The 48,056-nt window shown below is 63.7% G+C and carries 42 protein-coding genes (1 of these 42 running past the window's edge); 28 read left to right on the top strand and 14 right to left on the bottom strand.

The features are described from left to right. Positions 1-1,420, bottom strand: partial view of a TonB-dependent siderophore receptor gene (locus tag CKW35_RS22135; RefSeq protein WP_256219692.1) — the 5' portion only. It extends 641 nt beyond the left edge of the window; only the first 1,420 of its 2,061 coding nucleotides appear in the window; its start codon is at positions 1,418-1,420; its stop codon lies off the left edge, out of view. A gap of 414 nt (positions 1,421-1,834) precedes the next feature. Between CKW35_RS22135 and CKW35_RS22140 the strand changes: the two genes are divergently transcribed. The 9 genes from CKW35_RS22140 (at position 1,835) to CKW35_RS22180 (ending at position 10,627) form a co-directional block, all read left to right on the top strand. Next, complete coding sequence (locus CKW35_RS22140) at positions 1,835-2,125, top strand: hypothetical protein (RefSeq protein WP_016485782.1); 291 nt, start codon at positions 1,835-1,837, stop codon at positions 2,123-2,125. An 11-nt stretch (positions 2,126-2,136) separates the two neighbouring features. After that, a complete protein-coding gene (locus CKW35_RS22145) occupies positions 2,137-2,769 on the top strand; it encodes a hypothetical protein (protein ID WP_024717325.1) in 633 nt (210 codons plus the stop codon). A gap of 423 nt (positions 2,770-3,192) precedes the next feature. Beyond that, positions 3,193-3,450: a hypothetical protein gene (locus CKW35_RS22150; RefSeq protein WP_016485784.1), complete on the top strand. Its 258-nt coding sequence runs from the start codon at positions 3,193-3,195 to the stop codon at positions 3,448-3,450. A 125-nt stretch (positions 3,451-3,575) separates the two neighbouring features. Beyond that, entirely contained in the window at positions 3,576-3,863 is a 288-nt protein-coding gene (locus tag CKW35_RS22155; protein ID WP_024717324.1) for a DUF3077 domain-containing protein, read from the top strand. 176 nt (positions 3,864-4,039) lie between these two features. Then, the gene (sfnG, locus tag CKW35_RS22160; RefSeq protein WP_016485786.1) at positions 4,040-5,134 is read left to right on the top strand and encodes a dimethylsulfone monooxygenase SfnG; all 1,095 of its coding nucleotides are present in this window, start codon (positions 4,040-4,042) and stop codon (positions 5,132-5,134) included. 378 nt (positions 5,135-5,512) lie between these two features. Next, the gene (locus CKW35_RS22165) at positions 5,513-5,995 is read left to right on the top strand and encodes a formate dehydrogenase subunit gamma (RefSeq protein ID WP_016485787.1); all 483 of its coding nucleotides are present in this window, start codon (positions 5,513-5,515) and stop codon (positions 5,993-5,995) included. Beyond that, positions 5,989-7,548 carry an NADH-quinone oxidoreductase subunit NuoF gene (locus CKW35_RS22170; RefSeq protein ID WP_016485788.1) on the top strand — a complete coding sequence of 520 codons (1,560 nt, stop codon included), beginning with the start codon at positions 5,989-5,991 and terminating at the stop codon, positions 7,546-7,548. The genes CKW35_RS22165 and CKW35_RS22170 overlap by 7 nt, the downstream gene beginning before the upstream one ends. Further along, complete coding sequence (gene fdhF / locus CKW35_RS22175; protein WP_016485789.1) at positions 7,545-10,427, top strand: formate dehydrogenase subunit alpha; 2,883 nt, start codon at positions 7,545-7,547, stop codon at positions 10,425-10,427. The genes CKW35_RS22170 and fdhF overlap by 4 nt, the downstream gene beginning before the upstream one ends. Continuing rightward, positions 10,424-10,627, top strand: coding sequence for a formate dehydrogenase subunit delta (locus CKW35_RS22180; RefSeq protein WP_016485790.1), 204 nt, complete (start codon positions 10,424-10,426; stop codon positions 10,625-10,627). The genes fdhF and CKW35_RS22180 overlap by 4 nt, the downstream gene beginning before the upstream one ends. Before the next feature lie 83 nt (positions 10,628-10,710). Here the strand turns inward: CKW35_RS22180 and CKW35_RS22185 are convergent, their stop codons facing one another. Continuing rightward, the gene (locus tag CKW35_RS22185; protein WP_016485791.1) at positions 10,711-11,574 is read right to left on the bottom strand and encodes a universal stress protein; all 864 of its coding nucleotides are present in this window, start codon (positions 11,572-11,574) and stop codon (positions 10,711-10,713) included. 157 nt (positions 11,575-11,731) lie between these two features. Between CKW35_RS22185 and CKW35_RS22190 the strand changes: the two genes are divergently transcribed. Continuing rightward, positions 11,732-12,349: a tRNA-(ms[2]io[6]A)-hydroxylase gene (locus tag CKW35_RS22190; RefSeq protein ID WP_016485792.1), complete on the top strand. Its 618-nt coding sequence runs from the start codon at positions 11,732-11,734 to the stop codon at positions 12,347-12,349. A gap of 22 nt (positions 12,350-12,371) precedes the next feature. On the opposite strand, the gene CKW35_RS22195 is transcribed toward CKW35_RS22190, so the two are convergent. Beyond that, complete coding sequence (locus CKW35_RS22195; protein WP_016485793.1) at positions 12,372-12,692, bottom strand: YqjD family protein; 321 nt, start codon at positions 12,690-12,692, stop codon at positions 12,372-12,374. 128 nt (positions 12,693-12,820) lie between these two features. On the opposite strand from CKW35_RS22195, the gene CKW35_RS22200 reads away from it, so the two are divergent. Further along, positions 12,821-13,084, top strand: a complete 264-nt coding sequence (locus CKW35_RS22200) for a hypothetical protein (protein ID WP_016485794.1) — start codon at positions 12,821-12,823, stop codon at positions 13,082-13,084. Positions 13,085-13,102: 18 nt separating this feature from the next. Here CKW35_RS22200 and CKW35_RS22205 read toward each other — a convergent pair whose 3' ends face one another. Next, on the bottom strand, positions 13,103-13,585 hold the full coding sequence (locus CKW35_RS22205) for an LEA type 2 family protein (protein ID WP_016485795.1): 483 nt from the start codon (positions 13,583-13,585) through the stop codon (positions 13,103-13,105). 135 nt (positions 13,586-13,720) lie between these two features. On the opposite strand from CKW35_RS22205, the gene CKW35_RS22210 reads away from it, so the two are divergent. Then, positions 13,721-14,845, top strand: a complete 1,125-nt coding sequence (locus CKW35_RS22210) for a sigma-70 family RNA polymerase sigma factor (RefSeq protein WP_016485796.1) — start codon at positions 13,721-13,723, stop codon at positions 14,843-14,845. 147 nt (positions 14,846-14,992) lie between these two features. Further along, positions 14,993-17,419: a TonB-dependent receptor gene (locus CKW35_RS22215; protein ID WP_016485797.1), complete on the top strand. Its 2,427-nt coding sequence runs from the start codon at positions 14,993-14,995 to the stop codon at positions 17,417-17,419. Between the two features lie 163 nt (positions 17,420-17,582). On the opposite strand, the gene CKW35_RS22220 is transcribed toward CKW35_RS22215, so the two are convergent. Then, positions 17,583-18,473 (bottom strand): LysR family transcriptional regulator, encoded by an 891-nt coding sequence (locus tag CKW35_RS22220; protein ID WP_016485798.1) that lies wholly within the window; start codon positions 18,471-18,473, stop codon positions 17,583-17,585. A 102-nt stretch (positions 18,474-18,575) separates the two neighbouring features. On the opposite strand from CKW35_RS22220, the gene CKW35_RS22225 reads away from it, so the two are divergent. From CKW35_RS22225 to zapE, 5 genes are all read left to right on the top strand, one after another. Next, positions 18,576-19,655: a polyamine ABC transporter substrate-binding protein gene (locus CKW35_RS22225; RefSeq protein WP_016485799.1), complete on the top strand. Its 1,080-nt coding sequence runs from the start codon at positions 18,576-18,578 to the stop codon at positions 19,653-19,655. A gap of 25 nt (positions 19,656-19,680) precedes the next feature. Beyond that, complete coding sequence (gene speB, locus CKW35_RS22230) at positions 19,681-20,646, top strand: agmatinase (RefSeq protein WP_016485800.1); 966 nt, start codon at positions 19,681-19,683, stop codon at positions 20,644-20,646. Between the two features lie 233 nt (positions 20,647-20,879). Continuing rightward, complete coding sequence (locus tag CKW35_RS22235; protein ID WP_023047136.1) at positions 20,880-21,197, top strand: hypothetical protein; 318 nt, start codon at positions 20,880-20,882, stop codon at positions 21,195-21,197. A gap of 22 nt (positions 21,198-21,219) precedes the next feature. Further along, complete coding sequence (locus tag CKW35_RS22240) at positions 21,220-22,365, top strand: PQQ-dependent sugar dehydrogenase (protein ID WP_095116878.1); 1,146 nt, start codon at positions 21,220-21,222, stop codon at positions 22,363-22,365. Positions 22,366-22,511: 146 nt separating this feature from the next. After that, the gene (gene zapE, locus CKW35_RS22245) at positions 22,512-23,618 is read left to right on the top strand and encodes a cell division protein ZapE (protein ID WP_016485803.1); all 1,107 of its coding nucleotides are present in this window, start codon (positions 22,512-22,514) and stop codon (positions 23,616-23,618) included. A 133-nt stretch (positions 23,619-23,751) separates the two neighbouring features. Here zapE and CKW35_RS22250 read toward each other — a convergent pair whose 3' ends face one another. The 6 genes from CKW35_RS22250 to yegQ form a co-directional block, all read right to left on the bottom strand. After that, the gene (locus CKW35_RS22250; protein WP_016485804.1) at positions 23,752-24,750 is read right to left on the bottom strand and encodes an alpha/beta fold hydrolase; all 999 of its coding nucleotides are present in this window, start codon (positions 24,748-24,750) and stop codon (positions 23,752-23,754) included. A gap of 75 nt (positions 24,751-24,825) precedes the next feature. Beyond that, a complete protein-coding gene (locus CKW35_RS22255; protein WP_016485805.1) occupies positions 24,826-25,263 on the bottom strand; it encodes a YqaA family protein in 438 nt (145 codons plus the stop codon). Beyond that, complete coding sequence (locus CKW35_RS22260; RefSeq protein WP_016485806.1) at positions 25,263-25,691, bottom strand: DUF411 domain-containing protein; 429 nt, start codon at positions 25,689-25,691, stop codon at positions 25,263-25,265. The genes CKW35_RS22255 and CKW35_RS22260 overlap by 1 nt, the downstream gene beginning before the upstream one ends. Positions 25,692-25,705: 14 nt before the next feature. After that, the gene (locus tag CKW35_RS22265) at positions 25,706-26,569 is read right to left on the bottom strand and encodes a copper resistance protein B (protein WP_016485807.1); all 864 of its coding nucleotides are present in this window, start codon (positions 26,567-26,569) and stop codon (positions 25,706-25,708) included. Then, positions 26,562-28,259, bottom strand: coding sequence for a copper resistance system multicopper oxidase (locus CKW35_RS22270; RefSeq protein ID WP_371855231.1), 1,698 nt, complete (start codon positions 28,257-28,259; stop codon positions 26,562-26,564). The genes CKW35_RS22265 and CKW35_RS22270 overlap by 8 nt, the downstream gene beginning before the upstream one ends. Before the next feature lie 81 nt (positions 28,260-28,340). Then, positions 28,341-29,675, bottom strand: coding sequence for a tRNA 5-hydroxyuridine modification protein YegQ (gene yegQ / locus CKW35_RS22275; protein WP_016485809.1), 1,335 nt, complete (start codon positions 29,673-29,675; stop codon positions 28,341-28,343). A gap of 133 nt (positions 29,676-29,808) precedes the next feature. Here yegQ and CKW35_RS22280 point away from each other — a divergent pair, with 133 nt between their 5' ends. Together CKW35_RS22280 and CKW35_RS22285 are read left to right on the top strand one after the other, a co-directional pair. Next, entirely contained in the window at positions 29,809-30,873 is a 1,065-nt protein-coding gene (locus CKW35_RS22280; RefSeq protein ID WP_016485810.1) for an AI-2E family transporter, read from the top strand. A gap of 107 nt (positions 30,874-30,980) precedes the next feature. Beyond that, entirely contained in the window at positions 30,981-32,333 is a 1,353-nt protein-coding gene (locus tag CKW35_RS22285; protein ID WP_236626553.1) for a PLP-dependent aminotransferase family protein, read from the top strand. On the opposite strand, the gene panB is transcribed toward CKW35_RS22285, so the two are convergent. From panB to CKW35_RS22300, 3 genes are all read right to left on the bottom strand, one after another. Beyond that, positions 32,321-33,136: a 3-methyl-2-oxobutanoate hydroxymethyltransferase gene (gene panB / locus CKW35_RS22290; RefSeq protein WP_016485812.1), complete on the bottom strand. Its 816-nt coding sequence runs from the start codon at positions 33,134-33,136 to the stop codon at positions 32,321-32,323. The genes CKW35_RS22285 and panB overlap by 13 nt on opposite strands. A 260-nt stretch (positions 33,137-33,396) precedes the next feature. Then, positions 33,397-34,224 carry a phosphonoacetaldehyde hydrolase gene (phnX, locus tag CKW35_RS22295; RefSeq protein ID WP_016485813.1) on the bottom strand — a complete coding sequence of 276 codons (828 nt, stop codon included), beginning with the start codon at positions 34,222-34,224 and terminating at the stop codon, positions 33,397-33,399. Between the two features lie 34 nt (positions 34,225-34,258). Beyond that, entirely contained in the window at positions 34,259-35,365 is a 1,107-nt protein-coding gene (locus tag CKW35_RS22300; RefSeq protein WP_016485814.1) for a 2-aminoethylphosphonate--pyruvate transaminase, read from the bottom strand. Between the two features lie 112 nt (positions 35,366-35,477). On the opposite strand from CKW35_RS22300, the gene CKW35_RS22305 reads away from it, so the two are divergent. From CKW35_RS22305 to CKW35_RS22340, 8 genes are all read left to right on the top strand, one after another. After that, the gene (locus CKW35_RS22305) at positions 35,478-36,341 is read left to right on the top strand and encodes a LysR substrate-binding domain-containing protein (RefSeq protein ID WP_016485815.1); all 864 of its coding nucleotides are present in this window, start codon (positions 35,478-35,480) and stop codon (positions 36,339-36,341) included. Between the two features lie 37 nt (positions 36,342-36,378). Beyond that, positions 36,379-37,434 (top strand): AraC family transcriptional regulator, encoded by a 1,056-nt coding sequence (locus CKW35_RS22310; protein WP_060519631.1) that lies wholly within the window; start codon positions 36,379-36,381, stop codon positions 37,432-37,434. 142 nt (positions 37,435-37,576) lie between these two features. Further along, a complete protein-coding gene (locus CKW35_RS22315) occupies positions 37,577-42,070 on the top strand; it encodes an NEL-type E3 ubiquitin ligase domain-containing protein (RefSeq protein WP_095116880.1) in 4,494 nt (1,497 codons plus the stop codon). 123 nt (positions 42,071-42,193) lie between these two features. Next, entirely contained in the window at positions 42,194-43,840 is a 1,647-nt protein-coding gene (locus CKW35_RS22320) for an acyl-CoA synthetase (protein ID WP_060519635.1), read from the top strand. 13 nt (positions 43,841-43,853) lie between these two features. Next, positions 43,854-44,621 (top strand): SDR family NAD(P)-dependent oxidoreductase, encoded by a 768-nt coding sequence (locus CKW35_RS22325; RefSeq protein ID WP_095116882.1) that lies wholly within the window; start codon positions 43,854-43,856, stop codon positions 44,619-44,621. Between the two features lie 11 nt (positions 44,622-44,632). Continuing rightward, positions 44,633-45,826: an acetyl-CoA C-acyltransferase gene (locus CKW35_RS22330; RefSeq protein ID WP_095116884.1), complete on the top strand. Its 1,194-nt coding sequence runs from the start codon at positions 44,633-44,635 to the stop codon at positions 45,824-45,826. An 8-nt stretch (positions 45,827-45,834) separates the two neighbouring features. Next, a complete protein-coding gene (locus tag CKW35_RS22335) occupies positions 45,835-46,962 on the top strand; it encodes an acyl-CoA dehydrogenase (protein WP_016485821.1) in 1,128 nt (375 codons plus the stop codon). Positions 46,963-46,975: 13 nt separating this feature from the next. After that, positions 46,976-47,749 (top strand): enoyl-CoA hydratase, encoded by a 774-nt coding sequence (locus CKW35_RS22340; protein WP_095116886.1) that lies wholly within the window; start codon positions 46,976-46,978, stop codon positions 47,747-47,749. Positions 47,750-48,056 lie beyond the last annotated feature (307 nt).

Genomic DNA, 48,056 nt, shown 5'->3' on the forward strand with positions numbered 1-48,056 from the left:
TGCCGTAAATGCTCCATGCCTCGTTCAGGTCGTAGACCAGGCCGGTGTAGGGCGTGACCTTGCCATGGGCGCGCGTGGAGTGTTCTGAACCGTAGCTCTCACCCTTGCCGTCGGCGCTGAGCATGCGTGCACCGGCTATCCAGTGCAGGTTATCGGCCAGGCTGAATCGCGCACCGGCGAATACGCTTTTTTGCGTGTCCTGGAAGTTCTGCGCCAGGTCGTCACTGGTGACGCCAAACGAGGGCATAGGCGTATTGCCCGCGAGGATGCCCGAGAACGAAGTGTTGAAGAAACTGCCATGCTCCAGGTCTTCATCGTACTCCTGGCCTTTTTGGTGCGTGCGCCCGTACGCGGCCCCGAAGGTCAACTGGTGCTCGCGACCGAACAGGCTGAACGGGCCTTGCACCTTGGCCTCGCCCAGCAGCTGGTGAGCCTCGCTGCGGGTGTGGTTGGCATACGCGTCGGCTACATCACCAGAGACGCCACCTACATAAAGCATGTTGGTGTTCTGCTTTTCCTGCTGCCCGGTGGCCGTGAGCGTGGCGTTCCAGTCATTGCCGAAATCATGCTTCAGCTCGACGAAGGCCCGCTGGGTGTGCAGGTTCCAGTAGGTCCACGGCTGGCCGATGCTGTTGCTGCGCCCGCTGTAGTGGATGGCATTGCCGTCATTGTCCACCAGTGGCAGGTTGCCCCAGGTGCTGCCGTTGGAGTCACTGTTGTGCTGGGAGAAGCCCACGGTCACGGTGTCGGCGTCGGACACATCGAACGCCAGCAGGCCGGCAGCAACGTTGCGCTCGTGGCTGTAGCGGTCCATCCATGAGTTGCCCTTGTCGTGGGAGTAGATGAAACGCCCGCGCACATTGCCGCTGTCGGTCAGCGGGCCGGCAACATCGACGTCGATACGGCGGCTGTCCCACGAGCCGACGCTGGTGTCGACCTGCGCCTGGAAGGTATCTGTCGGGCGTTTACGCACGAAGTTGACCGTGGCCGACGGGTTGCCGGCACCACTCATCAAGCCATTGGCGCCGTGCAACACGTCGATCTGCTCGTACTCGGCCAGGTCCTGGTCGCCTACCAGCGTGCTGCTTACGAAGGGCATGCCCATGCCGTCGTACTCGAAGGTGTCGATGTCGAAACCGCGCGAAGTGAATTCGGTACGGTCGGTTTCGGTTTGCTCGACGGTTACCGACGGTGCTGCGCGCAGTGCGTCCTTGATACCGGTGATCTTGAAATCGTCCAGCGCCTGGCGGGTGATGGTTGTCACGCCCTGCGGGGTCTGCTTGTCGGTCAGGCCCAGTTTGGTGGTGCTGGATGAGGCCCTGCCTTCGTAGCCCTGGCTCACGGCATCCATCACTTCGCTCGTGCTGTCGATCTGGGTCGCGGGCAGGGTGAGGTTGTCGGCGGCATGAACGACAGGCATGGCGCTGCATGCGCCGACCAGCAAGAGGCGGGCAGGGAGATGACGTTTCACGGGGAATTCCTGAGGCGGGGGCTGGTAAAAGGGTTACAGATTTCGTGCGAATGAGAATCTACGTCAAATGAGAAGATATATTGATAAATAATGTTTCATGCTTCTTCACCTCTCGCGAAACACGGCCTAGGTGGATGGCAGCAGCTAGCCGGTGCTCACGGAGGTTTCAAGCGGCTGCCGCGAGCAGCCTTGAAAGCGTTGGTTACATTGCCCTGCGCCGTCTTGAGGCTGGCAGGGCCATAGTTCATGCGTGTTCCGGGTCATCGCTCGAATCGGGGGGGAACCGCTGGTCGCTTTGGCTTCGCAAGCGCTAGATTTGATCCGGATTTTGTACGATGATTTTCGTAATGGCAGGGATGAGCTATGAAAACCGGTTTCAGGGAGGCCCAGCGCGCAGTAATAGCGGCGCTTGAATCAGGGGAGTACCAACACGTTTCGCGCGGGGATATCGATATAAAGAACCTGTTGGCTACAGGGGAGGTGTCAGCCCGAGAGGTTGTCGAAGTCGTGCGCTCCTGCCGGGGCATTCACCACGCAAGCAGCCCTCACCACGCTGTCGCTGCCGTAGAGGTGCATGTACTCAAACGGGATGGCTGGTACATCAAGTTCTTTTTTATCGAACCAGATACCTGGTTCATAAGCGTTCACCAGTGAGTACCCAGATCATGAAGATTCTGTTTGAAGGGGATAGCGGAAAAGCACTGTGCGAGCACTGCCAGGCAGTGGTGCCCACTCGTTATGCCCGCCGGGATGTACCGTTCAGCGATGGCAAGGGTGTGGCCAGGGACATATTGGTGGGCGTGTGTACCCGTTGCGATGGCGTGGTCGCACTTCCACCGCAATCCACACCAGCCATTCACGAGGCGCGTAAGCAGCAGCTCAAGTCGATCGAGGCGCGCTTGCCGGCCGTCTATGTGGACGTGCTGGATGCGGCCATGCATGCAGTCAGCAGCGACGCCGGGGCCCATTTACGCAAGTTGTTTCTGGCCCACTATGTTCAGCGGTTGGCGCAGGTTCAGCAGGGGGGCCGATTGCAGGCTGCGCATCTGGCGTTCATCCAGGCGCTGGATGCACAGCGGGAGCAGCGCGGGCTTGCAAGGTCCAACGCTACCCGGCGGTTGTCGATGAAGGTTAATCCGCACATGGCAGAGGACCTGCTTGCGCTGCAACAACAAACCGAGATGAACCAGACCGAGTTGCTGAAGGCCGTGATCGCCCTGATCCAGGCGGATGTGCTCGAAGAGCGGGACGAGGAAGTGATTGTGGCGCTGCAGCGGCTGGCGCGGTTGGCGGTATAGTCAGCACTGAACATTGTCGCTTGTGCGTGGGGCAACCACGCACAGGGCTCTTCGTTGGCCCGCCACATTCTTTGTCGTTCCTACACGATAGAGCCAGATTTTTCCCCTTCCATGTAGTCCGTTTCTGAATCATCCTTTTCAAGCCGTTTCACCATTGCGATGGAAACCTGATCTCCCTAGTCTCGACCTGTCGTTGCAAATTCAACGACCGGGTCTGCAAGCCTGCGAGTCAACTAGAAGAGCTCACCATCAGCTAACGGCGCTTTGCGCTCAGCTGCGTTTTATGGTGGCTGCGTACGGGTGGTCTTCGGACCAACCGGGCTTTCTAGTTGCCTCGGTCTTGCAGGCCCTTACGTAGCCGCCACCCAATCATCTGCAAGTGAGCAGGTGGCGATCTTGGTAGTGCAACTAGAGAGATTCGCCATGCTCAAAATTGTTCCCGATCCACCTTTCTCCGCTGACCCTTCGCACCACCTGGAAGACACCCTGATCCAGGCCACCGAATACGTCCTCTGCGCCTTGTCCGTAGGCCATCACGCCCTCTCCACGCTGCCCAAGTCTCCCGCCACCGTCATGACCTTGGCGGTGATGCATGAAGTGGAGGCCGTGCGCTCGTTACTGGAGTCGGCGATTGCGCAGGTGCAGTTCAAAGGCAAGCCGCAAATGCATACCTTGCATTGATGGGCTGAAATCAAGTTTTGCCAGCGGTGGATGGCACCGGCTGCGCCCGTGTTCGCGGGTGAACCCGCTCCCACAGGAGAGTGGAGGGCAGTACCACTGGCTGGCAGATTCAGAAGAGGTTCAAGATGGATAAAGAATTGGATGACGACACCGGCACCCTGGGGCTGACCGTAGGCTCGGCCACTTGCCTGGACGGTATCATCGACGGCAAGAAGCTGTTCCGTGTCGAGCCCGGCAACTGCTGTGACCATGCTGTCGAGCAGGCCTCTGTGTTGATGGACTGCTCTCGGCGGGCATCGTTTATCGGGGTAATGGACAACGAGCCGGTGCTGGTCTGGGCCTCGCACTTTCTGTGCGACATGGCCAAAGCCTTGATGGATGACGCTCACATGGGCATGCGCAAGAACCGGTGAGCCAGCAGCAAGCGGCGATGTTGCGCAGGCAACAGTGATCCGACAGCGTGTTTGACCACATGCAGTCAACATCGCCGACTAGTTCCATTAACCCGTTGAAAGTAAAGGAATCCAGCCGTTGGCACGCTTGCTGCTCCTGCCTCCTTGAACCCCAAAGATTCTCAAGGAGCTTCCCCATGAGCCACGCCCCACTCAAGTTCGCCTACTGGGTCCCCAACGTCAGCGGTGGCCTGGTGGTCAGCACCATCGAGCAGCGCACCAGCTGGGACATCGACTACAACCGCAAGCTTGCGCAAATCGCTGAAAAAGCGGGCTTCGACTACGCCCTGTCGCAAATCCGCTTCACCGCCGGCTACGGCGCCGACAACCAGCATGAGTCGGTCACCATCAGCCATGCGCTGCTGGCGGCCACGGAAAAGCTCAAGGTCATCGCCGCCATCCTGCCAGGGCCGTGGAACCCGGCGCTGGCGGCCAAGCAGTTGGCCAGTATCGACCAGTTCACCCATGGCCGCATCGCCATCAACGTGGTGTCGGGCTGGTTCAAGGGCGAGTTCCACGCCATCGGTGAGCCGTGGCTGGACCACGACGAGCGCTATCGCCGTTCCGAGGAGTTCATCCGCGCGCTCAAGGGCATCTGGACGCAGGACAACTTCACCTTCAACGGCGACTTCTATCGCTTCCGTGACTACAACCTCAAACCCAAGCCACTGCAGCAACCGCACCCCGAGATCTTCCAGGGCGGCAGTTCGCGTGCGGCGCGGGATATGGCCGCGCGGGTGTCGGACTGGTACTTCACCAACGGCAACAGCGTGGAAGGGATCAAGGCCCAGGTCGATGATATCCGCGCCAAGGCCGCAGCCAACGGCCACTCGGTCAAGGTTGGGGTGAATGCCTTCATCATTGCCCGCGACACCGAGGAACAGGCGCGTGCGGTGTTGCAGGAGATCATCGACAAGGCCAACCCCGAGGCGGTGCGGGCGTTCGGCAACGAGGTGAAGCACGCCGGGGCAGCCAGCCCGGAAGGCGAGGGCAACTGGGCCAAGTCCAGCTTCGAGGACCTGGTGCAGTACAACGATGGCTTCAAGACCAACCTGATCGGCACGCCGCAGCAAATTGCCGAGCGCATCGTTGCGCTGAAGGCAGTGGGGGTGGATTTGATCCTGTCCGGCTTTCTGCATTTTCAGGAGGAAGTGGCGTACTTTGGTGAGCACGTGTTGCCGCTGGTGCGTGAGCTGGAAGCCGGTCGCAGCGTAGACAAGGCAGTGGCCTGAGGCCTGTGCCGAATTGCCGGGGGCGCTTTGCGCGCCTTTGCGGCCGGGGGCGCCAAGGCAAGGCTGCTCGCGCCGGGCATTAGCCTGGGGTAGTCATCGACGCACCTGTACTGCTGTGAAACCCCGCATACCGTGCAGGGGCCGTAACGCTTGGCGTCGGTTTCAGGATGCGCCTGGTCGTTCGCACGCAACCCCCTGGCGCCACAAGTGCCATGCTTGCAGGATGCCTTCGGACCAGCGTGCGCAGATGCGCGGCCGTGGGCAAGGAGGCCGTCGGCGCCGCGCAACCGTGACGCGGCCGACGCGCCGCAGCAGAACACGCTGGATACCTGCCCTCACAATAATTCAGGCGGGGTCCGTGATGCCGAGGTCCGCTGTATGCCTGATGAACTGCTCCACCTGCCCGTGATCCACCGTATTCTGGCCCGTGACAAGGCAACCCCCGGTGCCCTGTTGCCGATCCTGCATGCCATCCAGCACGACATCGGTTTCATCCCCGATGCCGCTGTCCCTGAAATTGCCCATGCCCTGAACCTCAGCCTGGCCGAGGTGCGTGGAGTGATCAGCTTTTACCACGACTTCCGTACTGCGCCGCCGGCGCGCCACACCCTGCGCCTGTGCCGCGCCGAATCGTGCCAAAGCCGTGGCGCCGAGGCCCTGGCCGCGCAACTGCGTGATCAGCTGGCACTGGATGACCATGGCACCAGCGCCGACGGTACCATCAGCCTGCGCCCGGTGTACTGCCTGGGTGCCTGCGCCTGCTCGCCGGCGCTGGAGCTGGACGGCCAGGTGCATGCGCGGCTTACCCCTGAGCGCCTGCGTGCATTGGTAAACGCTTGCCGGGAGGACGCAGCATGCTGAAGCTCTACATTCCCTGCGACTCGGTGGCCCGTGCCGTGGGGGCCGACCAGGTTGCCGATGCCTTGCAGCGCGAGGCCGAGCGCCGCCAGCTGCCGCTGGACATCCAGCGCACCAGCTCACGCGGGCTGTACTGGCTGGAGCCGCTGATCGAATGCGACAGCGGGCAAGGGCGCCAGGGCTTCGGCCCGGTGACCCCACAAGACGTGCCGGCGTTGCTCGATGCCCTGGCCGGTGAGCCCGGTGGCCACTCGCTGGCGTTGGGGCTGGTCGAACAAATGCCTTTCCTGAAGACCCAGCAACGCCTGCTGTTCGCCCGCGCCGGCATCACCCGCCCATTGTCGCTGGATGACTATCGCGCCCATGGCGGTTTCGCCGGCCTTGAAGCGGCCGTGGCCCTGAACGCTGCCGAGGTGGTCGCCGCCGTGCTTGACTCCGGCTTGCGTGGCCGTGGCGGTGCGGCGTTTCCTGCTGGCATCAAGTGGCGCACCGTGCGCGACGCCGGGGCTGGGCAGAAGTACGTGGTATGCAACGCCGACGAGGGCGACTCCGGCACCTTCGCCGACCGTATGCTGATGGAAGGCGACCCTTTCCTCCTGATCGAGGGCATGATCATTGCCGGCCTGGCCGTGGGGGCCGACAAGGGCTACATCTATGTGCGCTCGGAATACCCGGATGCCATTCGCGTGCTGAACCAGGCCTTTGCCATCGCGCGTGAAGCCGGCTACCTCGGCACTGACGTTGCGGGCAGCGGCCAGGCTTTCGACCTGGAAGTGCGGGTGGGGGCCGGCGCCTATATCTGCGGCGAAGAAACCGCGCTGCTCGAGTCCATCGAAGGCAAGCGCGGCATCGTCCGTGCCAAGCCACCACTGCCTGCGCTGCAAGGCCTGTTCGGCCTGCCCACGCTGGTGCACAACGTGCTCACCCTGGCTTCAGTGCCCATCATTCTCGCCAAGGGGGCAGCGTTCTATCGCGATTTCGGCATGGGCCGCTCGCTGGGCACCATGCCGTTCCAGCTGGCCGGCAATATCCGCCAGGGCGGCCTGGTGGAGCGTGCGTTCGGCCTGACCCTGCGCGAGCTGGTGGAGGGTTACGGCGGCGGTACGGCCAGTGGCCGGCCGCTGAAGGCTGCGCAGGTGGGCGGCCCGCTTGGCGCCTGGGTACCCCCCAGCCACTTCGACACCCCGCTGGACTATGAAGCCTTCGCCGCCATGGGCGCAATGCTCGGCCACGGCGGTGTGGTGGTGGCCGACGACACCCTGAACATGGCCAGCATGGCGCGCTTCGCCCTGCAGTTCTGCGCCGAAGAATCCTGCGGCAAATGCACCCCGTGCCGCATCGGCTCCACCCGGGGCATGGAAGTGGTCGACCGGTTGATCGCATCGACTGATTTCACCGAACGCCACGACCAGGCCCTGTTGCTGCGCGATCTCTGCGACACCATGCAGTACGGCTCGCTATGCGCCATGGGCGGCATGACTGCCTACCCGGTGGCCAGTGCCCTCAAGTACTTCCCCGCTGATTTTGGGCTGACCACCACGGAGGCCGCGCAATGATCAATGTCTTCGACCCCGCGTCTGATAAAAGCAGCGACCTCGGCACCCCGGCCCGTGACAGCGACGTGCAGATCAGCCTGAGCATCGACGGGCGTGCTGTCAGCGTGCCCGCCGGCACCTCGGTGATGCGCGCCGCGGCCATGCTGGGCACCAGCATCCCCAAACTGTGTGCCACCGACAGCCTCGAAGCCTTCGGCTCATGCCGCATGTGCATGGTGGAAATCGAAGGCATGCGCGGCTACCCGGCGTCCTGTACCACGCCGGTCAGCGAAGGCATGGTGGTGCGTACCGAAACGCCACGCCTGGCCGGCCTGCGCCGCAACGTGATGGAGTTGTACATTTCCGACCACCCACTGGACTGCCTGACCTGCTCGGCCAACGGCAACTGCGAGCTGCAGACCGTGGCCGGCCAGGTGGGCCTGCGCGAGGTGCGCTACGGTTACGACGGCGCCAACCATTTGGCCGAAAAGAAGGACGTTTCCAACCCGTATTTTGACTACGAGCCCAGCAAGTGCATCGTTTGCAGCCGCTGCGTGCGCGCCTGCGAAGACATCCAGGGCACATTCGCCCTGACCATCACCGGCCGCGGTTTCGAGTCGCGGGTCGCGGCGGCGGGCGGCGACAACTTCCTTGCCTCCGAGTGCGTGTCGTGCGGCGCCTGCGTACAGGCCTGCCCGACCGCAACGCTGACAGAAAAGAGCCTGGTGCAGCTTGGCCAGCCCGAACGTTCGGTGATCACCACCTGCGCCTATTGCGGCGTCGGGTGCTCGTTCCGCGCCGAAATGAAAGGCGATCAGCTGGTGCGCATGGTCCCGGACAAGAACGGCGGGGCCAACCACGGCCACGCCTGCGTGAAGGGGCGCTTCGCCTGGGGCTACGCCACCCACCCGGACCGCATAACCAAACCGATGATCCGCAAGCGCCTGGAAGACCCGTGGCAGGAAGTGAGCTGGGACGAGGCGGTGACCTACGCTGCCAGCGAGTTCCGCCGCATCCAGCTCAAGTACGGGCGCGATTCCATCGGTGGCATTACCTCCAGCCGCTGCACCAACGAAGAAGCCTATCTGGTGCAAAAACTGGTGCGCACGGCGTTTGGCAACAACAACGTCGATACCTGCGCGCGGGTGTGCCACTCGCCCACCGGCTATGGGCTCAAGCAGACCCTGGGTGAGTCGGCCGGCACGCAAAGCTTTGATTCGGTGATGCAGGCTGACGTGGTGCTGGTGATCGGCGCCAACCCCACCGACGCCCACCCGGTGTTCGGCTCGCAGCTCAAGCGCCGCCTGCGCCAGGGCGCGCGGCTGATCGTGATCGACCCACGGCGCATCGACCTGGTCGACTCGCCGCACGCCCGCGCCGAGTTGCACCTGCAACTGCGCCCGGGCACCAACGTGGCCATGCTCAACGCCCTGGCCCACGTGATCGTCACCGAGGGCCTGCTGGCTCAGCGCTTTATCGATGCCCGCTGCGAAACCGAAGACTTTGCCCGCTGGCGCGACTTCGTCAGCCTGGCAGAAAACGCCCCTGAAGTACTCGGCCCGGTCTGTGGCGTGCCGGCCGAGCAGATCCGCGCGGCTGCGCGGCTGTATGCCACCGGTGGCAACGCGGCCATCTACTACGGCCTGGGCGTGACCGAGCACAGCCAGGGCAGCACTGCGGTGATGGGCATCGCCAACCTGGCCATGGCCACCGGCAATATCGGCCGTGAAGGGGTAGGGGTGAACCCGCTGCGTGGGCAGAACAACGTGCAGGGTTCGTGCGACATGGGCTCGTTCCCCCACGAGCTGCCTGGCTACCGGCATATCTCCAACGAGCACGTGCGCGCCGAGTTCGAACGCGCCTGGGGTGTGACCCTGCAGCCCGACCCCGGCCTGCGCATCCCCAACATGTTCGAGGCAGCGCTGGACGGCAGCTTCAAGGCCTTGTACTGCCAGGGCGAGGACATCGCCCAGAGCGACCCTAACACCCAGCATGTCACCGCGGCCTTGCTCGCCATGGAGTGCGTGGTGGTGCAGGACATCTTCCTCAACGAAACCGCCAAGTTCGCCCATGTGTTCCTGCCGGGCAGCTCGTTCCTGGAAAAGGATGGTACCTTCACCAATGCCGAGCGGCGCATTTCGCGGGTGCGCAAGGTCATGGAGCCGCTGGCCGGCAAGGCCGACTGGGAAGCGACCATCGCCTTGGCCAACGCTCTGGGCTACCCGATGAACTACCGTCACCCGTCCGAGATCATGGACGAGATCGCCCGCCTGACGCCGACCTTCCGCCGTGTCAGCTATGCCGACATCGACCGCCATGGCAGCCTGCAGTGGCCATGCAACGACACCGCGCCAGACGGCACGCCAACCATGCACATCGACCAGTTCGTGCGTGGCAAGGGCCGCTTCATGCTCACCGGTTATGTGCCTACCGACGAAAAGGTCAACAACCGCTACCCGTTGTTGCTGACTACCGGGCGCATCCTCAGCCAGTACAACGTCGGCGCGCAGACCCGGCGTACTGCCAACGTCGCCTGGCATGATGCCGACCGCCTGGAGATTCACCCCACCGATGCAGAAAGCCGCGGTATCCAGGACGGTGACTGGGTCGGCATTGGCAGCCGCGCGGGGCAGACTGTGCTGCGCGCCAAGGTCAGTGCGCGGGTAGCGCCGGGGGTGGTGTACACCACGTTCCACTTCCCCGAGTCGGGGGCCAACGTGATTACCACCGACAACTCCGACTGGGCCACCAACTGTCCCGAGTACAAGGTAACGGCAGTGGAAGTGGTGAAGGTGTTCCAGCCATCGCAGTGGCAAAAGCGCTATCAGGACTTCAGTGACAAACAGCGGCGCCTGCTGCAAGAGCGCCGCACAGCGGAGCAAGCCGAGGTGCGCCGATGAGCAGCGACAACCTGGTCAAGATGGCCAACCAGATTGCCCATTACTTCGACAGCGAACCAGACCGGGCGCTGGCGGTACAGGGGGTGCGCCAGCATATGCAAAGCTTCTGGACGCCGGCCATGCGCCGACAGCTGGCGCAATGGATCGAGGCCAATGCAGGGGAAGGGCTGGACCCGAAGGTGCTGGAGGCGATGCCGTAGCGGGCCTTCGCGGTCCCTGTAGGCGCGGCCTTTCGCGACGCAAGGCCGCTCCTACAAGGGGCGCACCCATCGTGCCAATTGCATCAGCCGCGGGCTAATTCGGCCAGGTGAGCGATGGCTTCCTCGCTCTTGAGCACCAGCACATCCCCCTCGAGCGCATCCAGTACCACCTCCGAAGTATTGCCAATCAACGCCCCGGAAATCCCCGTGCGGCACACCGTGCCAATCACCGTCACCACCGCGTTCAGCAGTTTCTCGGTGTGCGGAATCAACACATCTGCCGGCCCTTCAGCTACATGCAGGCATTCCTCGCTGATGCCGTACTCAGCCTGGAACGCCTTGCACGCATCCCGGTAGCGCTGCTCGATGGTCTCGCTCAGCTGGTAGGTCGGGTCAGAGGCCGACAGCATCGGCGACGGATGGGCACTGATGACATGCAGTTCGCCCTTGGCCAGTTTGGCAATCTCGAAGCCATGGTCGATGATGCTGGCATGCAGGCGGCGATGGTCTTCGTCCTGGTTGCCCACGTCGACCGCCGCCAGAATCTTGCCCCCGGTCCACGGCCGTTCACTCTTGACCATCAGCACGGCACATGGGCATTGGCGCAGCAGTTTCCAGTCGCTGGGGGTGAGCAGGGCCTTTCTCAGCGAACTGTCCGGGCGGTGGTCCTTGATCACCAGGTCGCAACCTTCGGCCTGCTGTACATAGATGATGGTGTCGTGCAGGTTGTCGCGCCAAGCCTCCTCATGGGTGATGTTGTCGTAGCCGTCATCATGCAACTGGCTGCTGAGCAGGCTCAGTAGCGCACTGTGATCATGCCGTTTGTCGCACATCAGCAGGTGCAGCCGAGCGCCGGTGACGCCGGCGATCAGCTTGGCCCGGGTCAGCGCCCGGCTGTGGGCGTGCTCGGGGTCGAGGACGACGAGGATGCTGCGGACGGCTTGCATGGGCGTAAGCTCCCTTCAAAGGTGGCGACCAATGCCTGACTATAGACGGCGCGCCCCCTGCTGGCGTTTGATGTACATCAACAAGCTTAGTCACTGGCGCCGCCCGCCGCCGCCGGTATAATCGCCGGCCCTGCCTGTTCTGTGTGGTTGCACGCTTATGTCCCTGATCCCCGAAATCGATGCCTTTCTTGGCTGCCCGACGCCAGACGCCTGGATCGAAGCGGCGCTCGCCGACCAGGAAACCCTGCTGATCGACCACAAGAACTGCGAATTCAAGGCCGCGAGCACGGCCTTGAGCCTGATGGCCAAGTACAACACTCACCTCGACCTGATCAACATGATGTCGCGCCTGGCACGTGAGGAACTGGTGCATCACGAACAAGTACTGCGCTTGATGAAGCGCCGTGGCGTGCCACTACGACCGGTGTCGGCGGGGCGCTATGCCTCAGGGCTGCGCCGCCTGGTGCGCGCTCACGAGCCGGTCAAGCTGGTGGACACGCTGGTGGTGGGGGCGTTCATCGAGGCGCGCAGTTGCGAGCGTTTTGCCGCGCTGGTGCCGCACCTGGACGAAGAGCTGGGCCGCTTCTACCACGGCCTGCTGAAAAGCGAAGCGCGCCACTACCAGGGTTACCTGAAACTGGCGCACAACTATGGCGATGAGGCAGACATCGCCCGCCGGGTTGAACTGGTGCGCGCTGCAGAAATGGAGCTGATCCAGTCCCCAGATGTGGAACTGCGCTTCCACAGCGGTATCCCGCAAGCGCTGGCCGCCTGATTCGCACCAGGCGGCCCAGGCGTCAGTTGCGCCGCCCCAGCAGCAGGCCCACCACCACCCCCAGGCCGGCGGAAATGGCTACGGTCTGCCAGGGATGGCCGCCGATATAGTCCTGGGTGGCGTCCACCACCGGCTGCGCCTTGTCCCGTATGTTGCCAGCGGCCTGGCGCGCCTGTTTCAGTTTGAGGCTGACCTGCGCTCGCAGGGTTTCTGCTTCTTCGCCCACCAGGGCGGCACTGTCGTTCAGCAGTTTTTCCGATTCCTCGATCAGCGACTGCAGTTCGCTGAATACCTGGTCCTTGATCTGATCGCTGTCGGGCAGCGTGGCGTTTTTACGGGCCATGAACTCGTCCTCGTTGATGGGTAGTGTGAACAATGGATGCCGCTGCGTCGGGAAAGTTGCGGTGGCTTTCCGATGTTGCGTTGCCTGGGTGTAAGATAGCGGCCATTTTCAAACCTGCAGGTACCTTCATGAGTTTCAATCTGGCCAACATGAGCTTCGAGGAACGGGCGCAGATCGAGGCAGAGAAGGCGCGGCTGTTCGAGCTGTGGCAGAGCAACCTGGGCAAGGCCAAGGGTGATGCAGCCCGGCTGATCGCCGAGAAACCGCGGCGCAAAGGTAAATGGGCCGAGTGGGTACGCACCGAACTGGAGGGCATGTCGCCGCCCGAATACGCCAGCATGGTGCGCAGCGAAGTCAACAAGTTGATGGCCGCCGCCAGCGCCAACCGCTGAACACCCGTCGACGGGCACTTACCAGTAGGCGCCTTTGGGCAGGTCCAGCTTGCCCTCGTCGGTAAAGCGCACGGTCCCCAGCAACCCGCCCGCCAGCTTGCCGCGCAGCTTGTAGGGCAAACCCTTCAGCGAATCCACCGTGCCCAGCCCATAGGCCTGGCGCAGGAAGGAAAACGCCGTGATGCTCACCGGCACCACGATCACCGCCTCGTCGTAGCGGCCAATGTGCCCTTGCTGGTCGCTGACCCCGGCGGCCAGCGGCTGGCCGTTCACTTCCAGGTTCAGGGCGATCCCGTTGTAGTCGATCGGCGACTCGTTGGGGTTTTGCACCCGCATTTTCACCGCCATGCGCAGTTCCAGTTCCTGCCCGGCCAGCGGCTCGATACCGATCACGCTGATGTTGACCGGGTCGCGTGGTTGAAACAGAGCGCAAGCGCCCAGCCCATAAACCATCAGCAGGACGAGAAACAGGCGGATACAGCGGTACGGGCGGGGAGTCATTGCGGGCGACCTTGCCAGAGTGGGCGAACCCTCAGTGTGGCAAATGCGCGTCGGCGTTGAAAGTGTCCTTGAAGATGAACGATACTGTTTCTCATTAACGCTCGATAACTTTTCCTGCTGGCTGTTACCAAACCCATGCTGATGTCACCCGTGTCGGGCCTGCTGGCGACTTTCCAGGAGCACTACGACGACCTGTTGCTGTTTCTGACCCGGCGCATGAGCGATCGCCAGCGCGCCGCGGACGTGGCGCAGGAAACCTATTTGAAGCTGGTGAAAGTCGATGAACTAGCGGTGCCGGTGCTGCACGCCCGCAGCTTCATCTTCCGCGTGGCCGGTAACCTGGCAATCGATGCCTTGCGCCGCGAGCAGCGCCTCGCTGCCAGCCATGACGACTGTGACGGAGCCGGTGAGCTGGCCTGCCCGGCGCCAGCGCCTGAGGCGTTGTTGCTGGCCCGGGAGCGCCTGCAAATTCTTGACGATGCGCTGCTGAAACTGCCCGACAACGCCCGCCAGGCATTGTTGCTGAACCGTGTCGATGGCCTGACACAGGCGCAGATCGCACAGCGGCTGGGGGTTTCCGAGAGCATGGTGGCCAAATATATCGGCCAAGCCCTGCGCCATTGCCGCGACTGGCTCAAGCAGGCGGGTGTGGCTGCCTCTGTGGCATTGCTGGTCGCCGCTGTGGCGGGTTGGCAGCAGGCGCCGATACTGCTGGCGGACTACCACACCGCAGTGGGTGAGCGGCAGGTCATTATCCTGGCGGACGGCACGCGGGTAACCTTGAACAGCGCCAGTGCGTTGAGTGTGGTGTTCAGTGAGCACGAACGCCGGGTGGTGCTGGATGCCGGTGAGGCCCTGTTCGAGACCACCGATGATCCGCGGCCGTTTGTGGTCGATACGGCAGGTGAGCAGGTGCAGGGTGGTGCCGCCACCTTTAGCGTGCGTCGCGATGGTCGCGTGGTGTTGGCACGCGGTGAAGCCAAGGTTGGCGAAACTGAACTGGCGGTGACGGCCGATGCCGGTGCGCAGATGGCCTGGCAGCGCGGCAAGCTGATCTTCAACGGCAAACCGCTGGGGCAGGTGCTGACCGAGCTTGAGCGTTACCGGCATGGGCGCATCGTGCTGTCCGATAGCAAGCTGGCGGCAATGGAGGTGAGCGGGGTGTTTGACCTTGATGAGCCTGAAGCCCTGCTGCGCACGTTGGAGCAGCGCTATGGGCTCAAGGTTACCTATCTGCCGTGGTTGGCTGTGGTTCACTGACTGGCCTGTACCGGCCTCTTCGCAGCACAGCAATAAAAATATTTTCCGTTTGGCACTGCAAGTTCCTGCAAGCCAGATCGTCGTAGTGGGACTGATCAGCAACCCATTCTCATTTACGACTTGTCAGGAAGCTCATTCGTGCCTCTGATGCTCAAGCCTTTGCACCGCCGTCGCAGTGCTTTTCACCACACCCTGATGTCCTGCAGCGCACTGGCCATGCTGTTCGGACACCCGCATGCCTGGGCCGCGACGGCTGCCGAACAGCCCCGGATGCAGGTTCGCCAGGTTCAGCTAAACCTGCCAGCCCAGCCGCTGGACCAGGCCTTGACCACCTTCGCCGACCAGGCCGGCCTGCACTTGCTGTACACCACAGGCGATGTTGCAGGCGTTGCCAGCCCGTCCCTCCACGGCAGCTACAGCGTCGAGCAGGCCCTGCAGCAGTTGCTGGCCGGCAGCGGCATGAACTGGCACTTCAGCGACGCGCGCACCGTGACCCTGCGCAAGGCCGAGGCCGCGCCGCAGGCCGTCACCCTCAAGCCGATCGAAGTCAGCGTGGCCTCGCGCACCAGCACCTCGATCAGCGAAATCCCCGGCACCGTCTGGGTGGTCGACCAGCAGCAGTTGCGTGAGCAGATCGACAGCGGCGTCAGCCTTAAAGAAGCCATCGGCAAGCTTGTGCCCGGCCTCGACCTGGCGCCAGAAGGGCGCACCAACTATGGCCAGAACATGCGCGGGCGCAATGTGCTGGTGATGATCGACGGGGTCAGCCAGAACAGCTCGCGCGGCCTGTCGCGCCAGTTCGACAGCATTTCGCCGTTCAACGTCGAGCGGGTCGAAGTGCTGTCTGGCGCCAGCGCCATCTACGGCGGCGGCGCCACGGGCGGCATCATCAACATCGTGACCAAGAAGGGCGAGCCCGGCCCTGCGCGCTTCGAAACCCAGCTTGGTGCCAGCAGCGGTTTCAACAACAGCGATGACCTGGCCACTCGCTTTGCCCAGTCGATCAGTGGCGGCAACGAACGCTTCAATGCCCGGCTGGGGATTTCCGGTGAGCAGAACGAAGCCTTCTACGACGGCGCCGGCGACCAGATTTTCATCGACAACACCCAGACCGACCTGCAGTACAACCGCACCATCGACGTGCTCGGCACTCTGGGCTTGCAGTTGAATGACCAGCAGCGTCTCGACCTGTTGGCCCAGTACTACGATTCTGGCAACCACGGCAGCACGGGCATCTACTTCCCCAACCTCAACTACAACGCGCCGTCAGACCTCGAAGATGCCGAACTGCGCAGCGGTTACTCGTCGGACCTGGAGCCGCGTACCCGGCGCCTGTTGCTGAACGCCAATTACCACCACAGCGACGTGCTGGGCCAGGACTTCTACCTGCAGGCCTCGTACCGCAAGGAAGACGACAACTTTTACCCCTTCCCGTACTACAACCGCGCCACGCCCACCGGTTCGCGTGGGGTTTACTTTGCTGCCTCGCAGCAGAACTTCGAGGTCACCAGCCTCAAGGGCCTGTTCGCCAAGCAGTGGGACACGTTGAAGCTGACCTACGGCGTCGACCTTGACCGCGAGCGCTTCAATGCCGAACAGACCACCTTCAATGCCCTGACATCGTCCGAATCGGGCGGCCTTGAGATGGAAAAGGACAGCAAGGCGGCGCGCTATCCCAGCTACCGGGTCGATGGTGTTTCGGTGTATGCCCAGCTGGACTGGCATGCCACTGACAACCTGACGTTCTCCGGCGGTGCCCGTCGCCAGCAGATGGACGTGGACGTCAGCGACTTCAAGGGCGTGCCGGGCGGCAGCAACGATTACCAGGTCAACCTGTTCAACCTGGGTGCCATCTACGACTTCAAGAACGGCCACCAGGTATGGACCAACTATGGCGAAGGTTTCGACCTGCCCGACCCTGCCAAGTACTACGGCAAGCCGGGCCTGAGCGTGGCCGACAACCCGCTGGCCGGCATCAAGAGCCGCCAGGTGGAACTGGGTTGGCGCTATGCCGACCTGGACTGGGATGCCCAGGCAGCGCTGTACTACATCTGGTCGGACAAGATCATCAACGTTGATTCGCAAACGCTGACGATCAACGTGCAAGAGCAGAAGAGCCGCGACTTCGGCTTCGAAGGTGCGCTGACCCGCCACTTCCAGACGGGTTGGGAAGCGGGCGGTACCTTGCACCTGACCCGTTCCGAGGAAGAGGCCGCTGACGGCGGGTGGATCAAGCGTGATGCCCGTTATGCATCCTTGTCCAAGGCCACTGCATTTGTCGGGTGGAAAGACGATGGCCGCAGTGCGCGGCTGCAGGCTAACCATGCCTTCAGCCTGAAGGATGATGCCGACCACGAGATCGACGGTTACACCACCTTCGACCTGCTGGCCAGCCAGGACACCGGCTTCGGCACCTTCAGCGCCGGCATCCAGAACCTGCTGGACAAGCAGTACAGCACGGTCTGGGGCCAACGCGCGACGCTGTTCTATTCGCCGACCTACGGCCCGGCATACCTGTATGACTACCAGGGGCGCGGGCGGACCTACACCCTGACCTGGAGCATGGCCTACTGATGGGTGTGGTTTGCGCCGGCCTCTGTGCGAGCAACTGTCTTGCACGACACCTCAAAGCTGGCGCGATCACTGTGGGAGCGGGCTTGCCCCGCGAACACGGGCGAAGCCCGTGCCATCCACCGCGCAGGCTGCTTCGCGGGACAAGCCCCCCACAGAGGCCGGTTCAGGCAAACGCCGCGAGCAAGTCCTCGGCAAACGCCTGCTGCGCTTCACCCGTCACTTGCGCCCGATGCCTGGCCAGGGTAAACGGCACTACAAAATCCAGCCCTGGGTTCAGCGCCCACAACAACCCCTCCGCCTCCCAGGCGTGCGCGCAATGGCAGGGCAGGTAGCCAATATGCCGCCCTGACAGCATGAACGTCAGCACGCTCTCGATCTGCTCCGCCACAGCCATGCTGTGCCGGCTCTGGAACGGCTCACCGCCTTTGAGAAACCGGTAGGGATGGCGTACCTGGTCCATCTCCAGCAACCGCTCAAGCCCAACACTCGGCTCGCCGAACAGTTCATGCCCCTTGCCGCAATACAGGCGTTGCCGCTCCTGGAACAAGGGTTGGTAATCAAAGGCCGCCTGGATGCCAGAGAAGTAGCTGATGGCGTAATCCAGCCGCTGCTCCAGCAACAACCGCTCCAGTTCCGCCGGCGGTGCACTGATCAGCTCCAGCTGCACCGATTCCTTTCGTGTGCGGAACGCCGCAATGGCCGCCGCCAGCTTCAGGCTCACTGCCTTGTCCTGGTTTTCTGCCATGCCGATGCGCACCGTCCCGAGCAACCGCTCGCCCACGCCGTTGGCCTGCTGGCGAAACTGCTCGATGCTCAGCAGCAGCCCACGTGCTGCATCCAATAGCAATGTGCCTTTCTCCGTCAGGTGGAAACCACCCTTGCCTCGGCTGCACAGGCGGTAGCCAAGGCGCGTTTCCAGCTGCGCCATGCGCTGGCTGATGGTGGGCTGGCTCAAGCCCAGCACGCCTTGCGCGGCGCTGAAACCCCCGGCCTCGACTACAGTGACGAACAGCCGCAGCAGGTGCAGGTCGGGGTCGTGTACTTGTCCGAGCATTACATTGCTCCTGGTGAATGTCAGCTTTGCAAACTTGTCATTCCTGCAATGTAACCCGGCTGGCATGCTTGCGGCATCCACCCATTTGCCGAGGTGTCCGTCATGCGTCGATCGTTGTGCCTGTTGTCCTTGGTCCTGGCCTTGCCGCTGCAGGCCGAAGAAAAGGTCGTCAACCTCTACAGCTGGGCCGACTACGTCGCCCCGCAAACCCTTCAGCGCTTCGAGCAGGAAACCGGCTACAAAGTGCGCTACGACACCTTCGACACCACCGAGGTGCTGGAGACCAAGCTGCTCACCGGTGGCAGTGGTTACGACGTGGTGGTGCCATCGTCGACCGTACTGGCCCGGGCGCTCAAGGCCAATGCCCTGCAACCGCTCGACCCCCAGGGCATGCCCGGCTACAGCAACCTCGACAAGGACTTGCTGGCCAAGCTCGCCGAGGCCGACCCCGGCAACCGCCATGCCGTGCCGTACACCTGGGGCACGCTGGGCCTTGGGCTGAACGTAGAGGCCGTGCGACAGCGCCTGGGCGATGTGCCGCTGGACAGCCTCGACCTGCTGTTCAAACCCGAATACGCCAGCCGCCTGAAGGACTGTGGCATCGCCATGCCCGACTCGCCGCAAGAGGTGATCGGCGTGGCCCTGAACTACCTGGGCAAGGACCCTTACAGCCAGGACAAAGATGATCTGGCCGCCGCGCAGCAGCTGCTTAGCCAGTTGCAACCCTCGATCAGCTACGTCGCCAATGGCCGGCAGATCAGCGACCTGGCCAACGGTAGCGTGTGCCTGGCGCTGACCTATAACGGCGATGCAGCGATGGCTGCCGACCAGGCGCGCCGCGCCGGCAAGCCGTTCGAGCTGATCTACCGCATCCCACGCGAAGGCACGCTGGTGTGGCAGGACAACCTGGTTATCCCCAAGGACGCCCCGCACCCCGAAGCCGCGCGGGCGTTCATCGCCTTCATGCTCAAGCCCGAGTCGGTGGCTGCGCTGACCAACACGCTGTTCTTCGCCAACGCCAACCAGGCAGCCACGCCGTTGGTGGACGAAGCGGTGCGCAACGATCCGGACATCTACCCGCCTGCCGAGGTGCGCCAGCGGCTGTTTGCCGACCGCAGCATGGCCCTGGCCGACCTGCGCCAGCGTAACCGCCTGTGGACGGCCTTTCGCAGCCGCCAGTAACTGATAACAACCAAGGAGCCCGACCGTGGAGCAAGCCGCAAGCAACGACCAGGCGATGACCCGCGACAGCCTGTACGGCACTGCCGCAGAAAGTACCTATGCCGGCATTACCAGTTTCTCCCGCCGCCGCTACAGCCGCGACTTGCGCGGTGTGGATGTGGTGGTCAGCGGAGTGCCGTTCGATACCGCCACCAGCAACCGCCCAGGGGCGCGTTTCGGCCCACGGGCGATTCGCGCCGCGTCGGTGCAGCAGGCGTGGGCACGGCACTGGCCGTGGGCGTTCGACCCGTTCGACCACCTGGCCGTGATCGACTATGGCGACTGCGCGTTCGACAGTGGCACGCCGCAGTCGGTGCCGGATAGCATCGAGGCCCACGCCGCCCATATTCTGGACGCGGGCTGCGCCATGCTTACCCTCGGCGGCGACCACTTCATCAGCTACCCGCTGCTCAAGGCCCACGCCCGCCGGCATGGCCCGCTGGCGCTGATCCACTTCGATGCCCACAGCGACACCTGGCCGGACGAGGAGGGCAAGCGTATCGACCATGGCACCATGTTCTGGCATGCCGCCCGCGAGGGCCTGGTAGACCCGGCCTGCTCGGTGCAGATTGGCCTGCGCACCACCAACGACGACAGCCAGGGCTTTGCCGTCCTCGATGCCCGTCAGGTGCACCGGCAGGGCACCGAGGCGGTGATTGCGGCGATTCGCCAGCGCGTGGGTGAGCGGCCGGTGTACCTGACCTTCGATATCGACTGCCTCGACCCGGCCTATGCGCCGGGCACAGGTACACCGGTGTGTGGTGGGTTGACCACGGTGCAGGCGCTGGAGATTCTGGGTGGGCTGCGCGGTATCAACCTTGTGGGCATGGACCTGGTGGAGGTGGCACCGGCTTATGACCATGCCGATATCACGGCGCTGGCGGGGGCGACCCTGGCGATGGAGATGCTGTGCCTGTATGCGGCGCGGCACAAGGTAGACAAAAGCCAGTAAGCAGGGGCGCTGTGGGAGCGGGCTTGGCCCGCGAACACCGGCAAGGCCGGTGCCATGCACCGCGTGGCTGCCTTCGCGGGACAAGCCCGCTCCCACAATGATCAATGCTCGAAAGGGCGCATACTGAAACATCAGGAATCATCTCCGCCCCAATTCACACTTTTGTCTCGAACCCCTCGCGCCTTAGGCTATCAAACCCACCAGGCGCGGCATTTTCGTACAGGAGGTGAAGCATGAACCCGACACTGCCCATCCTGGCCCTCAGCCTGGCCTTGTGCCTGCCTGCGCACGCTGCCCCGCAACAGCCTTTGCAGCTTGCCGCTGGCAACAATAACCCCTACAACAGCCCGATTCAGCGTGCCAATCCCAACAGCCGCCAGGGCAGCATGCCGGCCATGCCCCCTGTGCGCGGCCCGTCCACCGACCCGTACCAGCGCACGCCCAGCCTCGACAACCGCGGCATCGGCAACGGCGACAACCTGCGTCGTCAGCAACAAACCCCGAACCTGGAACCGACCCGGCCACCCCGCGACAACACCCGTGCGCCGTGAGCCCATATGAAAGGAATCCTGCATGACTAAAGCAACCTGGCTAGTCACCTTGACTGCTGCTGCACTCATGCCGTTGTTGGCTCAGGCGGCCGCAGAGCAACAGTTTCACAGCGAAGAAGGCACGTTGACCGTCAGCACCCTGGCCGACGGCCTGCGCAACCCCTGGGCTCTGGCGTTTCTGCCAGGCGGCAAGGACATGCTGGTCACCGAACGCGCCGGCAACCTGCGGGTGGTCAACACTCAAGGCAAGGTCGGCCCGCCGATCAGCGGTGTGCCCAAGGTCTGGGCCGAGGGCCAGGGCGGCCTGCTGGATGTCGTGCTGTCGCCGGCGTTCGACAAGGACCGTACCGTGTACCTGTCTTACGCCGAAGAGGGCAGTGACGGCAAGGCCGGCACCGCCGTCGGCCGTGGCCAGCTGTCCGAAGACCGCGCCCGGCTGGAGAACTTTAGCGTGATCTTCCGCCAGCAGCCCAAGCTGTCGGTGGGCAACCACTTCGGCTCGCGCCTGGTCTTCGACCGTGACGGCTATCTGTTCATCGCCCTGGGTGAGAACAACCAGCGCGCCACTGCCCAGGACCTGGACAAGCTGCAAGGCAAGATCGTGCGCATTTTGCCGGATGGCGAAGTGCCCAAGGACAACCCCTTCGTTGGCAAGGACAATGTGCGGCCGGAGATCTGGTCGTTCGGCCACCGCAACCAGCAGGGCGCCGCGCTGAACCCCTGGACCGGCAAGCTGTGGACCCACGAGCACGGCCCGCGCGGTGGCGACGAAATCAACATCCCCGAACCCGGCAAGAACTACGGCTGGCCGATTGCGACCCATGGCATCAACTATTCGCTGCTGCCGATCCCCGAGGCCAAGGGCAAGCATGTGCAAGGCATGGTCGACCCACACCATGTGTGGGAGAAGTCGCCAGGTATCAGCGGCATGGCGTTCTACGACAGCCCGACATTCAAGGCCTGGGACCATAACTTGTTCATTGGTGCGCTGGCGACACAGGAGCTGATCCGCTTGCAGCTGAAGGGTGACAAGGTCGTGCATGAGGAACGTTTGCTCGGTGACTTGAAGGCGCGTATCCGCGATGTGCGGCTGGGGCCGGATGGCTATATTTATGTGCTGACCGATGACAAGGACGGCGCACTACTCAAGGTGGGCCTGGCCGACTGACGCGGTCCCTGTAGGAGCGGCCTTGCGCCGCGATGGGCCGCAGAGCGGCCCCAACAATCTATGCTGCAATGCTGAAGTCCAGGGGCCGCTGCGCGGCCCATCGCGGCGCAAGGCCGCTTCTACAGGGACCTGTGTAGAATGCGGCCATGGCCATCACTCCCCAATCCCTTTACCAGCAAGCCCTGAGCACTCAGGGCTACGCTGACGACCCTGCCCAGGCCCGCGCCGTCGATGCCTTGCAGGCCTGTTTCCTGGCTGTCGAGCAGGGCCGCCCCACCCAGGGCATCTACCTCTGGGGCCCGGTCGGGCGGGGCAAGACATGGCTGATGGACCAGTTTCACCGCTGCCTGCGGGTACCCAGCCGGCGCCAGCACTTCCATCACTTCATGGCCTGGGTCCACCAGCGCCTGTTTCAGCTCAATGGAACCGCCGACCCGTTGCTGGCGTTGGCCCGGGAACTGGCCGGGCAGATCCGTGTACTGTGTTTTGACGAACTGTTCGTCAACGACATTGGTGACGCGATTATCCTGGGGCGTCTTTTCCAGGTGCTGTTCGACCAAGGCGTGGTGATTGTCGCCACGTCCAATCAGCCACCCGAGCAGCTCTACCGCGACGGCTTCAACCGCGAGCGGTTCGTGCCGGCCATCGCCGCGATCCAGCGGCACATGCAGGTACTACCAGTGGCCGGCGAGCAGGACCACCGCCTGCACCCCGGTGCAGAGCGGCAGCGCTACTGGGTGGCAGCGACAGGGCAGGCCAGCCCGCTGGGCGAGGTGTTCTGCCAGCTCAGCCCGGATGACACGGGTACTGATCAACCCTTGGTTATCGGCTCCAGGCAGGTGCAGGTTGTGCGGCGCAGCGAACAGGCTATCTGGTGCCGCTTCACCGACCTGTGCGAGCAACCGCTGGCGGCCATGGAATTCATGGCGCTTTGCGACCGTTTTCCGGCCATCCTGGTGTCGGGTATTCCGGCGCTGGGCGGTAAACAGCAGGCTGGTCGCATTGCCCGTGGCACTGAAGACGGCGCGGCGCGGGTGGTGGCAGGCGACCGCGAACTGCCTGCGCTGTCGCCCAAGGACGATGCGGTACGCCGTTTCATCGCCCTGGTCGATGAGTGCTACGACCGCCGTGTGGCACTGTACCTCGAGGCCGAGGTGCCGCTGGAAGAGCTGTATACGCAGGGGTATCTGGCATTCCCGTACCAGCGAACCTTGAGCCGGTTGCGGGAGATGCAACTACAGCGGTTTGGCTGAAGTGTGCTGGGGCCGCTTTGCGGCCCATCGCGACGCAAGGCCGCTCCCACAGGTACGGCGCCGACGCTTAAACCTACGAATTACCTGTGAGAGCGGCCTTGTGCCGCGATAGGGGCGTAAAGCGCCCCCCGTTTCACTTGGCCAGCCACTCGACCAGCGTGCGGTTGAACCGCACGGGTTCTTCGATCTGTGGCGCATGCCCCATGCCTTCAAAAGTGATGAGTTCACCCTTGGGGATCAGCTTGGCCACCTGTGGCCCCAGCACGTCATACTTGCCCAGCTTCGCCTTTACCTCCGGCGGTGCGATGTCGCTGCCAATGGCTGTGGTGTCCTTGTCGCCGATCAGCAGCAAGGTCGGCATCTGCAGATCCTTGAACTCGTGGTACACCGGCTGGGTGAAAATCATGTCGTAGATCAGCGCCGAGTTCCATGCCACCGCTTCATGCCCCGGCCCCTTGTTCAGGCCTACCAGCATCTGTACCCAGCGCTCATACTCCGGCTTCCAGCGCCCGGCGTAGTAGGTCTTGCGTTCATACTCGCGCACCCCTTCGGCACTCAGCTTGAGCTCACGGGCATACCATTGGTCCACCGTACGATAGGGCACGCCCAGGGCTTTCCAGTCTTCCAGGCCAATCGGGTTGACCATGGCCAGGCGCTCGACCTGCTGCGAGTACATCAGCGCATAGCGGGTGGCGAGCATGCCACCTGTGGAATGGCCGAGCACGATGGATTGCCTGATACCCAGCTGTTCGAGCAAGGCATGGGTGTTTTCAGCCAGCTGCTGGAAGCTGTACTGGTAATGCGCTGGTTTGCTGGACGTGCAGAAGCCAACCTGGTCGGGGGCGATGACCCGGTAACCGGCCTTGCTCAGTGCGTCGATGGTGGTTTCCCAGGTGGCGGCGCAGAAGTTCTTGCCGTGCATCAGCACCACGCTGTGGCCGTTGGCCTGGCCTTGTGCGGGGACGTCCATGTAGCCCATCTGCAGGGGCTGGCCCTGGGATTTGAAGTCAAAATGCTTGAGTGGGTGCGGGTAGCTGAAACCTTCGAGCTGGGCGCCATAGGTAGGCGGCTCGGCGGCGATGGCCGGGCTGCCGACAAGGCAGGCCAGGGCCAGGGCGGTTGCGCGCAGCATGGGGGCACTCCGTGTAGGGCCATGTAGGAATAGGCGACTTTAGCAGCCAGGCGTGCGACGGGAACGTGAAAGGTGTTACCAGGCGTGAAACCAGCCCAGGGTAATCATCGTCAGCACCGCATAGCGGCCAGCCTTGGCCAGGGTCACCAGCAGCAGGAAGCGCCAGAACGGCTCTCGCATGATGCCGGCGATCAATGTCAGCGGGTCACCGATCACCGGCATCCAGCTGAGCAGCAACGACCATTGCCCCCAGCGCTGGTACCGCTGCTGCGCGCGCGCCAGTTGGGCAGCGTTGAAGGGGAACCAGCGCTTGTCGCGCAGGTGCTCGACGGCGCGGCCCAGTAGCCAGTTCACGACCGAACCCAGCACATTGCCCAGGGTGGCCACCAGCAGCAGGATTGCCCAAGCCTCGGGCTGGCGCAGCAACAGGCCGACCAGCACGGCCTCCGATTGCAACGGCAGCAGGGTGGCGGCGCCGAAGGCGCTGAGGAACAGCGCCCACAGGCTGAGCATCAGTAACTGGCGACGACGGTGTCCTGGCCATCCTGGGTGACCCCGATGACCTGGTAGGCATCCTTGTGGTCACCCATTTCCATACCGGGCGAGCCCATGGGCATGCCCGGCACGGCCAGGCCCTTGAGGTCGCTGCGCTTGGCCAGCAGGCGCACCTGTTCGGCCGGCACATGGCCTTCGACGAACTTGCCGTCGATCACCCCGGTGTGGCATGAGGCCAGGCGCGGCGCCACGCCCAGGCGCTGCTTGACCGCGCTCATGTTGGGCTCGACATGGTCGTTGACGCTGAAACCGTTGTCACGCAGGTGGCTGATCCAGGCCTTGCAGCAGCCGCAGTTGGGGTCGCGGTAGACGTCGATGGTCTCGGCGGCCTGGACCAGGCCGGTGATGGCCAGCAGGCCCAGGGTCAGCAAGTGTTTGCGCAGCATGGTGAAGCACTCCTTTAAAAACGCAGGCGGATACCGGCAACCAGGCGGGTCTGGCCCAGGTCTTCGCCGTCTTCGCGGGCCTGGTCGGCACGGGTGCCGTGCAGGCGATTGAAACTGACCCCGACATAGGGGGCGAAGCCACGGGTGATCTCGTAGTGCAGGCGTAGGCCGACCTCGCTGTCGGCCAACCCTGCGCCTTGCTCGCGCCCGGCATCGTCGCGGCCGTAGAGGTTGGCTTCCAGGGTCGGTTCCAGTATCCAGAGGTTGGTCAGCAGCATAGCGTAAGCGGCCTCCAGGCGCAGCGCCGTCTGTTGCCGCTCGCCGGCGTAGGCGGTGGCTTGCAGCTCCAGGCCATACAACGGCGTGCCCTGGATGCCGAAAGCGGCCCAGGCCTGGCCGCTGGCGGGCTTGAAGTCCTGGCGTACGCCAGCCACCAGCTCCCACCACGGGCTCACGGCATGGCCCCACAGCGCTTGCAGTTCGGCCTTGTGCGTCTTGCCCTGCTCGCGCTCGCCTTCCGTGCGAAGCCACAGCCGGTCGATATCGCCGCCGACCCAGGCCGTAGCGTTCCAGTTCAGGGCGTTGCTGCTCTCGAAGTTCTGATATTCGAGCTTGTCGACGATCACGGCCCAGTTCAGCGCCCGGTCGTGCACTTGGTGCCCGGGCAGTGGCGGGAAGGCAGCCCGGCGGTCGGCGTCGGTGATTGCAGCCAAGGGCGTGCGCGGCGGGCTGGGCGTAGCCGGGCCATGGCCCATGCTTGCATGGTTCATTTGGCCATGGTTCATGTGCTCCATGCCGGCGGCCAGCGCGCGTTCACTGGCGAGCAGGGTCAGCAGGGTCACGCCGGCCACAATGGTGCGGTTGCGGGTGTCATTCATCGACGCGTACCTCGCGGAACATGCCGGTCTCCATGTGATAGAGCAGGTGGCAGTGGTAGGCCCAGCGGCCAAGGGCGTCGGCAGTCACCCGGTAGGAGCGTCGGCTGCCGGGCGGGATGTCGACGGTGTGCTTGCGCACCAGAAACTGGCCGTGCTCGTCTTCCAGGTCGCTCCACATGCCATGCAGGTGGATGGGGTGGGTCATCATGGTGTCGTTGACCAGGGTGATGCGCACCCGCTCGCCGTAGGTCAGGCGCAACGGCTCGGCATCGCTGAACTTGACGCCGTCGAACGACCAGGCGAAACGCTCCATGTGGCCGGTCAGGTGCAGCTCGATGTCGCGCGATGGCGCGCGGCCGTCCGGGTCGGGGTAGGGGCTGCGCAGGTCGGCGTAGGTCAGCACGCGCCGGCCGTTGTTGCGCAAGCCTATGCCGGGGTCTGCCAGGTTGGCGCGCGGTGCCATGGTTTGCATGTCCACCAACGGGTTACCGGTTTCGCTGGCCGAGTGTTGCTGCATCGCCGACATGGCAGCGTGGTTCATACCAGGCAGGTTGCTGTGGTCCATGCCCGCCATGTCGGCCATACCGCCGTGGCCCATGTCGTCCATGCTCAGCACCGGGCGCGGATCGGGTGCAGGCACCGGTGCCTGCAGCCCGGCGGCGCGGGCCAGGGTGCCGCGGGCGAAGCCGGTACGGTCCATGCTCTGGGCGAACAGGGTGTAGGCAGGTTGGTCGCCCACGGTCACCAGTACGTCGTAGGTCTCTGCCACGGCAATGCGCAGTTCATCCACGCTCACTGGCGTTACCGGCAAGCCGTCGGCGGCGATCACCGTCAGCGCAAGCCCGGGGATGCGGAAGTCGAAATAGGTCATGGCCGAGGCGTTGATCAGCCGCAGGCGCACGGTGTCGCCCGGCTGGAACAGGCAGGTGAAGTTACCCTCCGGCGGCTGGCCGTTGAGCAGGTAGGTGTAGGTGGCGGCGCTGATATCGGCGAGGTCGGTAGGGCTCATGCGCATGCGCGCCCAGGCCGTGCGCTCGGCAACGGTTGGGCCCCAGCCGTTGTCGGCGACGTCATCGATGAAATCGCCGACCGTGCGCTTGTGATAATTGTACGCGTCGGACTGTTTCTTCAGGGTGGCCATCAGCTGTTCCGGCGCCTGGTCCGACCAGTCGCTGAACAGCAGCACATGGTCGCGCTGGTAGCGGTGCGGTTCGGGTTCGCGTGGCTCGATCACGATGGCCCCGTACACCCCGGCCTGTTCCTGCAGTCCGGAGTGGCTGTGGTACCAGTAGGTACCGCTCTGGCGCAGGGTGAACTGGTACAAGTAGTCGCCGCCGGGTTCGATGCCGGCGAAGCTCAGGCCTGGTACGCCGTCCATGTTGGCGGGCAGGATGATGCCGTGCCAGTGGATCGAGGTGTCCTGCGCCAGGCGGTTGCGCACGCGCAGGGTCACGGTGTCGCCTTCGCGCCAGCGCAGTAACGGGCCGGGCAGGCTGTTGTTGAGGGTGAGCGCAGTGCGCGGGCGGCCGGTGATATTGACCGGGGTCTGGCCGATGAACAGCTCGAAGTGCTGGCCGGCCAGGTCTTGGCCTTCGGCCGCCTGAGCCAACGGGCGCCAAAGCCCCAGGCCCGCCAGCGTGGCGGCGGCGCCCAGGCCTTTGACGAAGGTACGGCGGGTGGGGGTGCGCAACATGGCGTGGCCTCATGCGGGGGAGCCACGATGTTCGCTGCAGGCGCCTGTCAGGTAGCTGAGGCGCACATTACAGCGTTGTCAGCTTGCCGCCTCGTCAGCGCGCAGGTCGCGCATCAGCAGGCCGTAGTCAAGGGCGACCTGCTCCGGGATGGGCAAGTACACCACATGGCCGTCGCCTGGCGCGACGTCGATGGCCTGCTGCTGGCGGTTGCGCAGGCGGTGCAGGTCGAAGTGATAGTTGCCACGCGGCGTCATCAGTTCCAAATGGTCACCCACCGCAAAGCGGTTCTTCACCTTGACCTCGGCCAAGCCATCGACACGTACGCCGGTCAGTTCGCCGACGAACTGCTGGCGCTCCGAAACCGAGTTGCCGCGCTGGTAGTTCTGGTATTCGTCGTGCACGTGGCGGCGCAGAAAGCCTTCGGTGTAGCCGCGTTGCGCGAGGGATTCGAGGTTGCCCATCAAGGCACGGTCGAATGGCCGCCCGGCCACGGCGTCGTCGATCGCCTGGCGGTACGACTGTACTGCACGGGCACAGTAGAAGTGCGACTTGGTGCGGCCTTCAATCTTCAGCGAATGCACGCCCATGGCGGCCAGGCGCTCGACGTGCTGGATGGCGCGCAGGTCCTTGGCATTCATGATGTAGGTACCGTGCTCATCTTCGAAGGCCGGCATTTCGGTGTCGGGGCGGTTGCTTTCCTGCAGCAGGAAAACCTGTTCGGTAGGGGCGCCCAGGCCGAGGGTAGGCTGCACTTCGCGCACGATATCGCCGGTGGCATTCTCGGTGGCCGGGGTGGCGTCGTACTTCCAGCGGCAGGCGTTGGTGCAGGTGCCCTGATTGGCGTCACGCTTGTTGAGGTAGCCCGAGAGCAGGCAACGGCCGGAATAGGCCATGCACAGCGCGCCGTGGACGAACACCTCCAGCTCCATGCCCGGCACCCGCTGACGAATTTCCTCGATCTCTTCCAGGGACAGCTCGCGCGACAGGATCACCCGGCTCAGGCCCAGCTGCTGCCAGAACTGCACGCTGGCCCAGTTGACGGTGTTGGCCTGCACCGACAAATGCACCGGCATCTGCGGGAAGTGCTGGCGCACCAGCATGATCAGGCCTGGATCAGACATGATCAGTGCATCCGGCGCCATGTCGATGACCGGTGCCAGGTCCTTGAGGAAGGTCTTGAGCTTGGCGTTGTGCGGGGCAATGTTGACCACCACGTAGAAGCGCTTGCCCAAGGCGTGCGCCTCCTGGATGCCCAGCGCCAGGTTGGCGTGGTCGAATTCGTTGTTGCGCACCCGCAAGCTGTAGCGCGGCTGGCCGGCGTAGACCGCGTCGGCGCCGTAGGCAAAGGCATAGCGCATGGTCTTGAGGGTGCCGGCAGGGGCCAGCAGTTCGGGCTTGGCGGTAGGGTTCATGTGCGCACCGGGGTAAAAAGGCCGGGATGCTAGGAGCGATGAACACGGTGCGTATTGATTTGCGTCAAGTGAGCGCGGCACTTTTGCCTGGGTGCCGTGCACTAATCACTCACAAGCCATGAGAGGAACTGCAATGAACGAAACCGCGCTACAGAACAAAGCCCTGGCAGTACTCCTGGCGTTGGTGACCATTGCCTTCTTCTGGATCCTGCTGCCGTACTACGGCGCAATCTTCTGGGCGGTGATCCTCGGCATCCTGTTCGCCCCTTTGCAGCGCCACCTGCTGATCCGCTTCGGGCGCCGACGCAACCTGGCGGCCGCCACGACCTTGCTGGTGTGCCTGCTGGTGGCTGTTCTGCCAGTGATCATCACCAGCGCGCTGCTGGTGCAGGAGGGGGCGTCGCTGTACCAGCGCATAGAGAGCGGGCAACTGGACATTGCCGGCTTTGTCGAGCATGGCAAGAACATGCTGCCGGCCTGGGCCCAGCATGGCCTGGACAGCGTGGGCATGGGCAACCTCGACGCGCTGCGTGACAAGATCACCAAGTGGGCCACCCAAGGCAGCCAGGTGCTGGCCACTCAGGCATTCAGCTTTGGTCAGGGCACGTTCGAGTTCGTGGTCAGCTTCGGCATCATGCTGTACCTGCTGTTCTTTTTCCTGCGCGAAGGCGCAGATGTGGCTCGCCGGGTGCGGCTGGCCGTGCCTCTGCCCGAGCACCAGAAACGTCGTTTGCAACTGAAGTTCAACCGTGTGGTGCGGGCGACGGTGAAAGGCAACGTATTGGTGGCCATTACCCAAGGGGCGCTGGGCGGGTTCATTTTCTGGGTGCTGGATATCCCCAGTGCACTGGTGTGGGCGGTGCTGATGGCGTTTCTGTCGCTGCTGCCGGCGGTGGGTGCGGGCATCGTCTGGGCACCGGTGGCCGCGTATTTCCTGCTGACCGGAGCGATACTGCCGGGAATTATCCTGACCGCGTTCGGAGTGCTGGTGATTGGCCTGGTGGATAACGTGCTGCGGCCGATCCTGGTGGGCAAGGACACGCGCATGCCGGACTACCTGATTCTGGTATCGACGCTGGGTGGGCTGGCAGTCTTCGGGCTCAACGGCTTCGTGATCGGGCCCTTGATCGCGGCGCTGTTCGTGTCCAGCTGGGCGATTTTTGCCGCAACCAAGCCGCAGGTGCAATTGCCACAGTAGGGGTTTACCGCAGCACCCAAGGTTGGGTTCAATGCCGTCACACCCGCCGCGATGGAAACAGCCAGATCGACAAGCCCAGCTACACCTACCAGGCAGTCTACCGCTACTTGCTCGACAGGATCGAAGCAGCGCCCTGCGATGTGGAGCAGCGCTTGCCGTCACTGCGCGAGCTGGCCCGGCGCTTGGGCGTTTCGGTATCCAGTACCAAGTACGCCTATGCACTGCTGGAGGACGAAGGGCGGGTGTATGCGCGCCCCAAGCTGGGCTACTTCAGCCGGCCCCGAGCCCCCGCCATGCGCGGGCAGCATTCACCGAGCCTGCTCGACACGGTGTTCGCCAGCGCCCGTCAGCCGGGCATGCTGGCCCTGGGCAGCGATGCGCCGGCCATGTTGCTGTCGCTGCAGCAGCCGCTACTGATGATTGAGCGCGAACTGGCGCGCCAATACCCGCACGCGTTGGTACCGCTGTTCCAGCCGTTCGGTGAGCCCGAGTTGCGCAGCGTGCTGGCCGACCGCTACACCCGCTCGGCGCAGCATTACTGGAGCGCCGATCAGGTGTTCATTGGCGCGGACCTGCGCAGCATTCTTGAATTGGCGTTACGCGCCCTCGACCTGGAAGGCCAGGTTGCGCTGGTGGAGTCACCCTGCAACTGGGCGGTGCTGAGGCAGTTGCAGGCTGCGCGCATGACCATCATCGAAGTGCCATTGGGTGAGGATGGGCGTTTCAATTTACAGCAGTTGCACCGGCTGCTATGCGATCAGCCGGTGCGCCTGGCAGTGCTGTCGTCAGCGGCCAATGTGCCGCAAGGTGGCGTGATGCCCGCGTCGGACAAGCAGCAGATTTGCCGCTGGCTGGCTGAGCACGCTGTGTGGTTGTTCGAAAACGATGGCTACGGCGATTTGTGTTTCGACGCTTCAGCGCCGCGCTACCGGGACTTCGCCGACCCTGACCGGGTGCTGGTGTTTTCGACCTTCGACAAGCTGATCGGCGCGGAGGCGCCCTTTGGCTACCTGCTTTGCCGGCAGCATAATGAGCGTTTGCAGCAGTTGTGCCTTGAACGCGCCTTTCGTTTGTCGCCGATTCGCCAAAAGGCCATCGCCAGGCTGTTCATCTCGCGCCGGGTCGAGCGGCACGTACAGCGCTTGCGGCCCTTGCTGCGTGAACGCCTGCAGCAGATGAAGGCGCTGCTGGACGTGTACGGCCAGGGCTGCCTGCGCATCACCGAGCCTCAAGGCGGGGCCTGCCTGTGGTTGCGGGCGACTCGGCCGGTGGATATGCGCCGGGTCTTCGAGCGGCTGCTGGCACAACGCATCGTCATCGCCCCCGGGGAGCTCTTCAGCCAGTGCGGCCTATGGCGCAGCCACCTGCGGTTGTGCTGCACAGTGGACTGGAGCAAGGACATTGCCCTGGCACTGCAATGCCTGGTCAGGGCTATTCAGGACGAAGCTCAAGCCCCGTAGCAGTGGTGCAAGGCCGGGAACGCCCCATCGCGCACTTCGTCTGCATAGCGTGCGCAGGCCTCGCGGATCACCTGGCCGACGTCGGCATACTGCTTGACGAAGCGTGGCACGTGGTCACCCCCTAGCCCCAGCAGGTCCTCAGTGACCAGCACCTGCCCATCGCAGGCGGGTGAGGCGCCAATGCCAATGGTCGGTTTGTCGCTGGCCTGGGTGATGGCGCGCGCCACGGGCTCGGCCACGCCTTCGAGCAGCAGGCTGAAAGCACCGGCGTGCAGGTTGGCCTGCGCATCGGCCCGCAGCGCTGCAGCGCTGTCAGGGCTAAGCCCTTGGGCCTTGTAGCCGCCCATGGCATTGACGAACTGCGGCATCAGGCCGATGTGCGCCATGATCGGGATACCCCGGGCGACCAGGAATTCGACGGTGCTCGCCAACGCCTGGTTGGCCTCCAGCTTGAGCGCGTCGCAGCCAGTGCTGGCCAATACCTGGGCGCAGTTGCGAAAAGCTTGCTCGTGGGATTCCTGATAGCTGCCAAACGGCATGTCGGCGATTACGCAGGCCAGGCGGGTGCTGTCGACCACGGCGCGAGTATGGGCGATGGTTTCGTCCAGGCGCATGCCCAGGGTGGACGGGCGGCCGTAGCCGACCATGGCCGTGGAATCGCCGACCAGTATGAAGTCGACCAGCGGGTCGATCACCTGGGCGATGGCGCTTGAGTAGGCGGTGAGCGAAACGATCTTCTGCCGGCCTTTCATGGCGACCAGTTGCGGGACGGTAAGGCGGCTGGTGCGGGTGTGTGTGCTCATTGGGGGCTGGGCATCTCAGGACAGGGATGGCCCATTGTCGGGAGCTTGCAGCGGCAACTCAATGTACAGATCCAGGCTGAAAAGCGACCCAGATTACTTGCTTGATTCGGCCGGCTTTGCAGTATTTTGTGGGAGCGGCACTGTGTGGCGATCGGGCCGCAGCGCGGCCCCTCGGATTCAGCAAAAAGGCCTGGATTGCTGGGGCTGCTGCGCAGCCCGATCGCGACACAAGGCCGCTCCTGCAGGCCTTTCGCACGGCCTCAGAAGGCCTGTGGCATCTCGCCTTTGGCCAGGCGCCGGTTGATGTCGGCGATCACTTCGGGCAGGTCGTTGATGGTGTCGATGAGGTAGTGCGGGCGCGAGCCGGCAAACAGCGCATGGATACGCTGGCGCTCGCTTTCCAGCTGCTCGGCACTCAGTGCCTGGAAGCCTTCCCAGGTCAGCCCCAGCGCGTTGCCCGAGCACACCAGTGCCACGGTCCACATGCCGGCACGGCGGCCTTCGAGAATGCCTGGCACGGTATCGTCGACTTTCACGCAGGCCGCCACATCGTCGATGCCCAGTGCAATCACGTTGGCCAGGGCCTGGGCCGGCCAAGGTCGGCCGTTAGGCGTCTCGTCGGTGGCCACCACGTGGTCGGCCACGTAGCCGTTCTGCGCCGCCAGTTCCACCACCTTGTCCATCACTACCTTCGGATAGCCCGAGCACGAGCCGATCTTCAGGCCGTCCTGGCGCAGCCCGGTGAGGGTGTCCAGCGCACCGGGGATTAGCGCCGAGTGCACGGCGATCTTCTCGATCTGCAGCGGCATGAAGCGGTTGTAGATGGCGGTCACGTCATCGTCGGTCGGCGTGCGGCCGAACACCTTGCGGTAGCGCTCGGCAATTTCCGGCACGTCGCACAAGGTGCGGATGTGGTCCCACTTGCCCATGCCCATCGGCCCTCGGGCCTCTTCGATGGACACCTGCACGTCGAATTCGGCAAAGGCCTCGACAAAAATCTGGGTAGGGGCGAACGAGCCGAAATCGACCACGGTGCCAGCCCAGTCGAGGATGGCAGCTTGCAGTTGTGTAGGGTTGCTGTAGTTCATGTGCGCAAATTCCTGAATTCAGGTGGGCAAAGGGTCAGATGTCCAGTACTTCCATTTCCCGCAGCACTTCGGCCACGGCATTTACGGCGGCCTGCATGCCATCGGCACCGACCACGCCGATGCAGCCGACGCGGAAGGTTTCGACCTGGGTCAGCTTGCCCGGGTAGAGAATGAAGCCCTTGGCCTTGACCCGTTCGTAAAAGTCCTTGAACTGGTAGCGGGCGTCGTTCGGTGCGTGGAAAGTGACGATGATCGGCGCCTGGATATCGGCCGGCAGGAAGCTGCGCAGGCCAATGGCGGCCATGCCGTCGAGCAGGGTCTTGCAGTTGTCGGCATAGCGTTGGTGGCGCGCAGGCAGGCCGCCTTCTTCGTTGTATTGCTGCAGCGCCTCGTGCAGGGCCGCGACCACGTGCGTGGGCGGGGTGAAGCGCCACTGGCCGGTCTTGGCCATGTAGGCGTGCTGGTCGTAAAGGTCCATGGCCAGCGAGTGGGCATTGCCTTCGGCGGCAGCCAGGGCGGCTTTTTCGGCGAAGACGAAGCCCATGCCAGGTACGCCTTCCAGGCACTTGCCGGAGGCGGCGATCAGCGCTTCGAAGGGGATTTCGCGGGCATCGATCGGCAGCGCGCCGAATGAACTCATGGCATCGATGATCAGGCGCTTGCCGTGGCGTTTGATCACCTGGGCGATCTCGGGCAGCGGGTTGAGGATACCGGTACTGGTTTCGCAGTGGATCAATGCCACGTGGGTGACGGCGGGGTCGGCAGCCAGCAGGCGGTCGACATCGGCAGCCGTGGTCGGCTGGTCTTCGGCGGTTTCGAAGGTGCTGTAGCTGCGGCCCACCACTTTGCAGATCTTCGCCAGGCGCTGGCCATAAGCGCCATTGATCAGCACCAGGACCTTGCCATCGCGTGGCACCAGGGTGCCGATGGCCGCTTCCACGGCGAAGGTGCCGCTGCCTTGCAGGGGCACGCAGTGGTGGCTGGCGCTGCCGTCGATGATCGCCAGCAGTTGCTCGCAGACGCTGGCAGTCAGCTGGTTGAAGTCGCGGTCCCAGGAGCCCCAGTCCACCAGCATGGCTTGGCGGGTGCGGATTGATGTGGTCAAGGGACCTGGGGTCAGCAGAATCGGGGCGTTGCTCATTCCGTTATTCCTCGCAAGCGGTGGGCTGAAACTACGAGGCCTAGGTTGCAATTCGCGCTGCCATCAATCAAATTGTTTGTTGTTATCCCAGCTATAAGTCAGGCCGATAAATATGAACCTGTTTCAGCTACGTGCGTTCGATGCAGTGGCCCGTGAGGGCAGCTTTACGCGAGCCGCCGAGCGCCTGTTCATCAGCCAGCCGGCAGTGACCGGGCACGTCAAGGCGCTGGAGGAGCACTACCAGATCACCTTGTTGAGGCGCACCGCACGGCGCGTTGAGTTGACCGAAGAGGGTACGCGACTGGCGGCCATCACCCGGGCCATGTTCGGCTTGGCGGAAGAGGCGCAGGCCATGCTGGAAGCCAACCGGCAGTTGCTGACCGGGCGCTTGGAGGTGGCCGCCGATGGCCCGCACCGGGTCATGCCCATGCTGGCGCAGTTACGTCAGCGCTACCCCGGTATCACGGTCAATTTGCGGCTGGGTAACGCTCAAGAGACGCTGGCGGCCCTGTTGTCCGAGCATGCCGACGTGGCGGTACTGACTGAGATCGAGCCACGCAAGGGCCTGTATCTTCAGAACCTGTGCGAATCCCGTTTGTGCGCGCTGTTGCCGGCAGGGCACGCCTGGGCGGGCGGCGAAGGTGACCTGGCCCTGACCGGGCTGCACCAGCAAATCATGGTGCTGCGCGAACCCAGCTCCACTACCCGGCGCACCTTCGACAAGGCCTGCGCTACAGCCGGCGTGCAGCCGAGGGTGCAGCTGGAGCTGGACAGCCGTGAGGCGGTCACCGAGGCAGTGGCATCGCAGCTGGGCATCGGGGTGGTGTCGTCTACGGAAGTGGCGAACGACCCCCGGGTGGTGGCGCGACCGCTAGGCGGGCAGGGTCTGGTCAACCAGCACATGGTTGGCTGCCTGGAGCGGCGCCGTGAGTTACGCTTGATCCAGGCATTCCTGGGCCTGGCGGCCAGCCTTTGAGCCGGGCCGAGATGGCGGTATGACTGATGGACTGCAGATGAGCGAGAAAGACACCATTTCCATGCAACTGGTGCGTGAGGCCTTGTTGCAGACCTGCCCGGCGGGTGAGCCGGATGCCGCGTTGCTGGCCCGTGCCGGTATCGACGCCGGGCAGTTGCAGGCCCCGGATGCACGGGTCAGCGCCGAGGCCTATGCCCGGCTCTGGCGGTTGCTGGCACGGCGTTGCAACGACGAGTTCTTTGCCATGGACCCGCGTGGCCTGCGCAGCGGCAGCCTGGCGTTTCTGTGCCGGGCGAGCATGGCCCAGCCAACCTTGGGCGAGGGCCTGGAAACCGCGCTGGCGTTTCTTTCGCTGATGCTCGAGGACCTGCAGCCGAGCCTGGTGCGTCAGCAGGGCCTGGCCGAGATTGTCATCAATGAGCCGCGTGACCTGCCACGGCGCCCGTTCACCTACTTCACCTTCTGGATGATCGTGCATGGCGTGGCCTGCTGGCTGGCCGGGCGACGCATCGCCATCCTGGCCATTGAGCTGCGCTGTGCCGAGCCGCCGTACTGTGACGATTACCGGGTGATGTTTTCGCAGAACCTGCAGTTCGAGCGGCCGCGCACCCGCATGATCATCAGTGCCGATTGCCTTGACGTGCCACTGCGTCGCAGCCCCGAGGACCTGCAGCGTTTTCTGGCCGAGGCGCCCGGCAACATCCTGGTCAAGTACCGTGATCCGGCCAGCCTGGCGCGGCGTATCCGCGCCGACTTGCTGCAACTGGACCCGTCCCGTTGGCCGGATGCCGACGCCCTGGCACGACATTTGTGCCTGTCTCCGTCAACCTTGCGTCGTCGGTTGGCGGAGGAAGGGCAGAGCTACCAGGTACTCAAGGACAGTGTCCGGCGCGAACTTGCCATTGCCTGGTTGAGCCGGGAAGAGGTGGCCATGGGTGAGATTGTCGAGCGTCTGGGGTTTGCCGACAGCAGTTCGTTCTACAAGGCATTTCGCAAGTGGTTCGGCTGCAACCCTGGGCATTACCGTGCGCTGATCCAGGCCCGGGGAGCGGCAGGCTGTATTGAGGCTCCCGCTGCCACTGGCGGTGGGTGAAGGCAGGGAGTCGATCGTTGCCCATCAAGGGCATCGATGATGCAAGCGGTGGCGGGTCGTGGGCACGGTCGTATTTCCTCGTGCCTTGGGCAGTGCGAGTTGGCGAGCATGCCAGCCCCAACCCTTCGCTCCCGGCACATCCATGACTTCCAGCACTTCGAACGCCATCATCAGCCATGAACAAGCAACTGATGATTTCATCGCAGCCAGGCTTCCCGACTGGCTAAAGCGGGCCAGCCAGGCTCAGATCGTCGCCCTGCGCGCCAGCCTCAACGCCCATCACGCCAGCCAGGCCCGTCTGCGCGGGCTTACGCTGACCCTTGAGCCTCTGCAGGTGTTCGCTGAAAAGCACCTGCTGGGCGTGCTGGTCAAGCCACTGCCCGCAGGCATGACCCTCGCAGCACTGGAATGGCTGCAGGTATCACCGCGTTTCGGCACGATGCCCGGCACTCTTCAGCAGACTTACCACTACTCGGCGACCCGCCAGGATGGCTTGCTGAGGCTGATGGGCAACTTCGGCCCTGACGAATCGTTTTACCAGGGCACCGGGCTGGTGTCTCCTGGCCGGGACGCCGTGTTGACCGGCACGCCCGAGCAACTGGTTGCGACATGCCGGGCGCTGGATGTGGGCCAGCTTTACCAGGCCGAGCTGCAGCGCACGTTCAACGCGACCACCGAAGGCATCCTTGCGCAGGACAAACGTTCGGGTCTGGCACTGGCTGCGCAGGTTGCGACGCTCAAGGGCGATATCGACGAGCAGGTGCAGCAGGCCTTGACCAAGATGGTTGAGGGTGGGGGTGCCCATGCCGACACGGGCCTGCATGCCTACCCCGGGTTGCTGGAGGTGTTGGGGCAGCGTGTTGCTGACGGGCTGTTCATTCGTTTGCGAGACAGTGTGGGCCAGGACCGAGGTGTGGTCCTCTACCTGCCCAGCGATCCCGTGCAGGCGCTGCGCCGCTTCGACTCCACACAGGCCATGAACACTGCGATGGTTGCAGCATTGCAAGAGAAGGCCTACCGGGATTACTTCATGCAGCTGATCAGCCTGCGACATCGCGCGAGCATCGCAGGCAGGCTGCATGCACGCCTGGAGGATGCCCAGCCCGATCTGGCGTTGGAGGGCGCGACTGAGTCTGGGGACTTGTTCGCTGCGCTGGCCGCGCAACAGTTGCAAAGGGTCAAGGACGACGCCCGGCTGTTACTGGTCCCTACTGCGGACGCAGACGCGGCTGCCGCCCGCGCTCGTCATGCGGCCTGGCATGGCGCAGGGCTCGATTTGCTCAACCTGGCGGGGCTTTTCATCCCTGTGGTAGGCGCGCTACTGCTTGGCCAACTGGTGGCGCAGACACTTGGCGAGGTATTCGAGGGCGTCAAGGACTGGACCCGTGGGCACCAGCACGAAGCCCTCGAGCATATGCTGGGGGTTGCCGAAACGGTGGCTGCGACGGCGTTGACCGCAGCCAGTGTGAGTTTTCTGCGAAGTACCTTTGTCGATGGCTTGCAGCCTGTGAACGTGGGGGGGCGGCGCGGCCTGCTGTGCTCCGATGACATCACAGCCTATGAGTCCAACCCAGGCACCATCGCCCTGCGTGATGATGGGCTTTATGGTGACGAGAGCAGGCGCTGGATGCGCCGGGGGCAGCGTTATTATGAAGTTCAGCGCAGTGAGCCTGAAGCCCCGTACCGCCTGCGTCACCCTGGTGCAAGCAACGGTTACGGGCCGCTGGTTTTGCACAACGGCGAACGCGGCTGGCGCCTGCTGCGCGATCAACCGCAACGCTGGAACGACGTGCGCAGCATGCTCGATAGCCTGTGGCCGCAGCATCCCGCCATTGATGCACAGCAGGCGGCGCAAGTGCTGCGGGTTGCCGGTGTGGATACCGAGGAGTTGCGGGGCGTGCTGGTAGAGAACCGGCCGGCGCCAGTAAACCTGCGTGAGACTTTGCGGCGCTTCGAAGCCCATGCGCGTATCGAGTCGTTCTTTACTCGTCTGGCCAGCTACTCGCTGGCCACACAGGACAGTGCGTTGCTGGAGTGGTGTCAGGCCCATGCTGCCAGTACCGACAGCGATACCCTGCTGCGTCAGCGAGCTGCCCTGCAGGGGCCTCTTCTGGAGCACCTGAGCACGCCACCCGCTGCCGACGACAGGCTGCTGACCTTGGTAAAACGTGATTTCGCCGGTTTGCCGGAAGCCTACGCACAGGCGCTGGTCGCGCAGGCCAGTGAAGGCGACCGGTTGCTGACGACGTCAAGCGGGCGTGTGACGCTGGGCCTCGCGGAAAAGGCCCGCTCCCTGCTTCGCCTGGCCAGACTGAACCGTACGCTGGAGGGGCTTTACCTGCCCGGCAGCTACTGCAACGAAACCGGTCAACTGGCTTTCGCCCTGCTTCAGGGCGAGCTGGCAAGCCGCGCAGGTGTGCCTCCCGAAACGCTCAGCCTGGAGCTGCGCGACAGTGCACCGGACGGGCGTTTGCTAAAGGCCATAGGCACCGCTGTCGACCCCCTTGTGCGCAGGATAGTGGTGCATAAAGACGGATGCTTCCATCTTTACGATGGCCTGGGGCGTGGGCTGCCGTTCGGCGCAGGTGACCCGGCAGGCCTTTACGAAACGCTTGCAGCGGTGTTGGCGCCTGAGCATTGCGCGGCGCTTGGCATGGCTCACGGCGATGTTGGGTCACAGCTACGCCAGCGTCTGCTTGCCCGGCTTCCTGCTACGCACCAGGGGGTTGCCGAACTCTTGCAATGGCCGACACAGGTGCAATGGTTGAACCCTGGACGACGCTTGCCAGATGGCCGGGTTGGCTATCTGCTCAATGGCCGCACCGGGGCCGACAGCCGTTCATTTGCTGCGCGGGTTCGGGAGCGTTTGCGCCAGCTTTATCCAGGGTTGGATGATGTGCAGCTGGACCAGGAGCAGGCGCTTCTTGCCAATGGGCCGCGGCCGGTCTACGAGCGCCTCGTAGAGCTGGAAGATGACCATGACCAGTTGATTCGCCACCTCAACCGCTGGTGCAGCGCCGAACTGAACGAGGGGCGCCAGATACTTCGCCGGCAGGTCGTCGGCGCCATTCTGCGGGCTTGGCGCTTGCAGGGAGACTGGATATACAACGATGCGGGCACACCGACAGGTCAGCGCCTGTCGCTGAGTGGCCTGCAGCTCAGCAGTTTGCCGGCGCTGCCGCCTGTCATTGACTTCCACCGTGTAACCAGCCTGCGGTTGTACGAGTCGGCGGTCGATGCGGTGCCAGTGAACTTCTTGCGCCCGTTTAGCACGCTGAGCGAGCTGGACATGAGTTTCAACCGGCTGCGCAACATTCCGCTCGGGATCGCTCACCTGCCGCAACTCCAGCGCTTGCGCCTGGCGCATAACCAGATCCGTCTCGACGCGCAGGCGGTCGAGGTCTTGCAGGCACTGCCTGGCTTGTCCCATCTTGACTTGAGCTACAACCGGCTGGAACACCTCTACCTGAACCTCAACCATTTTTCGGCAATGACTCACTTGAACCTGCGGCACTGCCGGCTGGCGACCTGGCCCGACCACATCGAGCTGTGCGGCCTTTTGGTGCGCTGTGACCTGAGCGACAATCAGCTACGGGAACTACCGGAGGCGGTGTTGGCCATGCCTCATGCCTGGCGCCGGGCGCTTGTCGTCGACCGTAACCCCCTGACAGGGGTCCAGTTGCAACGGTTGTTCGCGCTGGATCCCATCGAGGAACACGGACATTTGCCAGAGTCGATGGCCCGTGTCGACTTGCTTCATGCACGCGCCTTGTGGCTGCAGCATGTCGCCGATAACGACCGAATGGCGTGCGCAGCGCTGTGGGACGGCCTGTTGGCCGACCCGGACAGCGTAGGCTTTTTCCGTATTTTAGCGTGGCTGGAGCATACGGCTGATTATGACCCGGCAGCCACCGGAGGCGGCCGGGAAGCACTTGCGCGTGAAGTATGGGCCGCGCTGCGGGCCATGGAGGGCAGTCCGGGGTTGCGGATACGGGTTTTTGAAGAGTGCAATCAGCCTGTTTCCTGCTCGGACATGGTCATCGATCGTTTCAGTCACGTGAATATTCGGGTCTTGCTGGCCCAGGCTGAAACCGATGCGCTAGACCTGACGAAACGGGGACAGTTGATGGCATTCGGCCGGCAGCTGTTTCGGCTTGATCAGGTTTGGCAGGAGGCCAGCCGAGCGATATTGCGCCAGGGCGGCGCGGGTGAACAGGTGGGGCGCTCGGCCTTGTCACTGGCATACCGTGTACGCCTGCGCGAACGTCTGGGTTTGCCCGGTCAGCCGCGGGCGATGCGCTACCCGGACTCTGCCGGGTTGAGCGACCAGCACGTCAATAGTGTTGCCGCAGCTGTCCTCGCCAGTGAAGACTTCGAGGCGCTGACTCAAAGCCTGGCGAGTCGCCTGTTCTGGCAAACCTGCCTTCGTGAGCAGCACCGGGCGCTGTTCGAGGCACTCAGAGCCGACTATCTGCAGCGCAGGGCGGACTTGCGCATTGTGCAGCCACCCATTGCGGCCGAACAACTGCGTTCTCAGCTTGCTGATCTGGATGAGCAGGAACTGCGCGATACACAGCGATTGCTGACAGGGCTGACCGAGTCTTACCTGCACAGCCTGGGCCGGGGTGCCAGCTGACCTGCAAGGCGGCCAAACCAGTCATCCAGATTGACAGCTTTGGCCATTGCCGCGGGGCTTGAGCGGCGCGAACATCGTCGGACCGATGGTTAACACCAAAAACAAGAAACCAGGAGTCCGACGATGCGCGATTACACCGAGGCTGCTCGTGCGTTCGACCACGCTCAGGCTGCCAGTGCGGCGCTGCATGGCGACCTCGAAGCCCTCAATGCCTGTGTTGAATGCTGTGATCGCCATGCCGGTGACGGCAAGCTGGCGCTAATCTACGAAGACCGCAATGGCAACACAGCACGGTACAGTTTCGACCAGCTCAAGGCGCAGTCTGCCCGTTTTGCCAATGTGCTCAAAACCCAAGGTGTGGGTCCAGGTGACCGGGTGGCTGGTTTGATGCCGCGCACTCCCGAGCTTCTTGTCACCATCCTCGCCACCTGGCGCCTGGGCGCGGTGTACCAGCCTTTGTTCACTGCCTTCGGCCCCAAGGCTATCGAGCACCGCCTTGAGCAGTCGCATGCCCGCGTAGTCGTTACCGACAGCCTCAACCGTAGCAAGCTGGACGATGTGCATGCCTGCCCGACCATCATCACAGTCAATGCCCGCGTCGGCGAGCTGGACTTCCAGCAGTGTCTGGAGCGTGCCGCGAACGACTGTGATCCGGTAATGCGCGCGGGTAGCGACCCGTTCTTGCTGATGTTCACGTCAGGCACCACCGGCCCGGCGAAACCGTTGGAGGTGCCGCTGCGGGCCATCGTCGCGTTTAAGGGTTACATGCGCGACGCCATCGGCCTGCGCAGCGAAGACAACTTCTGGAACCTGGCAGACCCGGGCTGGGCCTACGGCCTTTATTACGCGGTCACCGGCCCATTGTCGCTGGGCCATGCAACCACGTTCTACGATGGCCCGTTCAGCGTCGAAAGCTGCGCGCGGGTGATCGACAAGCTGGGTATCACCAACCTGGCAGGCTCGCCCACCGCCTACCGCATGTTGATTGCAGCCGGCAGTGCTTTCTCGGCGCCGGTCAAGGGCCGACTGCGCGTGGTCAGCAGTGCAGGTGAGCCGCTCAATCCAGAGGTGATCCGCTGGTTCGCCAATGAGCTGGGCGTGACCATCCACGACCATTATGGCCAGACCGAACTGGGTATGGTGCTGTGCAACCATCACGGTCTGTCACACCCTGTGCACCTGGGGTCTGCAGGCTTCGCTATCCCCGGCCATCGCATTGTGGTGCTGGACGAGCAAGCTAACGAACTGCCGGCCGGTCAACCGGGCATCCTTGCCGTCGACCGCGAGCAATCGCCACTTTGCTGGTTCGGTGGCTACCACGGTTTGCCGACCAAGGCGTTCATCGGCAAGTACTACCTCAGTGGCGACACTGTAGAGCTCAACGCGGATGGCAGCATCAGTTTCGTTGGCCGCAGCGATGATGTGATTACCACTTCCGGTTACCGCGTCGGGCCGTTCGACGTCGAAAGCGCGTTGATCGAGCACCCCGCGGTGGTGGAGGCCGCCGTCATCGGCAAGCCGGACCCGGAACGTACCGAGCTGATCAAGGCTTTCGTGGTGCTGACTGAAGGCGTCGGCGGTTGTGCCGAGCTGGAAGAAGCGCTGCGTCAGCATGTACGCCAGCGCCTGTATGCCCATGCTTACCCCCGCGAAATCGAATTCGTCAGCGAGCTGCCCAAGACCCCGAGCGGCAAGCTGCAACGCTTCATCCTGCGCAACCAGGAAGTCGCCAAACAACAAGCGCAACAGGCCACCCCTGCCAGCGCCTGAAAGGAAACCGATCATGCAGATAGCCAATAAACACTTCATTGTCAGCGGCGGCGCCTCCGGGTTGGGTGCTGCCACTGCGCAGATGCTGGTCGAGGCCGGCGCCAAGGTCATGCTGGTCGACCTCAATGCCCAGGCCGTCGAGGCCAAGGCCCGTGAGCTGGGTGACAACGCCCGCTTCGCCGTGGCCGACATCAGCGACGAGCAGGCGGCGCAGGCGGCCGTCGACGCAGCCGTCAGTGCCTTCGGCAGCTTGCATGGCCTTGTCAATTGTGCCGGCATCGTCGGTGCCGAGAAGGTGCTGGGCAAACAGGGGCCACATGGCCTGACCAGCTTCGCCAAGGTCATCAACGTCAACCTGATCGGCAGCTTCAATTTGCTGCGCCTGACTGCTGCAGCCATGGCTGAAGGGGCTGCCGATGAGGCCGGCGAGCGTGGCGTGATCATCAATACCGCCTCCATCGCTGCCTATGACGGCCAGATCGGTCAGGCGGCCTACGCTGCCTCCAAGGGTGCCATTGCCAGCCTTACCTTGCCGGCCGCGCGCGAACTGGCACGATTCGGCATCCGCGTGATGACCATCGCTCCGGGCATCTTCGAAACGCCGATGATGGCTGGCATGACCGAGGAAGTGCGTGCTTCGCTGGCTGCCGGCGTGCCGTTCCCGCCACGCTTGGGGCGCCCTCAGGAATACGCTGCGCTGGCCCGTCACATCATCGAGAACAGCATGCTCAACGGCGAGGTGATCCGCCTCGACGGTGCACTGCGCATGGCTGCCAAGTAAGGAGAGCGAACATGACCCTCGCCAATGATCCGATTGTTATCGTCAGCGCCGTGCGCACGCCCATGGGCGGCCTGCAGGGCGACCTGAAAAGCCTGACTGCGCCACAACTGGGCAGTGCGGCCATTCGTGGTGCCGTGGAACGTGCCGGCATCGATGCTGCCAGTGTCGAGCAAGTGCTGTTCGGCTGCGTGCTGCCGGCTGGCCTTGGCCAGGCGCCGGCACGCCAGGCTGCACTGGGTGCCGGGCTGGACAAGCACACCACCTGTACCACCCTGAACAAGATGTGCGGTTCGGGCATGCAGGCCGCGATCATGGCCCATGACCTGCTGCTGGCCGGCACCGCAGACGTGGTGGTGGCGGGTGGCATGGAAAGCATGACCAACGCCCCGTACCTGCTGGACAAAGCCCGTGGCGGCTACCGCATGGGCCATGGCAGGGTCATCGACCACATGTTCATGGACGGCCTGGAAGACGCTTATGACAAAGGCCGCCTGATGGGCACCTTCGCCGAAGATTGCGCCCAGGCCAACGGCTTCAGCCGCGAAGCCCAGGACCAGTTCGCCATCGCCTCGCTTACCCGTGCCCAGGACGCGATCAGCAGTGGCCGCTTTGCCGCCGAAATCGTGCCGGTGGAAGTCACCGAGGGCAAGGAAAAGCGCGTCATCAAGGACGACGAGCAGCCGCCCAAGGCGCGCCTGGACAAGATCCCGCAGCTCAAGCCTGCCTTCCGTGAAGGGGGTACGGTGACCGCAGCCAACGCCAGTTCGATTTCCGACGGTGCCGCGGCGCTGGTGCTGATGCGGCGCTCCGAAGCTGACAAGCGCGGCCTCAAGCCATTGGCAGTGATCCATGGCCACGCGGCCTTCGCCGACACCCCGGCGCTGTTCCCGACCGCGCCGATCGGGGCTATCGACAAACTGATGAAACGCACCGGCTGGAGCCTGGCCGACGTCGACCTGTTCGAGATTAACGAGGCCTTCGCCGTGGTCACCTTGGCGGCCATGAAACACCTTGACCTGCCCCATGACAAGGTCAACATCCATGGCGGCGCCTGCGCCCTTGGCCACCCCATCGGCGCCTCCGGCGCACGCATCCTGGTGACCTTGCTGTCGGCCCTTCGCCAGAACAACCTGTGCCGCGGCGTGGCGGCCATCTGCATTGGCGGCGGCGAGGCCACGGCCATGGCTGTCGAATGCCTGTACTGAGGTGAACCATGCTGGTAACTGACGAGCAACAACAGATCGCCGACGCGGTACGCGCCTTTGCCCAGGAACGGCTGAAACCTTTTGCCGAGCAGTGGGACAAGGAACACCGCTTCCCCAAGGAGGCCATCGAAGAGATGGCGGAGCTGGGCCTTTTCGGCATGCTGGTCCCGGAGCAGTGGGGCGGCAGTGACACCGGTTACGTGGCCTACGCCATGGCCCTGGAAGAAATCGCCGCTGGCGATGGTGCCTGCTCGACCATCATGAGCGTGCACAATTCGGTGGGCTGTGTACCCATCCTGCGGTTTGGCAGCGAGCAGCAGAAGGCGCAGTTCCTCACCCCCCTGGCAACTGGCGCGATGCTGGGTGCCTTTGCCCTCACCGAACCGCAGGCTGGCTCCGATGCCAGCAGCCTGAAGGCCCGTGCGCGTCTGGACGGTGACCACTATGTGCTCAATGGCAGCAAGCAGTTCATCACCTCCGGGCAGAACGCCGGGGTTGTGATCGTGTTTGCCGTGACGGATCCGGAGGCTGGCAAGCGTGGGATCAGCGCATTCATCGTGCCCACCGATTCACCGGGCTACCAGGTAGCACGGGTCGAGGACAAGCTCGGCCAGCACGCGTCCGACACCTGCCAGATTGTCTTCGACAACGTGCAGGTGCCGGTGGCCAACCGCCTGGGCGCAGAAGGCGAGGGCTACAAGATTGCCCTGGCCAACCTTGAAGGCGGGCGCATCGGTATTGCCTCGCAGGCCGTGGGCATGGCCCGTGCCGCGTTCGAAGTGGCGCGTGACTACGCCAAGGAGCGGCAAAGCTTTGGCAAGGCGCTGATCGAGCACCAGGCCGTGGCCTTCCGCCTGGCCGACATGGCGACGAAAATTGCCGTGGCCCGGCAGATGGTGCTGCACGCCGCCGCCCTGCGTGACGCCGGGCGCCCGGCGCTGGTGGAAGCGTCGATGGCCAAGCTGTTTGCCTCGGAAATGGCCGAAAAGGTCTGTTCGGATGCCTTGCAGACCCTGGGCGGTTATGGCTATCTGAGTGACTTCCCGCTGGAGCGGATCTACCGCGACGTTCGGGTTTGCCAGATCTACGAAGGCACCAGCGACATTCAGCGCATGGTCATTGCGCGCAATCTTTGAAGGAGCAGACTGCATGGCATTCGAAACCATCCTGTTGGACATTCACGGCAAGGTCGGCCTGATTACCCTCAACCGCCCGCAGGCGCTGAACGCGCTGAACGCGCAGATTGTTGGTGAGATCAACCAGGCTCTGGACCAGCTTGAGCGTGACCCGAACATCGGTTGCGTGGTGCTGACAGGCTCGGCCAAGGCCTTTGCCGCTGGCGCCGACATCAAGGAAATGGCTGAACTGCAATACCCGCAGATCTACGTCGATGACCTGTTCAGCGATGCCGACCGCATTGCCAACCGACGCAAGCCGATCATTGCAGCAGTGTCCGGCTTTGCTCTGGGCGGCGGCTGCGAGTTGGTCATGATGTGTGACTTTATCCTCGCGGCGGACAACGCCAAATTTGGTCAACCGGAAATCAACCTAGGGGTGCTGCCCGGCATGGGCGGCACCCAGCGGCTCACCCGTGCGGTGGGCAAGGCCAAGGCCATGGAACTGTGCCTGACCGGGCGCCTGATGGGGGCTGAGGAGGCCGAGCGTGCTGGCCTGGTGGCGCGCATTGTGCCGCAGGCGGAGTTGGTCGAAGAGGCGCTGAAAGTGGCGGCGACCATTGCCAGCAAGTCGATTCCGGTGAGCATGATGGTCAAGGAGAGCGTCAATCGCGCGTTCGAAGTTACCCTCAGCGAGGGTGTGCGCTTTGAGCGTCGGGTGTTCCATGCGGCCTTCTCTACCGAAGACCAGAAAGAAGGCATGGCCGCATTCATCGCCAAGCGCGAGGCGCAGTTCAAGGATCGTTGATTAGACTCGGTTCGTGCCGTTGCCGTTGCCGTTGCCGTTGTTTTTGCTTCTAAGCGCGCGGTAGTTCAGGCGACGCAGATTGCGACTTCAGGAGGCCGAGCGCAGGGCTTGCGTAGGGAGGTGACGGGCATGGATGCCCGTCAAGCGCTGGGCCCCAGGATGGGGCCTGCAGCGCGGTCCTCCCGGGAGCAAGCCCGGAGCGAGGGGACCCCGGAGCGAAGCGCAGGGGCCGGATGATGGGAGCGGACGGCTTTGGTTACTTTGGCCAAGACCAAAGTAACCCGCCGGAAGGGCGGAAAGGTGACTC

The sequence above is a fragment of the Pseudomonas sp. Irchel 3F3 genome, from assembly GCF_900187545.1.
Lineage (GTDB): Bacteria > Pseudomonadota > Gammaproteobacteria > Pseudomonadales > Pseudomonadaceae > Aquipseudomonas > Aquipseudomonas fortuita.

Bases quoted from the DNA above. Each gene is read 5' to 3' on its own strand.
- CKW35_RS22140 (WP_016485782.1), top strand. From the start codon at position 1,835: ATGAAAACCGGTTTCAGGGAGGCCCAGCGCGCAGTAATAGCGGCGCTT.
- CKW35_RS22145 (WP_024717325.1), top strand. From the start codon at position 2,137: ATGAAGATTCTGTTTGAAGGGGATAGCGGAAAAGCACTGTGCGAGCAC.
- CKW35_RS22150 (WP_016485784.1), top strand. From the start codon at position 3,193: ATGCTCAAAATTGTTCCCGATCCACCTTTCTCCGCTGACCCTTCGCAC.
- CKW35_RS22155 (WP_024717324.1), top strand. From the start codon at position 3,576: ATGGATAAAGAATTGGATGACGACACCGGCACCCTGGGGCTGACCGTA.
- sfnG (WP_016485786.1), top strand. From the start codon at position 4,040: ATGAGCCACGCCCCACTCAAGTTCGCCTACTGGGTCCCCAACGTCAGC.
- CKW35_RS22165 (WP_016485787.1), top strand. From the start codon at position 5,513: ATGCCTGATGAACTGCTCCACCTGCCCGTGATCCACCGTATTCTGGCC.
- CKW35_RS22170 (WP_016485788.1), top strand. From the start codon at position 5,989: ATGCTGAAGCTCTACATTCCCTGCGACTCGGTGGCCCGTGCCGTGGGG.
- fdhF (WP_016485789.1), top strand. From the start codon at position 7,545: ATGATCAATGTCTTCGACCCCGCGTCTGATAAAAGCAGCGACCTCGGC.
- CKW35_RS22180 (WP_016485790.1), top strand. From the start codon at position 10,424: ATGAGCAGCGACAACCTGGTCAAGATGGCCAACCAGATTGCCCATTAC.
- CKW35_RS22185 (WP_016485791.1), bottom strand. From the start codon at position 11,574: ATGCAAGCCGTCCGCAGCATCCTCGTCGTCCTCGACCCCGAGCACGCC.
- CKW35_RS22190 (WP_016485792.1), top strand. From the start codon at position 11,732: ATGTCCCTGATCCCCGAAATCGATGCCTTTCTTGGCTGCCCGACGCCA.
- CKW35_RS22195 (WP_016485793.1), bottom strand. From the start codon at position 12,692: ATGGCCCGTAAAAACGCCACGCTGCCCGACAGCGATCAGATCAAGGAC.
- CKW35_RS22200 (WP_016485794.1), top strand. From the start codon at position 12,821: ATGAGTTTCAATCTGGCCAACATGAGCTTCGAGGAACGGGCGCAGATC.
- CKW35_RS22205 (WP_016485795.1), bottom strand. From the start codon at position 13,585: ATGACTCCCCGCCCGTACCGCTGTATCCGCCTGTTTCTCGTCCTGCTG.
- CKW35_RS22210 (WP_016485796.1), top strand. From the start codon at position 13,721: ATGCTGATGTCACCCGTGTCGGGCCTGCTGGCGACTTTCCAGGAGCAC.
- CKW35_RS22215 (WP_016485797.1), top strand. From the start codon at position 14,993: ATGCTCAAGCCTTTGCACCGCCGTCGCAGTGCTTTTCACCACACCCTG.
- CKW35_RS22220 (WP_016485798.1), bottom strand. From the start codon at position 18,473: ATGCTCGGACAAGTACACGACCCCGACCTGCACCTGCTGCGGCTGTTC.
- CKW35_RS22225 (WP_016485799.1), top strand. From the start codon at position 18,576: ATGCGTCGATCGTTGTGCCTGTTGTCCTTGGTCCTGGCCTTGCCGCTG.
- CKW35_RS22235 (WP_023047136.1), top strand. From the start codon at position 20,880: ATGAACCCGACACTGCCCATCCTGGCCCTCAGCCTGGCCTTGTGCCTG.
- CKW35_RS22240 (WP_095116878.1), top strand. From the start codon at position 21,220: ATGACTAAAGCAACCTGGCTAGTCACCTTGACTGCTGCTGCACTCATG.
- zapE (WP_016485803.1), top strand. From the start codon at position 22,512: ATGGCCATCACTCCCCAATCCCTTTACCAGCAAGCCCTGAGCACTCAG.
- CKW35_RS22250 (WP_016485804.1), bottom strand. From the start codon at position 24,750: ATGCTGCGCGCAACCGCCCTGGCCCTGGCCTGCCTTGTCGGCAGCCCG.
- CKW35_RS22255 (WP_016485805.1), bottom strand. From the start codon at position 25,263: ATGCTCAGCCTGTGGGCGCTGTTCCTCAGCGCCTTCGGCGCCGCCACC.
- CKW35_RS22260 (WP_016485806.1), bottom strand. From the start codon at position 25,691: ATGCTGCGCAAACACTTGCTGACCCTGGGCCTGCTGGCCATCACCGGC.
- CKW35_RS22265 (WP_016485807.1), bottom strand. From the start codon at position 26,569: ATGAATGACACCCGCAACCGCACCATTGTGGCCGGCGTGACCCTGCTG.
- yegQ (WP_016485809.1), bottom strand. From the start codon at position 29,675: ATGAACCCTACCGCCAAGCCCGAACTGCTGGCCCCTGCCGGCACCCTC.
- CKW35_RS22280 (WP_016485810.1), top strand. From the start codon at position 29,809: ATGAACGAAACCGCGCTACAGAACAAAGCCCTGGCAGTACTCCTGGCG.
- panB (WP_016485812.1), bottom strand. From the start codon at position 33,136: ATGAGCACACACACCCGCACCAGCCGCCTTACCGTCCCGCAACTGGTC.
- phnX (WP_016485813.1), bottom strand. From the start codon at position 34,224: ATGAACTACAGCAACCCTACACAACTGCAAGCTGCCATCCTCGACTGG.
- CKW35_RS22300 (WP_016485814.1), bottom strand. From the start codon at position 35,365: ATGAGCAACGCCCCGATTCTGCTGACCCCAGGTCCCTTGACCACATCA.
- CKW35_RS22305 (WP_016485815.1), top strand. From the start codon at position 35,478: ATGAACCTGTTTCAGCTACGTGCGTTCGATGCAGTGGCCCGTGAGGGC.
- CKW35_RS22310 (WP_060519631.1), top strand. From the start codon at position 36,379: ATGAGCGAGAAAGACACCATTTCCATGCAACTGGTGCGTGAGGCCTTG.
- CKW35_RS22315 (WP_095116880.1), top strand. From the start codon at position 37,577: ATGACTTCCAGCACTTCGAACGCCATCATCAGCCATGAACAAGCAACT.
- CKW35_RS22320 (WP_060519635.1), top strand. From the start codon at position 42,194: ATGCGCGATTACACCGAGGCTGCTCGTGCGTTCGACCACGCTCAGGCT.
- CKW35_RS22325 (WP_095116882.1), top strand. From the start codon at position 43,854: ATGCAGATAGCCAATAAACACTTCATTGTCAGCGGCGGCGCCTCCGGG.
- CKW35_RS22330 (WP_095116884.1), top strand. From the start codon at position 44,633: ATGACCCTCGCCAATGATCCGATTGTTATCGTCAGCGCCGTGCGCACG.
- CKW35_RS22335 (WP_016485821.1), top strand. From the start codon at position 45,835: ATGCTGGTAACTGACGAGCAACAACAGATCGCCGACGCGGTACGCGCC.
- CKW35_RS22340 (WP_095116886.1), top strand. From the start codon at position 46,976: ATGGCATTCGAAACCATCCTGTTGGACATTCACGGCAAGGTCGGCCTG.